This window comes from Micromonospora sp. NPDC126480 (assembly GCF_040302465.1).
GTDB lineage: Bacteria > Actinomycetota > Actinomycetes > Mycobacteriales > Micromonosporaceae > Micromonospora.
In genome coordinates, this window is the sequence record NZ_JBEORU010000025.1 from 57,249 (window position 1) to 102,639 (window position 45,391).

The window sequence follows — 45,391 nt, forward strand, 5'->3', positions numbered from 1 at the left end:
CCCGACCTGGACAAGACGGTCGCCGCGTTGAAGGAGGCCGGAGCCAAGGTCAACCTGGTCTTCGGTGCGCCCTCCGCCGCGCAGGACCAGAACGCCTTCGCCGTCACCAGGGCCTTCGCCGACAAGTACGGCGTGCGGACGCTGTCCGAGCTGGCCGAGAAGTGCTCCGGCCAGGCGACGGTCCTGGCCGGCCCGCCGGAGTGCCCGCAGCGGCCGAAGTGCCAGGCCGGGCTGATCGAGGTCTACGACTTCCGGGCCGGGTCGTTCAGCTCCCTCGACGCCGCCGGGCCGCAGACGAAGAACGCCCTGAAGACGGGTGCCGCCAGCGTCGGGCTCGTCCTCTCCTCCGACGGAGCACTCGCCGCGGGCTGACACCCGCCCCACCTGCGGATCTACTGGTGAGTAACCAGGCTGGAGGACGCCTTCGACCGTTCCCACGCGACGCAACTCTCGGTAGGCTGCACAGCCATGCCCGCCCCGGTTGCCACCGACGACACGCGTAATCCGTCGCTGTTGACGGCGCTCTTCTGGGTCGGCGTGGCCCTCGCTCCCGTGGCGGCGCTGATCCTGCTCGTAGCCGACGGTAACGGCCCGCTACGCTTCGCAGCCGTGCTGGCCATCCTGGCCGTCGTGCTGATCGGGCTGTCGATCGCGCTGCGCGCCGACGGTGGTTCCGGTGGCGAGGAGCTGCGGGAGGAGATCGAGCAGCTTCGCCGCGAGTTGCGTGGGGAGCTGGTGGCCGCAGCACAGCGGGGCAACCAGGCGATGGAGCAGGCCCAGCGCGCACAGGAGGCGGTCGTCGCGCTGCGCCGGCGTCTCGACGCCGGCACCGCCGCCCTGTCGGGCTCGGCCGAGGTCGGTGGCCGGGCCCGGGTGCCGGCCGAGGATCCGGTTGGGCGGGCGCACGTCCCGGACGGCGGGCGCTGGGATGAGCAGGACGATGACCGGGGCCGCCGGGCCGAGGACAACCGGGGCGACCGACCCTCGGGCTCGGCCGGCGTCTACGGCGGCGACCGCCAGACCGGCGGTTACGGTGGCGAGCGCACGGGCGGTGTGTACGGCGGCGACCGGCCGGCGTCCGGCGGCTACGGCGGCGACCGGCCGGCGTCCGGCGACTACGGCGGCGACCGGCCGGCGTCCGGCGGCTACGGCGGCGACCGCCAGACCGGCGGTTACGGTGGCGAGCGCACGGGCGGCGTGTACGGCGGCGATCGCCCGGCCGCGGGTGTGTACGGGAGCGGTGAGCGCTCCGCCGGGGTGTACGGTGCCGAGCGGACCGGCGCAAGCCACGGCGGGTGGTCCCCGGAGCCGGAGGGCCAGGCCGCGCCCCGACCGCTCGGCGTGGTGCGGCACACCGAGACCGTGCACGTCACCACCCGGCACACCATCGTGGACGGTGCCGACCTCGGTGGGACCGGCACCCGGTACGGCGGTTACGGCGGTCGCCGGTCCTCGGGCGGCGAGGAGCGGTCGTGGGCCGGGGACGGCGACGACCACCGCTCCTGGTCGGGCCCCGGCCCGGCGGACGACCGGTCGTGGTCGGGCCGGGACGAGCGGGCACGCGACGATCATGGGTGGGCCGGGTCGGACGAGCCCGCCCGGTCCGGGCAACAGTGGGACGACCACGGTTGGACCGACCAGCGTGACGACCGGAGCTGGGGTGAGAAGCGGTCCTGGGACGACCCGGCGGACCAGCACGGCCGGGTGGCCGCGCCGGACGGCGGCGCCGAGGGCGAGTACTGGTCGCAGCTGCGCGCCGGTGACCGGTGGGCCGCGGTCCGTGCCGACGACCGGGGTCGTGAGCTGCGGATGGGTGAGCGGCGGGCCGAGGTGCTCGCCGACGAGAGCGGTGCCGAGTTCCGGGTGGCGGACCGGTGGGCCGCGGTCCGCCGGGACGAGCCGGGACGCGATCGCGAGGAGTCGTGGCGCGGCGGGTGGAACGAGCCGGAGGACCGGCCCGCCCTGCCCAGCGGCGGTGTGCCGGTGCCGGACGAGTGGCGGGTGCCCCGGCAACGGCAGCCGGAACCGCAGTGGGCGCCGGAGCCGGGCCGGTACGGGTCAGCGGACGATCGCTGGCGTTGAGCGGCCGGCGGGGCCGCGCACGTTCGCGAGCGCGGAGGCCGAACGCTCGCGAGCGCTACGGCCGCGGATTCGCGAGCGCGGGGGCCGCACGTTCGCGAGCGCTACGGCCGCGGATTCGCGAGCGCGGGGGCCGCACGTTCGCGAGCGCGGAGGCCGTGCTGAGCGGCCGGCCGCGACCGGGCCGGCTCACTTGTCGATGTCGCCGACCACGAAGAACATCGAGCCGAGGATCGCGATCAGGTCCGGCACCAGGCAGCCCGGCAGCAGCGTGGCCAGCGCCTGCACGTTCGCGTACGACGCGGTGCGCAGCTTGAGCCGCCACGGCGTCTTCTCGCCCCGGGAAACCAGGTAGTACCCGTTGATGCCGAGCGGGTTCTCGGTCCACGCGTAGGTGTGCCCCTCGGGGGCCTTGAGCACCTTGGGCAGCCGGGTGTTGACCGGCCCGGTGAGCCGGTCCACCCGGTCCAGGCACTGCTCGGCGAGGTCGAGCGAGGCGTACACCTGGTCGAGCAGCACCTCGAAGCGGGAGTGGCAGTCGCCGGCGGTTCGGGTCACGACCGGCACGTCGAGTTGGTCGTAGGCCAGGTACGGCTCGTCGCGGCGCAGGTCAAGGTCGAGCCCGGAGGCGCGGGCGACCGGCCCGGACGCGCCGAACGCGGCTGCGTCGGCCGCCGACAGCACCCCCACGCCGACGGTGCGGGCCAGGAAGATCTCGTTTCGCCGGATCAGGTTGTCCAGGTCCGGCATCCGCCGGCGTACCTCGCCGATGGCCGCGCGGGCGCGCCCGGTCCAGCCGGACGGCACCTCCTCCTTGAGCCCGCCGACCCGGTTGAACATGTAGTGGATCCGCCCGCCGGACACCTCCTCCATGACCGCCTGGAGGGTCTCCCGCTCCCGGAACGCGTAGAACATCGGCGTGATCGCGCCGATCTCCAGCGGGTACGAGCCGAGGAACATCAGGTGGTTGAGCACCCGGTTCAGCTCGGCGAGCGCCATCCGCAGCCAGGTGGCCCGCTCCGGGACCTCCATGCCCATCAGCCGCTCCACGGCGAGCACCACGCCCAGCTCGTTGGCGAACGCCGACAGCCAGTCGTGCCGGTTCGCCAGGACGATGATCTGCCGGTAGTCGCGGACCTCGAACAGCTTCTCCGCGCCCCGGTGCATGTACCCGATGATCGGCTCGGCGCTCACCACCCGCTCGCCGTCGAGCACCAGTCGGAGCCGCAGCACGCCGTGCGTGGAGGGGTGCTGCGGACCGATGTTGAGCACCATGTCGGTGCCGAGCTGCTCCCCGCCCGCGCCGGTGCCGACGGTCAGTTCGCGGAGGTCGGCGTCCGTGGTCATGCCCGTCATCGTGCCACGAGCGGGTCGAGGGCGACGCCGACCGGTTGGAGCAGCCACCAGTGCCCGCCGAGGCCGGCCGGGTCGGTCAGCTCGGCCGCCGCCGACGCGGCAGCCAGCGCCCGCACGTACCCCGCTGGGTCGGCGGCGGCCAGGCTCAGCGGTGGCCGGCCGCCGTCGATCCCGAGCGCCCGCAGCGCCTCCCGCTGCGACACCAGGGAGTACGCACACCGCCCGACCCGCTCACCGGCGGCGGCCACCGAGTCCATGGCGACGTGCGCGGTGACGTCGCACGAGCCGTCCGGCACCGGCGGCACCTGCCGCCCGCCCCGGTATCCGGTAAGTGATCCGGCCACCGGCCGCCCGTCCCGCAGGTGCCCGTAGTCGACGGCCAGCGCCAGCCCCCGGTCGACCCGGCCGACGGCCCGAGCCCAGGCCTCGTCCCGTGTCCGCCCGATCTCGGCCCGACCGCCGGCCCCGTTGATCAAGAGGTTCTGGTCGGATTCCGCGCCCGCACCGGCCCCAAACTTCTTGATCGACCGAATGTCGGCGGGGGCCGGCCACCAGGTGGTCAGCCAGTCCGCGTCCGCGGGGTCGGGCTGGGGACCGATGGTCTCGTGGCCGGAGGTGGGGTCGACCAGGAGGTAGCGCCAGCCGTCCGCGACGGGGACCGCCAGGTCCAGGGGTACGTTGTCGAGCCATTCGGTGGCCAGGAGCACGCCGGTGATGCCCGAGGGAATCTCGTCGGTCCAGATGATCTCCGGGGGAAGATCGGCGGGGCGCGGGGCGAGTTCGACGGCGGTGAACCGTACCCGCCGGGCCAGCGGAACCGCGTCCGTCGACCCGGGCGGCGGCCGACCGGGAACCCCGACAGCCGCGGCCAACGACCTCGACAGCTCGCCTCGACCGGCCCCCACGTCCACCACCTCGAAGCGGTCCGGGTGGTCGAGGGCCGCGTCGACCGCCGTGATCAGGTGGCTCAGCGCGGTGGCGAAGGCGGGTGAGGCGTGCACGCTGGTGCGGAAGTGGGCGGCCGGTCCGGCACCGGAGACGAAGAAGCCGGCCGGGCCGTACAGCGCGCGCTCCATCGCGTCCCGCCAGCGAATCGACATGCGCACTCCTCTCAAGGAAGGGCCCCCTGTTAACGCCTCCGGTAGAGCAGGGGCCCCTTGTTAACACCAGTCACGGCCGCTGGTGAACGTTTTCACACAGCCTTGTTTCGGCTGTGCCGCCGCGGCGCATACTTGCGATCGACCGGTACCCCTTCTAGAGGACTGGATCGTCATCATGAGCGCTCCGCTGCGCCCGCGTCCGGGGCCCGCCGTACGGCCGGCCCACGCGCCCGTCTCCCGTTCCCTGACCGTCGGCGTGATCGGCGCCGGCCGGGTCGGTGCCGTGCTGGGAGCCGCCCTCGCCGCCGCCGGTCACCGGGTGGTCGCCGCCGCCGGGGTCTCCGGGGCGTCCCGCGCCCGGCTGGCCCTGCTGCTGCCCTCCGTTCCCCGTCGCTCGGCCACCTCGGTGGCCCGGGCCGCCGCCGATCTGCTGCTGCTCGCGGTGCCGGACGACGCGCTGGCCGGCGTGGTCGCCGGCCTCGCCGGCAGCGGCGCGCTGCGCCCCGGCCAGGTGATCGCGCACACGTCCGGTGCCCACGGGCTGGCGGTCCTGGCGCCGGCCGCCGAGGTCGGCGCCCGCCCGTTGGCCCTGCACCCCGCGATGACCTTCACCGGTACGCCGGACGACCTCGCCCGCCTGCCCGGCATCTCGTACGGGGTGACCGCCCCGGCGGAGCTGCGCCCGCTCGCCGCTCGTCTCGTCACCGACCTCGGCGGCGTGCCGGAGTGGATCGGCGAGGCGGACCGGCCGCTGTACCACGCGGCGCTGGCGCACGGCGCAAATCACCTGGTCACGCTTGTCAACGAGGCGGCCGACCGGCTGCGCGACGCCGGCGTCGCCCAGCCGGAGAAGGTGCTCGCCCCGCTGCTGCGGGCCGCTCTGGAGAACGCGCTGCGCCTCGGCGACGACGCGCTTACCGGTCCGGTCTCCCGGGGCGACGCCGGCACGGTCGAGCGTCACCTGGCCCGGCTCACGGCCACCGCACCGGAATCCGTGGCCCCCTACCTGGCGTTGGCACGGAGGACCGCGGACCGGGCGATCGCGGCCGGACGGCTGCGCCCGGTGGACGCGGAGTCGCTGCTGGACGTGTTGCGGGGAAGGGACCGGGAGGTGGCTGCGTGAGCGCGAGGAGTGAGCCGGTCTTGCGAGCCCCGCAGTCGCGAAGGGAGGAGGCACCGTGACCGAGCTGGTGCACACCCGTGCCGAGTTGGCGGCGGCCCGCGGGGGGCTGAAGGGCACGGTGGGTGTCGTCATGACCATGGGCGCGCTGCACTCCGGGCACGAGTCCCTCCTGCGGGCGGCCCGGGAGCAGGCCGACGCCGTGATCGTCACGATCTTCGTGAACCCGCTCCAGTTCGGGCCGAACGAGGACTTCGACCGGTACCCGCGGACCCTCGACGCGGACCTGGAGATCTGCCGGCGGGCCGGCGCGGACCTGGTCTTCGCGCCGGCGGTGGAGGACATGTACCCGGGCGGCCAGCCTCGGGTCCGGGTCAACCCCGGTCAGCTCGGCGAGGAGTTGGAGGGCGAGAGCCGGCCGGGCTTCTTCCACGGGGTGTTGACCGTGGTGCTGAAGCTGCTTCAGCTCACCGGGCCGGACCTGGCCTTCTTCGGCGAGAAGGACTACCAGCAGCTGACCCTGGTCCGCAGGATGGTCCGGGACCTCGACGTGCCGGTGGAGATCATCGGCGTGCCGACGGTCCGGGAGCCGGACGGGTTGGCTCTGTCGAGCCGTAACAGGTACCTTTCGCCGGCCGAGCGGACGGCCGCGCTGAGCCTGTCCGCCGCTCTGCACTCGGGCGCGGCGGCCGCCGCCGCGGGCGCGGACGCCGGGGCGGTCCTGGCCGCCGCGCACGCCGCGTTCGGCTCCGGTACGCCGGGAGCGCAACTCGACTACCTGGTGCTCACCGACCCGGATCTGGAGCCGGGGCCGGTGGCCGGTCCGGCCCGGCTGCTCGTCGCCGCGTGGGTCGGCGCCACCCGGCTCATCGACAACGCACCCGTCCACCTCGCTCCGCGCTCCTGACCCCACCACCCCGAAAGGCGCTCCGATGCTGCGCACCATGCTCAAGTCGAAGATCCACCGAGCCACGGTGACCCAGGCCGACCTGCACTACGTCGGATCGGTGACGGTGGACCAGAACCTGCTGGACGCGGCCGACCTGCTGCCCGGTGAGCAGGTGGCGATCGTGGACATCACCAACGGTGCCCGGCTGGAGACGTACGTGATCCCCGGCGAGCGGGGCAGCGGTGTGATCGGCATCAACGGTGCGGCAGCGCACCTGGTGCACCCGGGTGATTTGGTCATCCTGATCTCGTACGGCCAGATGGACGACGCCGAGGCCCGCTCTTACCAGCCGAAGGTCGTGCATGTGGATCCGGCGAACCGCATCGTCGACCTGACGGCCGACCCGACCACCGCCGCCCCCGGCACCGCCGGCGCCCCGATCCCGAATCCCCTGGCCGCCCGCGCATCCTGACCCGTCCCACCGGGAGGTGGATGAGCGCGAGCCCTGCGGGCGCACATCCGGTCTGTTACGGGTGTGTCATTCAGCGTTACGCTGAGCGGGGCGGGCCGGCTGGGGGAGGCGGCGTGGGGCAGCGGGTCGGGCGTGGTTTCTCGGTCTTCGTCGTGGTGGGAGCGCTGCTGGCCGGGTGCGCCGGGCCGACCGACGGTGACCTGACCGACGACTGGCGGGCGATGCCCGCCGCCGGGCCGTTCACACCCGAGGCGGGCGTCTGTCACGTCGCCGACTTCACGGCGGAGGTGACGCTCGAGACGTACCGGCCGGTGGACTGCGACGTTCCGCATCGGGTCGAGACGGTGCACATGGGGGCGTTCCCGGCCGAGCAGGCGGACCGTCCGGCCGCCGGCTCGACCGACTTCCGGGGTGCGTTCGCCGACTGCGACACCCGGACCAGCGCGTATATGGGCGACGACTGGCGGGCCGGGCGGCTGCGTCTCGCGGTGGCGGTGCCCTCGGCGGCGGGCTGGGCGTCCGGCTCCCGCTGGTACCGCTGTGATCTGTCGGAGGTGACCACAGCCGAGGCTGCCGCGACCGTGGTCACCCGCAGCGGCAGCCTCCGCGACGCGCTGACCGGGCCGTCGCCGTTGCGCCTCGGGTGCCAGCAGAGCCGCCGGGACCGGGGCGGCGGGGTCGAGACGCTGCTGCCGGCGGAGTGCGGTGCCCGCCACGACGCCGAGTTCGTCGGGGTGTGGCATGCGCCGGACCGCCCGTACCCGGCGAGGGACGCGGACTGGGCGCCCTTCTACACCGGTTGCCGCAGCGCCATTGCCCGATTCGCCGGGGTGGCGGACGACGTGACGCTCCGCCTGCGCGCCGACGTGGTGGTCCGCCCGCCCGGTGCCGGGCGGTGGCGGGTGGGCGATCGGGGTGTCCGCTGCTACCTGTGGCTCAGTGACCGTACGGTGACCGGCTCGCTCAAGGGGGCCGGCCCGACCCGGCTGCCGGTCCGCACCCGGTGACCGAAACGGCCGGTCGGGCGGCAGCCGGCACGCGATAGCCCAAACCACTCGTCCGGCCCCGGCCGCCCCTTGCGAGGGACCTTCGGGTTGACTGGGGGCATGGACCTACCGACCGTCGACCTGCCGGCCCTGCCCCGCCTGCTGGCCGCGCCCGCGCCCGGCTGGGTGGAGACGACCGACGTGGTCGTCGTCGGCTCCGGTGTCGCCGGGCTGACCGCCGCGCTGCACCTGCGCGCGGCGGGGCTGCACGTCACGGTGGTGACCAAGGTCGACATCGACGAGGGTTCGACGCGCTGGGCGCAGGGCGGCATCGCCGCCGTGCTCGATCCCCACGACAGCCCGGCGGCCCACGCCTCGGACACCGAGATCGCCGGCGTCGGCCTCTGCGACCCGGCGGCCGTACGCGTCCTCGTCGAGGAGGGGCCGACCCGGCTGAAGGAGCTGATGCGGATCGGCGCGGAGTTCGACCGCAACCCGGACGGTTCGCTCATGCTCACCCGGGAGGGTGGCCACCGGGCGGACCGGATCGTGCACGCGGGCGGCGACGCCACCGGCGCGGAGGTGCAGCGGGCGCTGCACGCCGCGGTCCGCCGGGACCCGTGGATCCGGCTCGTCGAGCACGCCCTGGTGCTGGACCTGCTCCGGGCCCCCGGTGACGGTCCCGGCGGCCTCGGCCCGGCCTGCGGCGTGACCCTGCACGTGCTCGGGGAGGGCAGCGAGGACGGCGTCGGTGCGATCCTGAGCCGTGCGGTCGTGCTCGCGACCGGTGGGATGGGACAGATCTTCGCCGCCACCACCAATCCCGCGGTCTCCACCGGCGACGGGGTGGCGCTCGCGTTGCGGGCCGGCGCCGCCGTCACCGACGTGGAGTTCGTCCAGTTCCACCCGACCGCGCTGATCGTTCCGGAGGCCGCCCGGGTGCCCGGCGCCGGGCACGCGCAGCAGCCGCTGGTCTCCGAGGCGCTGCGGGGCGAGGGCGCGTACCTGGTGGACTCGGACGGCAAGCGGTTCATGGTCGGGCAGCACGAGCTGGCCGAACTGGCCCCCCGGGACGTGGTGGCGAAGGGCATCCACCGGGTGCTGCTCGCCACCGGCGCGGACCACGTCTTCCTCGACGCCCGTCACCTCGGCGGTGACTTCCTGGCCCGGCGGTTCCCCACCATCGTGGCGTCCTGCCTGGCCATCGGCGTCGATCCGGCGACCGACCTGATCCCGGTGGCCCCGGCGGCCCACTACGCCTCGGGTGGCGTACGCACCGACCTCCGCGGCCGTACCTCCATCCCCGGCCTGTACGCCTGCGGCGAGGTCGCCTGCACGGGCGTGCACGGCGCGAACCGGCTGGCCAGCAACTCGTTGCTGGAGGGGCTGGTGTTCTCCCGCCGGATCGCCGACGACCTGTCGACCGGCCTGCCGGAGCAGCCGAAGCCCGCAGCGACCGGTGCCTGGACGGGCGGCGACGGCTGGGTGCTGCCGGCCGGGGGCACGCCCGCTCTCCAGCGGGCGATGACGCGGGGTGCCGGTGTCCTGCGGTCGGCCGCGACGCTGGCCGAGACGGCGGCCACGCTGGGCGCCCTTGGCGACGGGCGCGGCGTGCCCCGCACTCCGGACTGGGAGGCGACGAACCTCCTCACCGTGGCGTCGACGCTTGTCGCCGCCGCGTACGCCCGGCAGGAGACCCGGGGCTGCCACTGGCGGGAGGACTATCCGGTCGCCGACGAGCGGTGGCGCGGCCACCTGGTCGGCGCCATCGGGACGCAGGGTCGGTTGACGCGTGAGTGGGAGGAAGCATGACCGAGGAGACCGAGCGGGCGCTGCGCGACGGTGGCCTGGACCCGGAGCGGGTACGCCAGGTTGTCACCGGGGCGCTCGTCGAGGACCTGGGACCGGACTTCCTCGACGTGACAAGCGTCGCCACCATCCCGGACACCCAGACCGACACTGCCGACCTGGTGGCCCGCGCCGACGGCGTGGTGGCCGGGCTGCCGGTGGCCGCCGCCGTGTTCGAGCTGGTCGGCGAGGTGACCGGTGCCGGCCGTACGGTCGAGGTGTCGCTCGTCGCCCGCGACGGGCAGCGGGTGGCGCGCGGCGACGTGCTGGCCACGGTGACCGGCCCGACCCGGCTGCTGCTCACCGCCGAACGCACCGCGCTGAACCTGCTCTCCCGGATGTCCGGCGTCGCCACCCACACCCGGGCCTGGGCCGACGCCCTGGCCGGTACGAAGGCGATGGTGCTCGACACCCGCAAGACGACTCCCGGCCTGCGCGCTCTGGAGAAGTACGCGGTCCGGGCGGGCGGCGGCACCAACAAGCGGATGGGCCTGCACGACGTCGCGATGGTCAAGGACAACCACAAGCTGGCGGCCGGCGGGGTGGCGGCGGCCTTCAAGCGGGTCCGCGAGGCGTTCCCGGACGTCCCGGTGCAGGTGGAGGTGGACACGGTGGCCGAGGCGATCCAGGCGGTCGAGGCGGGGGCCGCGTTCCTGCTGCTGGACAACATGAGCCCGGAGATGTTGCGCGAGGTGGTGTGCGCGGTCGGGGACCGGGCCGAGCTGGAGGCGACCGGTGGCCTGACCCTGGGCGTGGCGGCCGAGTACGCGGCCACCGGCGTGGACTTCCTGTCGGTCGGCGCGCTCACCCACTCCTCGCCCATCCTGGACATCGCGCTGGACCTGCGGGCGGAGTGAGTCAGGCGGCCCGGGACAGGCGAGTGGCCACCAGGTTGAAGATCACCCGGTTCTCGGTGTCGTTGCGGCCGTCGAGGCCGTACTTGGCGCGGAACAGCTCCACCACCCGGTGGTAGACCTCGGGGGCCAACTCGTCGGCCTCCCCGAGGTCGAACACCTGGCCGGCCACCTCGGGCCGGTCCAGCACCACGGTCAGCCCGGCGAGGCCGTGCCGGGCGACGTTGCGGACCAGGTCCCGCCCGGCGATGTACCAGTCCCCGTCGACCTGGACGTAGAGCGCCTTGCAGGTCTCCAGCTCGCGGCCGGCCTGCCGCAGGCAGAGCCGCAGCGTGAGACAGTCGGCCAGGTCGCGGACCGGCGCGGTCGCCCACAGCTCGGTGAACCGGTCGGCCACGAACTCGCCGAGCGGGGTGGAGACGTACGCCTCGATCTGCTGGGTGTCGAAGGTGCTGCCGCGGACGGGGAAGAACGAGATGAACGCCTTGCCGTCCCAGCGGTACATCTGGACCGACGGCGCGGCGTTGTAGATGCGGACCCGTAGCCGGGCCCGGCTCGACTCCGGCAGCTGCTCCCGGAGCCGGGCGAGGTGCCAGACGTTGTTGAGGATCGCCACCGAGGCGTCCCGCCGCCGCAGTTCGGCGCCGCGCAGCCGCACCGCGGGCGAGTCCGGGTCCAGCAGCAGGACCCGGACGACGGCACCGTTGGCCAGGGCGCAGCGCAGGGCCTCGGCGAAGCGGGCGGCGTAGGGGCCCTCAAGCATGCTGGTCCAGGTCTCCAGGATCGCCACCGTCTCCCGGGACTGGGCCACCCGCTCGATCAGGGCGTCCCGGTCGAGGCGCGGGTGTTCGATGATGCTGGCGGTCTGGAGTTCCCGGAAGAGCGGGTTCAGCACGACGTACGTCAGCAGCGTCATGATCAGCGCGGCGCCGACGTTCAGGTAGAGGTCACCGCGGAAGGTCTGCCCGGAGCGCCAGGCCTGGACGACCATCCAGAGGGCGCCGCCGGCCAGGACGGCGAGGACGAGCACGTGCCGGCGGCGCCGGCGCAGCGCGTTGCGCGCTCGGAGCCACCACATCCGCGACATGTCCGCTCCCCGTCCGGCGCGCCGTGGATCGACCGATGTTCATGTCGTGATTGGACCAGCATACGGTCCGCCGGCCGCTGCGCGCTCCGCCTGCCCGGCCGTTGTCTAGGCTGCGTTCGTGCTGCTCTGCATCGACATCGGAAACACCAACACCGTGCTGGCGACCTTCGACGGCGACAAGCTGGTGCATTCCTGGCGGATCAAGACCGATGCGCGGTCGACGGCGGACGAGCTGGGTTTGAAGTTCCGCGGCCTGCTCGCCGGGGACGCCGTCGAGATCACCGGGGTGGCCGCCTGCTCCACCGTGCCGGCGGCGTTGCGCTCGCTGCGGACGATGCTCGACCGTTACTACGCCGACCTGCCGCACGTGATCGTCGAGCCCGGCGTGCGGACCGGGGTGCAGCTCGCGATCGACAACCCCAAGGAGGTCGGCGCCGACCGGGTGGTCAACACGCTTGCCGCGTACACGCTCTACGGCGGCCCGTCGATCGTCGTGGACTTCGGCACCACCACCAACTTCGACGTCATCAGCGGGCGGGGCGAATTCCTCGGCGGCGCCTTCGCCCCGGGCATCGAGATCTCCTTCGACGCGCTGGCCGCCCGTGCCGCCCAGCTCCGCAAGGTCGAGGCGACCCGGCCCCGCTCGGTGATCGGCAAGAACACCGTGGAGTGCCTCCAGGCCGGCCTCTACTTCGGCTTCGCCGGGCAGGTGGACCGCATCGTCGAGCGGATGGCCGAGGAACTGGGCGAGGTGAAGGCGGTCATCGCCACCGGCGGACTGGCCTCGCTGGTGATCAACGAGTGCCGGACGATCACCCACCACGAGCCGATGATCACCCTGATCGGTCTGCGGATGGTCTACGACCGCAACACCTGAGCGCGGATCGCCAGCGTCCGGTACGGCAGCTCGACCGTCCCACGTCCGGCGAGGTCCGGGTGCGTGGCGAACAGGTCGCGCAGCTCGCGCTCGACCCGCGCCCGCTCCTGCCGCCCGGCGACCAGGTAGTGCGAGCGGGTCCGGACCATCGCGATCACCTCGTCCGGGTTCAGCACGGTGACGTGCGCGAACTCGCCCCACTCCGGCTCCGTGAAGGACGCTCCGAACCCGGTCACGAAACCGCGCAGGTGATCGACGGTGTCGCCGATCTCGGCGATCCGGCTGAGCTCGTCCACCCACCCGATCCGGTCGTCGCGGAGGTTCCAGATCGCGCCGAAGATCCCGCCGGGCCGCAGCACCCGCGCGATCTCCGGGTGCGCGCGCTCCCGGTCGAACCAGTGGTACGCCTGCCCGACCAGCACCGCGTCGGCGTACCCGGCGGGCAGCGGGACCGACTCCGCGCTGCCGGCCAGGGCAGGCGGGCCCGGCGTGCCGGCGGCGAACTGGTCGCGCATCCCCGGGTCGGGCTCGACGGCGGTCACCTCGTGGCCGAGCGCCAGCAGGCCCCGGGTGAGGATGCCGGTGCCGGCGCCCAGGTCGACGACCCGCGCCGGCGCGCGGAGACCGGCAAGTGCCCAGCGCAGGGCGGCCTCCGGATAGCGGGGCCGGTACCGGTCGTAGTCGGCGGCAGCGACACCGAACGAGAGGGCTTCAGTGGGCTCGGTCATGGCGGGCAGGTTATCCCGTAACGACCACCCAACCCCTTGAGTACGCTCGGGGCCTGACCCCCGCCCGAATTCTCCGTCTGAGGAAGCGTGCCGTGACCGAGCAGAACGCCGTGCCAGTCGACCCCGCCGACGACCTTCCCGAGCAGCTGAAGGTCCGCCGGGAGAAGCGGGACCGGATGCTCGCCGAGGGCGTCGAGCCGTACCCGATCGGCTATCCGCGTACCAGCAGCCTGGCGGAGATCCGGCAGAAGTACGCCGAGCTGCCCACCGACACGGCCACCGGCGACCGGGCCTCGGTCACCGGCCGGGTGATCTTCATCCGTAACACCGGCAAGCTCTGCTTCGCGACGCTGCGGGACGGCGACGGCACCGAACTCCAGGCGATGCTCTCCCTGGACCGGGTCGGTGCGCAGCGGCTGGACGACTGGAAGCGCCTCGTCGACCTCGGCGACCACGTCGGGGTGACCGGCGAGGTGATCACCAGCCGGCGCGGCGAGCTGTCGGTGCTGGCGGAGGAGTGGGCGGTGACCGCGAAGGCCCTCCGCCCGCTTCCGGTGGCGCACAAGCCGCTGAGCGAGGAGGCCCGGGTCCGGCAGCGTTACGTCGACCTGATCGTCCGTCCGCAGGCGCGCCAGATGGTGCGTACCCGCGCGGCCGCCGTCCGCAGCCTGCGCGAATCGCTGCACGAGCGGAGCTTCATCGAGGTGGAGACCCCGATGCTTCAGTTGCTGCACGGTGGAGCCGCCGCCCGCCCATTCGTGACCCACAGCAATGCGTTGAGCACGGATCTGTATCTGCGAATCGCGCCGGAACTGTTTCTCAAGCGCGCGCTGGTCGGTGGCGTCGACCGCGTCTTCGAGATCAACCGCAACTTCCGTAATGAGGGCATCGACTCGTCGCACTCACCCGAGTTCGCGATGCTGGAGGCGTACGAGGCCTACGGCAACTACGACACGATCGGCGAGTTGACGCGCTATCTCGTCCAGCGGGCGGCGGTCGCCGTCGCCGGCTCGACGGTGGTGACCCACGCCGACGGCCGCGAGTTCGACCTCGGCGGCGAGTGGCGTTCGGTGACGCTGTACGGATCCCTTTCCGAAGCGCTCGGCGAAGAGGTCACGGTCCGCACCGAGCGGGCGCGCCTGGTCGAGTACGCCGACAAGGTGGGCCTGGCCGTCGACCCGAAGTGGGGGCCGGGCAAGCTCGCCGAGGAACTGTTCGAGGAACTGGTCGTCCCGGGTCTGCAGGAGCCCACCTTCGTGCGGGACTACCCGGAGGAGACCAGCCCGCTGGTCCGGGCGCACCGCACCGAGCCGGGCCTGACCGAGAAGTGGGACCTCTACGTGCTGGGATTCGAGCTGGGCACGGGTTACTCGGAGCTGGTGGACCCGGTGGTCCAGCGGGAGCGCCTGCTGGCGCAGGCGCAGCTCGCGGCGCGCGGTGACGACGAGGCCATGCGGCTCGACGAGGACTTTCTCCGGGCCATGGAGTACGGAATGCCGCCGTCGGGTGGCATGGGAATGGGAATCGACCGGCTTCTCATGGCACTGACCGGCCTGGGAATTCGGGAAACTATCCTGTTCCCGCTGGTCCGGCCCGAGTGACCGGTCGGTCTTCCCGACTCTTTACCGCATCCTATTGACGCGCAGAGCGCCATACGGGTTATTGTGCTCTTGCGAGTTCGCAGGTGCACCCTGCTCGAAAGGAATGTGGGACGTGGCCAAGCAGATCATTCATAAGCTGGTCGATGACCTGGACGGCGGGGACGCTGACGAGACCGTCAAGTTCTCCCTCGACGGTGTTCAGTACGAGATCGACCTGTCGGCCGGCAACGCCGAGAAATTGCGGGACGTATTCGCTCCGTACATCGCCCATGGCACGAAGGTGGGCCGGGGTGGCGTCGTCGTGGGCGGCCGGGCCGCCCGGGGTCGGGGCGGTGCCACCGCCGACCGGGAGCAGAACAAGGCGATCCGGGCCTGGGCCAAGAAGGCCGGCAAGGACATTTCCGACCGGGGCCGCATCCCCCAGGAGATCGTCGACGAGTACCACTCCCGCGCCGGCCACTGAGGCGCGAGACCCGACGCCGGCCCGGAGCACCGCTCCGGGCCGGCGCCGTCGTTTCCGGGTTCGGCGCGCGGCCGGCGGCCCCGCCCGTGGGTCGCCACCGGCGGGAAGAAACCCCGGGGCACCCGCGTTGTCCACAGCCGGTGGAGATTCTGTCCACAGCCTGTGGACGAGTCCCGGCGACCCGGACCGGGGCCGTGCGGGCGCCCCGCCCGTCGTCGAGGACGGTGTACGGGGTCTCCGAATTTCGCTCTGCGCGTAGAGGTGGGGCTACCGGAACACCTTCTGAGCGCGGACGGTTGTGCAAAACGACGCGTACCCGGCATTTGGCGGAGACACACGACCTCAGCTGAGTCGGTCCGCGGCGATAGAGTAATGAGGCACGGACGCCCGTCCCGGTCGTCCGCGCACCGGCCCCGCCAAGATCTAGACCATCAAGGCGCACGGCACGTGAGGAGCACGAGGGCATGTTCGAGCGGTTCACCGACCGAGCGCGACGGGTTGTCGTCCTGGCCCAGGAAGAGGCCCGGATGCTCAACCACAACTACATCGGTACGGAGCACATCCTGCTGGGCCTGATCCACGAGGGTGAGGGTGTCGCGGCAAAGGCCCTGGAGAGCCTCGGCATCTCCCTCGAGGGCGTCCGTCAGCAGGTCGAGGAGATCATCGGCCAGGGCCAGCAGGCGCCGAGCGGGCACATCCCGTTCACGCCGCGGGCCAAGAAGGTGCTGGAGCTGTCGCTGCGTGAGGCGCTGCAGCTCGGCCACAACTACATCGGCACGGAGCACATCCTGCTCGGGCTGATCCGTGAGGGTGAGGGCGTCGCCGCCCAGGTGCTGGTGAAGCTCGGTGCGGACCTCAACCGGGTCCGCCAGCAGGTGATCCAGCTGCTCTCCGGCTACCAGGGCAAGGAGCCGGCCGCTGCGGGCGCCGCGCCGGGTGAGGCCGCGCCGTCGACCAGCCTGGTGCTGGACCAGTTCGGCCGTAACCTGACCCAGGCCGCCCGGGAGGGCAAGCTCGACCCGGTCATCGGGCGCGAGAAGGAAATCGAGCGGGTCATGCAGGTGCTCTCCCGCCGTACCAAGAACAACCCGGTCCTGATCGGTGAGCCCGGCGTCGGCAAGACCGCCGTCGTGGAGGGCCTCTCCCAGAAGATCATCAAGGGCGAGGTGCCCGAGACGCTGAAGGACAAGCAGCTCTACACCCTCGACCTCGGTGCGCTGGTGGCCGGCTCCCGCTACCGCGGTGACTTCGAGGAGCGCCTCAAGAAGGTGCTCAAGGAGATCCGCACGCGGGGCGACATCATCCTGTTCATCGACGAGATCCACACCCTGGTCGGTGCGGGTGCCGCCGAGGGCGCGATCGACGCGGCGAGCATCCTCAAGCCGATGCTGGCCCGTGGCGAGCTGCAGACCATCGGCGCCACGACGCTCGACGAGTACCGCAAGCACCTGGAGAAGGACGCCGCGCTGGAGCGCCGCTTCCAGCCGATCCAGGTGGGTGAGCCGTCGCTGGCCCACACCATCGAGATCCTCAAGGGTCTGCGGGACCGGTACGAGGCGCACCACCGGGTCAGCATCACCGACGCCGCGCTGGTCGCTGCCGCCACCCTGGCCGACCGGTACATCTCCGACCGCTTCCTGCCGGACAAGGCGATCGACCTGATCGACGAGGCCGGTGCCCGGATGCGGATCCGGCGGATGACCGCGCCGCCGGACCTGCGTGACTTCGACGAGCGCATCGCCCAGGTGCGCCGCGACAAGGAGTCCGCGATCGACGCGCAGGACTTCGAGCGGGCCGCTCAGCTGCGCGACAAGGAGAAGCAGCTGCTCGGCCAGAAGGCCCAGCGGGAGAAGGAGTGGAAGGCCGGCGACCTGGACGTCGTCAGCGAGGTCGACGACGAGCAGATCGCCGAGGTGCTCGGCAACTGGACCGGCATTCCGGTCTACAAGCTGACCGAGGAGGAGACCTCGCGCCTGCTGCGCATGGAGGACGAGCTGCACAAGCGCGTCATCGGCCAGGAGGACGCGGTCAAGGCGGTCTCGAAGGCGATCCGGCGTACCCGGGCCGGCCTGAAGGACCCGAAGCGCCCGTCCGGCTCGTTCATCTTCGCCGGCCCGTCCGGTGTCGGTAAGACCGAGCTGTCCAAGGCGCTCGCCGAGTTCCTGTTCGGCAGCGAGGACGCCCTGATCCAGCTGGACATGTCCGAGTTCCACGACCGGTACACGGTCTCCCGGCTGGTGGGTGCCCCTCCCGGCTACGTCGGCTACGACGAGGGCGGGCAGCTGACCGAGAAGGTGCGGCGTCGGCCGTTCTCGGTGGTCCTGTTCGACGAGATCGAGAAGGCCCACCCGGATGTGTTCAACACGCTCCTGCAGATCCTTGAGGACGGTCGGCTCACCGACGGCCAGGGTCGGATCGTGGACTTCAAGAACACGGTCATCATCCTGACCACCAACCTCGGCACGCGGGACGTCGCCAAGGCGGTGTCGCTGGGCTTCCAGGCCTCTGAGGATTCCGAGTCGAACTACGACCGGATGAAGCAGAAGGTCAACGACGAGCTCAAGCAGCACTTCCGGCCCGAGTTCCTCAACCGGATCGACGACACCATCGTCTTCCACCAGCTTCGCGAGAACGAGATCCTCTCGATCGTGGACATCATGATCTCGCGGATCGAGACGCAGCTGAGGAACAAGGACATGGGCCTGGAGCTGACCGACAACGCCAAGAAGTACCTGGCGAAGAAGGGCTTCGACCCGGTGCTGGGCGCGCGGCCGCTGCGCCGCACGATCCAGCGCGACATCGAGGACAACCTGTCCGAGCGGATCCTCTTCAACGAGCTGACCCCGGGTCAGATCGTCGTGGTGGACTGCGAGGGCGACCCGAACAACATCGACAAGTCCAAGCTCGTCTTCCGGGGAGCGGACAAGCCGGTCGAGGTGCCGGACGCCGTCCCGGCCGACCTCGGCGGCACCGCCGCCACCGGCGCGGACGACGCGGCGTAAGCCGGGCGGAACTGAACGGGCGACGGCCCGGTGGTGGAAGCCACCGGGCCGTCGCCCTGTTGGTGGGCCTGATTCGCTCCGGCAGGCTTGATCGACTCCGTGCCAGCGGCGTCGCGGCATCAATCGCCTCGGACACCGCGCTGCCACCGAGATGAAGTCGGCGGCGGTGGTGCGGGTACGGCCGGCCCGTCGCCGGTGTCCCGCCGAGCCCGAATCCGTCGGGCTGGCGGATCCGGGGGCCCGATCGACGCTATGTCCGGTTCGGTGACCGCCGCTGTGGGCGGGCCGCCCGGTTTCGGATGCGCTGTCGCGTGGCGGGGGCCACTGCCGGCGCGGAATGGGTGGGTGGGCCCGGTCGTTGTACATGCCGTGACCGCAGGTGCGGCCAACCGCTCCCGCCCCCGGGAGAGGCTCGGCCCCGCGGGACCCGGAATGACCCCCGGCCCGCGATGGTTACATCTCCCCGGACGCCCGAGCAGCAACCCTGCCGGGCCGGGTTCTTGATCCACCTTTCACTGACCGCGCCGGGCTCACGGCATCCCCCTGCCGCCGCGCGCGTCACCCCCGAGCGAAAGGGCTTCGATCATCATGCGTACCGAGCTTCTGCGTAACACCGTTCTGACCGCTGCTGGTCTGCTCGTCACCGGTGGCGCCGTGGCCGCTCCGGCCACCGCCGCCCTCGCCGCCGCCCCGGCGGACAAGCCGGCCGTGCAGGCCGACCGCAAGCCCGGCAAGGGTGAGCGGGAGCTGCGGGTGGACTACGAGGCGCAGCCGAACTTCTACTACTGCGGTCCGGCCGCGGCCCGTAACGCCCTGTCCGTGCAGGGCAAGGACATCGACGTCGACTCGATGGCGGAGCGGATGGGCACCACCGAGGCCGGCACCAACTCCATCAACGACATCACCCCGGTGCTGAACAAGGAGACCGGTCGCGATGTCTACCGCAGCGTCGAGATCTCCGGCGCCACCGCCGACGACAAGCAGACCGACAAGCTGCGCGCCGACATCATCCGCACCGTGGATGACGGCCGCGCCGTGGTCGCCAACATCGCCGGCACCGCCACCGACATCGACGGCGGCGTGCACTCCTTCGAAGGCGGGCACTACATCTCCGTGACCGGCTACCGCGACGGCGGCGACCAGGTGAAGATCGCCGACTCGGCGAACCCGAACACCGCCGAGTACTGGATCACCACCGAGGCCCTCGCCGACTGGATCGCCACCCGCGGCTACAGCACCAGCTGACCCACCACGACAAGGGCCGGCCCCTGACGGGGCCGGCCCTTTCGTCGCCCCCGCCCACGCCACCAGGCGACACCTTCGGGGAAACTGCTGCCTCGACCCAGACGGAGGCAGCAACTTCCCCGAACCTGCCGCCCGCCGCCCGTCCCGGGCGGACTCGTGCTCAGTTGACGAGGGCGCTCAGGGGACCGGGATCGGCGGGCCGTCGCCGACCAGCCGGAAGGACGCCTCGCCGACCGGCTCCACCAGCCCGTCCTTCACCAGCGCCGCCAACGCCCGCGAGCGCTGCACGTCGTCGGTCCACACCTGGTCGAGGCGCTGGCGGGGCACCGGCCCGGTGGCCTCCCGGAGGACACCGAGCAGCAGTCCGCGTACCTGGCGGTCGGTGCCCGCGTACCGCTGGGGGCGCCGGGTCGGGCCGGCCGGAGCCGCCCGCCCGGAGGCACGCCACACGCAGACCGACTCGACGGGGCAGATCGCGCACTGCGGTGACCGCGCGGTGCAGACCGTCGCCCCCAGCTCCATGAAGGCGGCACTGGCCAGCGCGGCGGCGGCCGGATCCACCGGCAACAGCTGCTCGGTCGCGACCAGGTCGGCGGGGCGTGTGGTCGGGCCCGCGTCCGGCTCGCCGGCGACCGCTCGGCAGACCACCCGCCGTACGTTGGTGTCGACCACCGGCTGGCGTTGCCCGTACGCGAAGGCGGCCACCGCCCGCGCGGTGTACGTCCCGACACCCGGCAACGCCAGGAGCTGCTCCAGCCGGTCCGGGACCTGCCCGCCGTGCCGCTCCACGATCGCCACCGCGCACTCCCGCAGCCGTACCGCCCGTCGCGGGTAGCCGAGCCGTCCCCACATCCGGATCGCCTCGGCCGGGGTGTCCGCAGCCAGGTCCGCCGGCTCGGGCCAGCGGGCGAGCCACGCCTCCCACGCCGGCACGACCCGGACGACCGGGGTCTGCTGGAGCATCACCTCGCTCACGAGGATGGCCCACGGGGTGACGTCCGGGCGACGCCACGGCAGGTCGCGGGCGTTGCGCTCGTACCACCGGCTGACCAGGGTGGCGAAGGTCGGTTCAGTCATCGCGCCGCCGATCATGTCACGGCCGGGGCGGGCCCCGGCGGAGGCATCTGACCGCGCCGACCACCGTCCACCTGTCCCGGTGGCTGGCCACCCGGGCAGGTCCCGCGACGCGGCGCCGGGCCGGTCGGGGAGAATGCCGGGATGAACGAGCTCGCCATCACCGTCATCGGCCGGGACCGGCCGGGCATCGTCGCCGACGTCGCCGAGGTGCTCGCCGGCCTCGGCGCGAACCTCACCGACAGCACGATGACGCGGCTGCGGGGCCACTTCGCGATGACCCTGATCTGCGTGGGCCCGGCCGCCGCCGACGTCGAGGCCGCGCTGGCGCCGCTGGCCGCCGATGGTCAGTTGCTGGCGACCGTACGCGCGGTGACGCCGGACGGCGCCGCCGTGCCGAGCGGCGAGCCGCACGTGATGGCGGTGCACGGCGCCGACCGGATGGGCATCGTCGCCGCCATGACCCGGGTGCTCGCCGAGGCGGGCGGCAACGTGACGGACCTGAGCACCCGGCTGGCGGGCTCGCTCTACGTCGTCGTCGCCGAGGTGGACCTGCCGGCGGGCGCGGCCGAGAAGGTGGCGGGGCGGTTGGCGTCGACCGCCGCCGAGCTGGGCGTCGACGTCACTCTCCGGCCGGCCGATCCGGACGTGCTGTGAACGGCGAGGAGTACGCCGGCCTCGGCGACTGGACCCTCGACGTCCTGGGCACGGGGGAGGTGCGGGCGGTGGTGTCCGCGCCGGCGGCGGTCCTCAGCCGAGCCGGCGACACGGTCGACCCGACCGCCGAGGAGACCGTACGCCTCGCGGCCGACCTGGTCGCCACCATGCGGGTGTCCCCCGGGTGCGTCGGGCTGGCCGCTCCGCAGATCGGTGTCGGCTCGCAGGTGTTCGCGGTGGACGTCACCGGTCATCCGAAGGCCGGCACGGTGCACGGCACCTTCGTGCTGTGCAACGCGACGGTGGTGGAGGCCAGCCGGTGGAAGGCCGGCCGGGAAGGTTGCATGTCCGTACCGGACCTGACCGGCGATGTGAAGCGTGCCGGTCGCGTGGTGGTGGAGGGTGCGCTGCCCGGGACCGGGAAGGTGGTCCGGTTGGTCACCGACGCGTTCGAGGCGCGTGCCCTGCAGCACGAGATCGACCACTGCGCGGGTCTGCTCTTTCTCGACCGGGTCGCTGGCGCGCACGCCGTCTACCAGCGCAAGGTCTACCTCTGACAGGTCCGGTGACGGGCACCGTGCGTCGCCGGTGGAACACCCTGGGCGGCCGTGACTGTCGTGAGTGGAGGACCGCTCCGAGGAGCTGCGGACGGCCCGGCGCGTCGCTGCCGTCTGCGGTGCGCGACGCCGCTACGGTGGGGGCATCATGCGTCTGACGGTCGGCCCCCTGCCCCCCGCCGTTTACTGGCGGCGTCGCGCCGTCGTCCTCGGCGCGGTGCTCCTTCTCCTGATTGTCGTGCTCTACTCGTGCAGCCGCTCCGACGACGACCCCGGCCGCCCGGGCGGCACCGCGGCCTCGTCCGGCGCGACGCCTGACCCGACGGGTTCGGTGCTCACGCCGCGGACGGGTACGCCGTCACCGGGTGACGGTTCGGACGACGGTTCGGGAGACGCCGGCGGGGACGGTCCCTCGGCCACGCCGTCGTCGGGGGCGACCACCACGAACGGCCCGGTTCCGGTCGCCCCGGTCGTCGACGCGGGCACCTGCACCGACGAGGAGATCAAGGTGACCGCCGTCGCGCGGCCCGCCACGGTGAGCCGCGGCGCTGCCGTCGACCTGCAACTGAAGATCAGGAACAGCTCGGACCGGACGTGCAGCCGGGACGTCGGCGCGGACCTGCAGGAGCTGTTCATCAAGTCGGGCGCCGCGACGGTCTGGTCCTCCGACACGTGCGGCACGGGCAAGGGCTCCGACGTGCAGTCGTTCACGCCGAACTTCGAGCGCTCCTACCAGCTCACCTGGAACGGCAAGGACGCCAGCCGCTGCGCCGACGGGGTGGCGGCCGGCCCCGTCCCGCCGGCCGGCACGTACCAGGTGCTCGCGCGCGTCGGGACCAAGCTCAGCGCGCCGGTCCGGCTGACCATCACCGGCTGACCGGCCGAGCCGGCACGCACATCGGCGCCGCGCACCGCGCCGGCGCACCTCCGCGCCGCGCACGGCCGAACCCGGCGGCGGGCCTCAGACGTAGCGTTCCAGGATCGACGCCTCGGCGAGCCGGGACAGGCCCTCCCGGACCCCCCGGGCCCGGGCGTCCCCGACCCCCTCGACGGCCTGCAGGTCCTCCACGGTCGCACCGAGCAGCCGCTGGAGGCTGCCGAAGTGACCCACGAGGCGGTCGACGATCGCCACCGGCAGCCGCGGCACCTTGGCCAGCAGCCGGAACCCGCGCGGGCTCACCGCGGCGTCCAACGCGTCGGAGGCGGCCGGGTAGCCGATCGCCTTGGCGACCGCGACCAGGTCGATCAGCTCGGTCGCGTTCAGCAGGTCCAGCTCGACCAGCGCCTCGTCGAGGGTGCGCGACTTGCGGCCGGCGGGCAGGTAGTCCCGGATGACGAGGGTGCGGTCGGCGTCCACGCCGGCCATCAGCTCGTCGAGTTGGAGCGCGAGCAGGCGACCGTCGGTGCCCAGCTCGACCACGTAGCCGGCGATCTCGTCGGCGATCCGGCGCACCATCTCCAGGCGCTGGACGACGGCGACCGCGTCCCGAACGGTGACCAGATCCTCGATCTCGAGGGCCGACAGGGTGCCGGAGACCTCGTCCAGGCGCAGCTTGTAGCGCTCGAGCGTGGCGAGGGCCTGGTTGGCCCGGGAGAGGATCGCCGCCGAGTCGTCCAGCACGTGCCGCTGGCCGTTGACGTAGAGGCTGATGATCCGCATCGACTGGCTCACCGAGATGACCGGGTAGCCGGTCTGCCGGGCGACCCGCTCGGCCGTGCGGTGGCGGGTGCCGGACTCCTCGGTGGGGATGGACGGGTCGGGCATCAGGTGCACCGCCGCCCGGACGATCCGGGTGCCGTCGCTGGACAGCACGACCGCGCCGTCCATCTTGCACAGCTCCCGGACCCGGGTCGCGGAGAACTCCACGTCGAGGGGGAAGCCGCCGGTGCAGAGGCTCTCGACCACCTTGTCGTAACCCAGGACGATCAGGGCGCCCGTGCGCCCGCGCAGGATCCGCTCCAGGCCGTCGCGCAGGGCGGTGCCCGGCGCCATCAGGGCCAGGTTGGCGCGCAAGGGGTCGCCGACGCCGCCTCCGGTCACGTTCACGCTGATCGGACGGGCGGGCGAACCCACGGCGCCGGTGCGGGCGTGGGGCGTCGCGCCGGCAGGCTTGGTGGTGTCGCGGTCGATCGGCACGGGCACAGTCTACGGACTGCCGTGCGGTGGGTGCTGTCGTGGTTACTGTGATGTGTCACGATGCCGCTCTCCGCCCCGCCCGCACCACCTGCCCGGGCTGACCCGGTATCGCCCCTCGGGTCCGTCCCGTTCACTCCGCGGACGCCCGCGCGACGGCCTGGAGGGCCGCCCGGACGTCGGTGACCTCGATCACCCGCATCTGGTCGGTGCGCACACCGGTGCTCTCCGGACCGCAGCCGGGCGGCACGAGCGCGAGCCGGAAGCCGAGGCGGGCGGCCTCGGCGAGCCGGCGTGGCACCGCACCCACCCGGCGCACTTCGCCGGTGAGGCCGACCTCCCCGATCGCCACGAGGTGCGGTGCGATCGCGAGATTCAGCCCGCCGGAGGCGACCGCGAGGGCGACGGCCAGGTCGGCGGCCGGTTCGACGACGCGTATTCCCCCGACGGTGGCCGCGAAGACCTCCCGGTCGTGCAGCGTCAACCGCTCGGTGCGTCGCTGCAGCACCGCCAGGACCATGGCCAGCCGGGCCGAGTCGAGCCCCGAGACGGTGCGTCTGGGCGACCCGGCCACCGTCGCCCCGATCAGCGCCTGCACCTCGGTGACCAGGGCCCGCCGCCCTTCCATGGCCACCGTGACGCAGGTGCCCGGCACCGGCTCGGAGTAGCGGGTCAGGAACAGCCCGGACGGGTCGGCCAGGCTGGTGATGCCCCCTTCGTGCATCTCGAAGCAGCCGACCTCGTCGGCCGCGCCGAACCGGTTCTTCACACCACGCACCATCCGCAGCGACGAGTGCTTGTCGCCCTCGAAGTGCAGCACCACGTCGACCAGGTGCTCCAGGACCCGTGGCCCGGCGACCTGGCCGTCCTTGGTGACGTGGCCCACCAGCACGGTCGCGATGCCGCGCTCCTTGGCGACCGCGACCAGCGCGGCCGTGACCGCCCGGACCTGGGTGACCCCGCCGGGCACCCCCTCGGTGCCGGTGGTGGAGATCGTCTGCACCGAGTCGAGCACCAGCAGGCCCGGCTTGACGGCGTCGAGGTGACCGAGCACCGCGGCGAGGTCGCTCTCGGCGGCCAGGTAGAGCTGGTCGTGCAGGGTGCCCATCCGCTCGGCACGCAGGCGGACCTGACTGACCGACTCCTCGCCGCTGACCACCAGCGAGGGGCTGCCGCCACCGGCGGCCCACTGCTGGGCCACGTCGAGCAGCAGGGTCGACTTGCCGACCCCGGGCTCCCCGGCGAGCAGCACCACCGCACCCGGGACCAGGCCGCCGCCGAGCACCCGGTCGAGCTCGCTGACCCCGGTCGGGCGGGCCCGGGCCGGGGCGGCACTGATGGTCGCGATCGGCCGGGCCGGCTCGGCCGGCATCCGCGAGCTGACCACCCGGCCGGAGACGGTCGGGCCGGTCAGCGTGCACTCGACGACCGAGCCCCACTCGCCGCATTCCGGGCAGCGCCCGACCCACTTCGGCGGCTGATGGCCGCAGGCGTCGCACTCGTACGCCGGGCGGGGCTCGCGGGCGGCGCGACCGCGACCGCCGGCGGTGCCGGAGCGTGGCGAGGTGGATCGTGAAGTGGTCACCCCGGGACGTTAACCCCCGGCTACGACGAAAGCACCGCCGGCGTGGTGGTGTTCACCAGCGCCGGCGGTGCCGTGGACCGCCGGTGGGTCAGTGCCCGGCGCCGCCCTCGCCGCCGTGCCCTTCCTGGCCCTCGTAGCCGCCCTCCCGCTCGATGATCGGCGACGGGGGCGCCGCCGGGGTCAGCGGCACGGCCACCGGGGCCGGCGCGGTGATCGTGTTGCCGTCGCCGAAGTCGAAGGTCACGAAGACGTTCTGGCCGGAGCGCAGCGACTCGTCCAGGCCGATGAGCTGCAGCACCTGCTGACCCTCGGTGTTGAGCTGCACGTAGCTGAGCGCGGGGATGTCGATCTGAGCCGGCTGTGTGGCCGAGGCGGTCGGCGACGGGCTCCCGGTGGGGGTGGCGTCCGGACCCGGCGAGGCGGTGCCCTCCGGCGACGGCGTGGCCGACGGGCTCTCCGTCGGCGACGGGGCCGCGGGGGCGGCGGTGGCGTCGGTGGCGGTGACGACGACCTCGCGGGCGTCCTCGGTGGTGACGGTGACGGTGACCGGGTTGGGTGAGTCGTTGTAGATCACCGCGTTCAGGACGGCGTTCGCGCCGGCCTCGTAGCCGTCGGTGCCGGGGAACGCGAGCAGGAGGCCCCGGACCGCGTACTCGCCGTTGGCGGTCTCGGCGTTCACGCCCTGGACCGACGGCACCTTGTTGGCGGTCTCCGAGACCTGGCCGGTGCCGCACCCGGACAGCAGCAGTCCGGTCGTCGCCGCCACGCCGGAAACCAGCAGGGCCGCCCGCCGGGAACCCCTGATCGAGCGCGTCACGTCGGTCCTCCTCGTCACGATCCCACCCGGCCGTACGCCGGGCACGGTGGCCATGCCCGCGCAGACCGCGGTTAAGGGTAGTTGGGCCTGATCCACACCCGCACGCCGACCCGGGGATACCACCTCCCAGGGGTGCCGGTCAGACCACCGGACCGCTGGTGACGAGCAGAACGACGTCGATGAGGGCGATCGCCATCACCGCTCGGAAGGCCGCCACCGACCGGGCCCCGGCCCGGGCGGACGCGCGCCCGCCGTACCAGGTCAGGGCCGGCACCACGACGGCGGCCGCGACCGCGGCGAGCCCGACCGGTGACGGCGCCCCGGGCGGACCGAGGACCAGCACGGCGGTCGCGGCGAGCAGCAGGCCGACGGCGGCGGCCCGGCTCCCGGCCGGCCCGAGGCGGTGGGGCAGCCCGCGTACGCCGGTGCGGGCGTCGTCGGCGAGGTCGGGCAGCACGTTCGCGAAGTGCGCGCCCGCGCCGAGCAGTGCCGCGGCGGCGACCAGCCAGACCGGCGGCGTCGGTGCGCCGGGCAGCGCGAGCACGACGAAGGCGGGCAGCGACCCGAAGGAGACCGCGTAGGGGAGCACCGACAACGGCGACGACTTGAGCGGCCAGTCGTAGAACAGCGCGGAGACCAGGCCGGCGGTGGCGACCAACGCGGCGGCCGGGTTCGTCGCCAGCGCGAGCGCCGGGGTGGCGAGCGCGGCGGCCGCGGCGGCCCGGGCCGTGGCGCGTCGGCTCACCGCACCGGCGGCGACCGGCTTGTCGGTACGCCCCACCGCGGCGTCCCGCTGCGCGTCGAGCGCGTCGTTGGCCCAGCCGACGGCGAGCTGGCTGGCGGCCACGGTGAGCACGACGGCGACGACGCCGGACGGCCGGTGCCCCACCCCCCAGGCGAGCAGGCAGGCCACCGCGGTGACCGCGGCGGCCGGCTCCGGGTGGCTGGCCCGGACCAGGGCGAGCACCCGCCCTAGCACTGAGGACGGCATGAGGGAAGTCTGGTCGTTACCGGGCAGTCGTGCCACGCTCGTGTCCATGCGAGACGCGGGCCGCACCCTGCCGCGCAACGATCCGCGCCAGTACGACGACCTGGCCGGCGAGTGGTGGCGGCCGGATGGCGCGTTCGCGATGCTGCACTGGTTGGCCGAGGCCCGTGCGGGGCTCGTGCCGGTGGCGTCGCGCCCCGACGCCCTCCTGGTCGACCTCGGCTGCGGTGCCGGCCTGCTCGCCCCGCACCTGGAGGGCAAGGGTTACCGGCACCTGGGGGTGGACCTCACGGTGTCGGCGTTGCGCCAGGCCGCCGCGCACGGCGTGACGGTGGTCAACGCCGACGTGACCGCGGTGCCGCTCGAGTCCGGCTGCGCCGACGTGGTGGCCGCGGGTGAGCTGCTTGAGCACGTACCCGACTGGCGACGCGCGGTCGCCGAGGCATGCCGGCTGCTCCGCCCCGGCGGCCTGCTCGTCCTCGACACCCTCAACGACACCGCCCTGAGCCGCCTCATCGCCGTCCACATCGGCGAGCGCCTGCCCACCGTGCCGCGCGGGATCCACGACCCACGGTTGTTCGTGGACGACCGCGCGCTGGTCGCCGAGTGCGCCCGGCACGGCGTGGACCTGCGGGTGCGGGGTGTCCGGCCGCAGCTGACCGGCGTGCTCGCCTGGCTGGCCCGGCGGGCCCGCGGCGTCACCGGCGCCCCCGGTGCGGCGCCGCGCATCGTGTCGACCTGGTCGACGGCCGTCCTGTATCAGGGCCGGGGGGTCCGGAGGGGATAGCGGAGCCGGGGCGGGGGTACAGGACGCAGAGAAGGGGGTTCCATGACGCTGCAGGCTGTGGAGGCGGCCCGCCGCCTGGCGCCGCGACTCGCCGCTCGGGCGGCCGAGCACGACCGGGACGGGACGTTCCCGGTGGACGACTTCCGGGACCTGCGGGAGGCGGGCCTGTTCGGTCTGATGGTCCCCCGCGACCTGGGCGGCCTGGGTGCGACCTTCGGCGAGTACGCGGCGGTCGCCACCGAGCTGGCCCGGGGCAACGGTGCCACCGCCCTGGTCTTCAACATGCACGCCTCGGTGACCGGCGCGCTGGGCGCGGTGACCGAGGAACTGGCCGAGGCGCTCGGCGTACCGGAGGAGGCGCTGGCGGCACGGGACCGGCTGCTGCGCGCGGCGGCCGAGGGCTCCTGGTACGCGGTGGCGATGAGCGAGCCCGGTGCCGGTGCCCGCCTCTCCCAACTGAGCACGGTCTACGAGCCGGTCGACGGGGGCTGGCGGATCAAGGGCAGCAAGACGTTCTGCTCCGGCGCCGGCCACGCCGACGGATACCTGGTGGCCGCGCGCAGCTCCGCCGACCCCTCGGTGGTGTCCCAGTTCCTCGTGCCGGCCGGCGCCGGGCTGACCGTCGAGGAGACCTGGGACTCGCTGGGCATGCGCGCGACCTCGTCGCACGACCTGCACCTGGACGTCACGGTGCCGGCCGACCGGCTGCTCGGCGGCGTCGAGGGGCTCGCCCTGGTGGTCGCGCAGCTGATGCCGCACTGGTTGGTGGCCAGCTACGCGGCCGTGTACGTCGGGGTCGCCCGGGCCGCGATCGACGCGGCGGCCGAGCACCTGAACGCCCGCAACCTCGGCGGCCTACCGGCGGTCCGGGCCCGGCTCGGGCGGGCCGACGCGGCGGTCGCGGCGGCCGGCCTGGCGGTGGCCGAGGCGGCCCGCCGGGTCGACGAGGCGCCCGGCGACGCCGAGACCAACCGCTGGGTCTGGCGGGCGAAGCTGCTCGCCGGCACCACGGCCGCCGACGTCGCGGCGTCCGTGCTGGAGGCGGCCGGGACGGCGGCCACCCGGCGCGGGCATCCGCTCGAGCGGCTCTACCGGGACGCCCGCTGCGGCTCGCTGCATCCCGCGACGTCCGACGTCTGCGCCGACTGGCTGGGCATCGCGGCGCTGGGCGGCGACCCGGACCGCGACGGGTCGGCTCCTCGTTGGTGAGACGTGCAGGGGAATCACGAGGAGAGGTGGGCACCGTGGCCGAGCCGGTGATCGCGGGGGTCGGTACGGCGCACCCGCCGTCGGCCAACCAGGACGAACTGTGGGAGGGCTTCTTCTCGAAGCACTTCTCCGGAACCACCCGGGCGCTGGCCGAGCGTGTCTTCGCCAACTCCGGGGTGACCCGCCGGCAGGCCGCGGTCAATCCGCTGCTGGAGGACGTCTCCGACTGGCCGACCGAGCGGCGGATGCGCCGCTACCAGGTGGAGGCGCTGCCGCTGGGCAAGGAGGCGGTCGGCCGGGCGCTGACCGCCGCCGGCCTGGCCGCCGGCGACATCGGGCTGTTCGTGGTGTGCTCCTGCACCGGCTACGCCACCCCGGGCCTGGACATTCTGCTCGCCCGGGACCTCGGCATGGCCCCGGACACGCAGCGCATGTTCGTGGGGCACATGGGCTGCTACGCCGCGCTGCCCGGGCTGGGCGCGGCGAGCGATTTCGTGACCGCGCGGGGCCGGCCCGCGCTGCTGCTCTGCGCCGAGCTGACCAGCCTGCACATCCAGCCGTCCACCGCCCGGGTGGACACCCAGCAGATCGTCTCCCACGCGCTCTTCTCGGACGCCGCCGTCGCCGCGGTGGTCCTGCCCGGCGGCCCGGGGTACGCGCTGCGCGAGGTCACCTCGGTCACCGACACGTCCACCGCCGACCACATGACCTGGGACGTCACCGACACGGGCTTCCGGATGGGGCTGTCGCCGAAGGTGCCGCAGGTGCTCTCCACCCACGTGCGGGGGCTGGTCGACGATCTGCTCGCCCGGTACGGCGCCAGCAGGTCGGAGGTGGACGGTTGGGCGGTCCACCCGGGCGGCCCGCGCATTCTCAACGTGGTAGAGCGGGAGTTGGGGCTGCCGCCGGACGCGTTGACGGCGTCCCGGGCCACGCTGGCCGAGCACGGGAACTGCTCCTCGCCGACGGTGCTGCTGATCCTGGACCGGCTGCTCCGGGCACCCGTACCGCCCGGGCGGATGGTGCTGCTGGCGTTCGGCCCGGGCCTGACCCTGTACGCGGCTCTGCTCGAACGGCAGGGCTGAGCGCTACCCTCGGCCCATGAGGACCGAGTCGGGGGCCCGCTCCTCGGTGGTCGGTGCGGGCTCCGGTGACCGGGCGCGCGGTCTGGTTCTCCTGCTGGCCGCGCTTGTCTCGCTGACGGCCGGCGGCGTCTGGTGGGCGGCCCAGGCCCCGGCGGACGCGGGCGCTCCGGCGGGCGGCGGCGTGCTGCTCGACGCGGGCACCGGCAACCGGGTCGTGGTGGATCCGGTCACCGGCCGGACGGTCGCGGCGGGGCAGGCCGGCCTGACGCCGGGTTCCCGGGTCGAGGCGGAGGACCGCGGGCCGTGGCGTGGCGTCGTGATCTGGAGCGACCGGGCCACGATCACGCCCCGGGACGGGCTGGTCCGCCGGTCGTCGAGAGCCGAGAACGGCGCTCGCCACGTGTTGCGGTTCAGCTGCACCGGGCCGGGGGAACTGCTGGTGGTGGTCGACGGAGCCCGCTACGCCGGACCCCTGACCAGCGGCTGCGGCGGCGCGGTGACGACCGCGACGGAGATGACCGGCGCGGGTGAGCCGATCCAGGTCTCGTTCTCGACGGTCAACGACCAGCCGTTGCGGGTCGAGGCTCAGCTGGTCGAGTTCCCCTGAGTCGGAGGTCACCCGCCCAGGCGGGCCAGTTCAGGTTCGTAGTCGCCGGTCGAGCGGACCTCGGGGACCACCTTCACGAGCGTTCCCGTGCGGTCCACCAGCAGCGCGGTCGCCGTCCCGGCCCGGGCCGGCAGGTGCAGGAAGGCGCGCAGGCCGCCCGCTGGGTCCTCGAGCGCGCGCACGGCTGCCGACGGCGGTACGCGTACGGCCGGGTCGGCGTCGACGGTGACCACGGTGACGCCGCGCGGTGCGGCGGACGCTGCGCCGGCCAGCTCGGCCGGGCAGGTGCACGCGTCGGCAAGCACGATGAGCGCCGGCACCAGGCTCCGCAGCGGCACCGGCTGCCCGTCGTCGACCAGGTCGAGCGCGGGCAGGGAGCGCCCGGTGAGCCCGGGTGGTGGCGCGTACGGGGCGGGTGTCGACGTCGGCACCGTCGAGCGGGGGGAGCGCGACCAGGTGACGGTGACCAGCCCCGCGAGCGTGGTGACCACGGCCACCAGGAGCACCAGAAGCGGCAGCGCGAGCGGCGGCGTCGGCCCGGCGGTCTCCGGCGCCTGGCGGCTCAGTTCCCGGCGGACCTGCTCGGCCTCGGCCGCCAGCGCGGAGGCGTCGTCCGGCACGACCACCCGGCCCCACTCCGGCGGCAGGTCGGGCAGTCCGGGGTCGTCTGCGTCGGGCTTGCCCATCGGACCCCCTGGAATTGTCTGCGCGAGCCTGCGGCGGGCTCCCGTCCAGCGTCCCGCACCGGGCCTCCTCCCGCTACACCTGGGCGCGTAACCGCGCCGCGGGATACCATGAGGCGAGCGCATCGCCCTTGATCTCGGGTTTCCGTCACCCGTACCGGGACGTCACATGAGCGTCACGGAGCGTGTTCGATTCTTCGGCTTGGCGGCCTGTCAAGCTGAAGAAATCCCTCTCACAGGGCCCCTGAGCTGCGCCAACGGTCAGGACAGCGGTGGGACATCGGTGTCTGAGCGTGTTACCCTAGACACAGCGAAAGGGGTTTCGAACCTATGGTTTTCAGTGTCGGCGAGACCGTTGTTTACCCCCACCACGGGGCCGCACTCATCGAGGCAATCGAGACTCGGGTCATCAAGGGCGAGCCGAAGCAGTATCTCGTCCTGAGGGTCGCGCAGGGTGACCTTACGGTCCGGGTGCCCGCTGAGAACGCCGAGATCGTGGGTGTGCGCGAGGTGGTCGGCGAAGAGGGCCTCGGGAAGGTCTTCGACGTTCTCCGGGCTCCGCACACCGAGGAGCCGACCAACTGGTCGCGGCGTTACAAGGCGAATCTGGAGAAGCTGGCCTCCGGTAATCCGCTGAAGGTGGCCGAGGTCGTCCGCGACCTGTGGCGCCGGGAGCGGGAGCGGGGGCTGTCCGCGGGCGAGAAGCGCATGCTCGCCAAGGCCCGCGACATTCTCGTCGGCGAGGTCGCGCTGGCCGAGAAGAGCACCAAGGACGAGGCGGAGACGCTGCTCGACAAGGTGCTGACCGAGGCCTGATCCGCACTCCATCGTCGTACCCGATTCGTAGCGAAGAAACCACCGAGGACCGCGACGTGACCGCGCAGCTCAATCCGCGCGGTGACGTCGCGGTCCTCGTGCCTGCGGCCGGTGCCGGGGTGCGCCTGGGCCCCGGCCGGCCGAAGGCGCTGCGCCTGCTGGGCGGCGAGCCGCTGCTTGTGCACGCGGTCCGCCGGCTCGCCGCCGCCGCGTCGGTGCGCACCGTCGTGGTGGCCGCCCCCGCCGGCGAGCTGACCGCCGTCCGCGAGTTGCTGGCCCCGGTGGCGCCGGTCACCGTCGTGCCCGGCGGCGCCGAACGGCAGGAGTCGGTCGCCGCCGCGCTCGCCGCGGTGCCCGCCGGTCCCGAGATCGTCCTGGTGCACGACGCGGCCCGGGCGCTGACGCCGCCCGAGCTGGTCGAGTCCGTCGCCGCGGCGGTCCGCGCCGGGCACGACGCGGTGATCCCCGTCCTGCCCGTGGTCGACACGATCAAGGAGGTCGGCGCGGGCGAGCAGGTCCTCGGCACGGTCGACCGGTCCGCCCTGCGGGCGGTGCAGACCCCGCAGGGGTTCCGGCGGGCCGTGCTGGCCGCCGCGCACACCGCCGCCACCGATCCGCTCACCGACGACGCGGGCCTGGTCGAGAAGCTCGGCGTCCCGGTGGTGTGCGTGCCCGGATCGGAGTACGCCCTGAAGATCACCCGCCCGTTCGACCTGGCGCTGGCCGAGCAGCTGCTGACCGCCGGCGCGTGACGCGTACGCTCGGGTCATGATCGTTCCGCGGGTGGCCATCGGCACGGACGTGCACGCCTTCGAGGCCGGTCGGCCCTGCTGGGTGGCCGGCCTGCACTGGCCCGGCCAGGACGGCCTGGCCGGGCACTCGGACGCGGACGTGGCCGCCCACGCCGCCTGCAACGCGCTGCTCTCCGCCGCCGGTCTCGGCGACCTCGGCGCCAACTTCGGGGTGGGGCAGCCGGAGTGGGCCGGTGCTCCCGGCGTGGCCCTGCTCGCCGAGAGCGCCCGCCGGGTCCGGGCGGCCGGCTTCGCCATCGGCAACGTGTCGGTGCAGGTGATCGGTAACCGCCCCAAGATCGGCCCGCGCCGGGAGGAGGCGCAGCGGGTGCTGTCCGAGGCCGTCGGCGCTCCGGTCAGCGTCTCCGCCGCCACCACCGACGGGCTCGGCTTTCCCGGGCGCGGCGAGGGCCTGACCGGCATCGCGGTGGCCCTGGTGTACGAGGCTCCGGCCGCCTAGGCTCGCCGCGATGTCCAGCGACCCGACCTCCGACCGCTCCGCCGCCGACGGCTACCTCCAACGGGCCCAGCTCCTCGCTGAGCTGGGCCGGTACGACGAGGCCGCCGCCGAGCTGGGCTACGCGGTCGCGCTCGAACCGGAGAACGCCGCGGTACTGACCGCGCTGTCCCGCGTGCACCTGGCAGCCGGCCGGCCCGCCGACGCGCGGACCGCCGCCGACGGCGCCGTCGCCGCCGCCCCCGACTGGGCTCCGGCCCTGGTCGCCCGGGCGATGGCGCTCGCCGATCTGGAGGAGTACGCGGAAGCCGCCCGCACCGCCGACCGGATCCTCGCGCTGGGGCCGGACGACGCGTACGCCCAGCGCAGCGCCGCCGCCATCCTGGCCGGCTCCCGCAACGGCCAGCCGGCGCTGAACGCGGCCTGGCGCGGCGTGGAGCTGGCTCCGGAGGAACCGGAGGCGCACCTGGTGCTCGGCCTGGTCGCGGCGAACATGCAGTTGTACGACCTGGCCGAGCGGGCGTACGCCGAGGCCTTGCGGCTCGATCCGCAGCTCGCCGAGGCGCGGCACGACATCGGCGTGCTGCGGCTGGAGCAGCGCCGCTGGAGCGAGGCGCTGGAGCACCTCGCCGAGGCGGCCGCGATGAGTCCCGGCCGGGTCGACTCGGGCCGGACGCTCTCCGCCGGCCTGCGCCAGCTCGTCGTGTTCGGCGCCGGCTGGTCGATGGTCGCGGCGGTGGTGCTGGCCTGCCTGGCCGTTGGCGGCGGCGGCCTGTCGCGGGTGGCGGCGGTGTTCGCGGCCGTCGGCGGCGCGCTTGTGGTGTGGCGGTATGCCGCGAAGCTGCCCGGCCTGGCCCGGACGATCCTGCCGAGCCTGCTGCGTTCGGACCGTGGCCTGGCCCTGGCCGTGTACGCGGCGGTCGCCGCTCCGGTGCTGATCCTGATCTACGCCCTGGTCGGGACGCCGTGGCCGCTGGTCCTGGCGATCGGCGTGGCGACCCTCGCCGAGTTGACGGTGATCGCCCGCCCGATCGCCCGGTGAACCGTCAGGCCCGGCGCGCCCAGGTCCAGGCGTAGCCGTCGTCCTCGCAGGCCGTGGCCGCGTCGCACAGGTCCAGCGGGCGGAACGTGTCGACCATGACGGCCAACTCGTCGAAGAAGTCCACCCCGATCGACCGCTCGGCGGCGCCGGGCTGCGGGCCGTGGGTGAACCCCGACGGGTGCAGCGAGATCGAACCCTGGTCGATTCCGGAGCCGCGGCGCGCCTCGTAGTTGCCGCCGGTGTAGAAGAGCATCTCGTCGGAGTCGACGTTGTGGTGGTTGTACGGCACCGGGATGGCGTCCGGGTGGTAGTCGACCTTGCGCGGGACGAACGAGCAGATCACGAAGTTCGGGCCCTGGAAGGTCTGGTGCACCGGCGGCGGCTGGTGGATCCGCCCGGTGATCGGCTCGAAGTCGTGGATGGAGAAGGCCCACGGGTACATGTGCCCGTCCCAGCCGACCACGTCGAACGGGTGGTTGGCGTACACGTGGCGGGTCCACCCCCGACGGTGCCGGACCAGGACCTCCACGTCGGTGCCGTCGACCAGCAGCGGCGCGTCCGGCCCGCGGACGTCCCGCTCGCAGTACGGCGAGTGCTCCAGGAACTGTCCCCGCACCGACAGGTACCGCTTGGGCGGGCCGATGTGGCCGGCGGCCTCGACGGCCAGCAGCCGGACCGGTTCCGCGCCGGTCGGGACGAGCCGGTGGACGGTCGAGGTCGGGATGATCACGTAGTCGCCGGCGACCGCGTCGAGCACGCCGAAGGTCGACTCGACCCGCAGTGTCCCGGACTCGACGTACAGGCAGTGGTCGCCGGTGGCGTCGCGGAACAGCGGGGACGGCCGGTCGGCCAGCACGTACGCGATGCGGACGTCGTCGTTGGCGAGCAGGTACTGCCGGCCGAGCACCGGGTCGGCGCCGGCGGCGTCCAGCTTGTGGGTGCGCAGGTGGCGGGGCTTGAGCGGGAGGTTCGGCGTCCGGGTGACGGGCGGCGGGGTGAACTCCTCGGCCGCCACGATCGCGGTCGGCGCGTGCCGGTGGTAGAGCAGGGACGAGTCGGAGGAGAAGCCCTCCTGGCCCATCAGCTCCTCGGCGTAGAGGCGCCCGTCGGGCTGCCGGAACTGGGTGTGGCGCTTGCGCGGCACCTCACCGACGCGGCGGTAGTACGGCATCTCGCCCTCCCGGAGTACCGAGGCGTCCGATTATCGGACGCTGTTGTCCGCTCCTTGTAGCGTCCCGTACATTGTTGTGTCGTGTCAACGCAGCTGCCCCGGCTCCTGGCCGGCCTCGTCGACGACGCCGCGGTCTTCCCGCCCGGCAGCGCGCCGCTGCCCGACGCCGTCGCGGCGCATAAGCGACACCGCGCCTCCTGGTACGCCGACCTGGTCGGCCCGCTGCTGGTGCCCGCGTCCGCGGTGACCGCCCGCGACCTGCACCCCCTCGTCGACCCGGCCGACGGTCTCGTGGTGGGGCTGATCGGCGACACCGGCCTGGACGGCCTGCCCGCCGCGCTGGCGGGACTGCCGACGGGCGTCACGATGCGCCAGGTCGAGGTGGCGGTCGCCAAGCGCGGCGAGGACCCGCAGCCCGGCCTTGCCGAGTCGCTGGCGCTGGCCCGGCGACTGGCCGGGACGACCGTTTACGCCGAGATCCCACTGACCTTCGGCCTGATGGGCGCGCTCGACACGCTCGCCGGCGCCCGCGCCGCCGGCGCGCCGGTCGCGGCCAAGTTCCGCACCGGCGGGCTCGCCGCCGAGCTGTTCCCCACGCCCGCCGAGCTGGCCGCGGTGATCTGCGCCTGCCGCGACCGGGAGCTGCCGTTCAAGCTGACCGCCGGGCTGCACAACGCGGTGCGGCACCTCGACCCGGAGACCGGTTTCACCCACCACGGCTTCGCCAACGTGCTGGCCGCCGCGCTCGCCGCCGCCGGCGGCGCCGGGGTGGAGCGGGTCACCGAGCTGCTGATCGCGACCGATCCCCGGCCCCTGCTCCAGCCCATCGAGGACGGGCTGGCCGCGGCGCGTCCCCTCTGGGTCGGTTACGGCTCGTGCAGCATCCTGGAACCACTAACCGATCTGATCCGGCTGGGGCTGGTGAACGGGGGCTTCGAGGCATGACGACCTGGGTGACGGGCGCCGAGGAATCGCCGTACGGCGTGCACAACCTGCCGTACGGGGTGTTCCGCCGCGCCGGGCAGGAACCACGGGTGGGCGTGCGCGTCGGCGACCACGTGCTGGACCTGGGCGGTGCCGAGGCGGCCGGCCTGGTGCTGGCCGCCGGTGCGCTGGGCCGGCCCCGGCTGAACGAGTTCATGGCGCTCGGCCGTCCCCAGTGGACCACCGTCCGGCAACGGATCACCGAGCTGCTCACCGACGACGCCCACCGGGCCGCGGTCGAGCCGCTGCTCGTGCCGCTGGCGGACGCCGAGCTGCTGCTGCCGTTCGAGGTGGCGGACTACGTGGACTTCTACTCGTCGGAGCACCACGCCGCCAACGTCGGGCAGATCTTCCGGCCCGGTCAGCCGCCGCTGCTGCCCAACTGGAAGCACCTGCCGATCGGCTACCACGGCCGGGCCGGCACGGTCGTCGTCTCCGGCACGCCCGTCGTGCGCCCGCAGGGGCAGCGGGCCACCCCGCAGGGCCCGGTGACCGGCCCCTCGGTCCGGCTCGACATCGAGGCGGAGGTCGGCTTCGTGGTGGGCGTACCGAGCCCGCTGGGCCACCGGGTCGCCGCCGCCGACTTCGCCGACCACGTGTTCGGCGTGGTCCTGGTCAACGACTGGTCGGCCCGGGACATCCAGGCCTGGGAGTACCAGCCCCTCGGCCCGTTCCTCGGCAAGTCCTTCGCGACCTCGGTCTCGGCGTGGGTGACTCCGCTGGAGGCGCTCGGCCCGGCGTTCGTACCGGCGCCGGCCCAGGACCCGTCGGTCGCCGACTACCTGCGCGACGAACCCCACCTCGGTCTCGACCTGCGCCTCACCGTCGAGTGGAACGGCGAGCGGGTCAGCGAGCCGCCGTTCGCCACCATGTACTGGACGCCGGCCCAGCAGCTGGCCCACCTGACCGTCAACGGAGCGTCCCTGCGCACCGGCGACCTGTACGCCTCCGGCACCGTGTCCGGGCCGGAGCGGCACCAGGTCGGCTCGTTCCTGGAACTGACCTGGGGCGGCACGGAACCGGTGAAGGTCGGTGGCGGGGAGCGCACCTTCCTGGAGGACGGCGACACCGTCACGGTGACCGCCACCGCGCCCGGCCCGGACGGCACGACCCTCGCCCTCGGCGAGGTCACCGGCACCATCCTCCCGCCCCGCTGACCCGGGGCCGGTCCCGGCTCCCGCGCCGACCCGGCACCCGCGCCTTCCCCGGCACCCGCGCCGACCCGGCACCCGCGTGCAGGCGCGGCCACGCGTCCGCACGCGGCCGGTCGTGACGTACGCCGGGTCCGTCGTCCCGTGAACGGGACGCCAAGTCGCACAGGTCGTCCGACCGGCGGCCGTTCCTCCTGCGTTGATCGACCGGATTCCGTCGCTGTGCCGCGCCGGGCCGGGCCCGAGCTCCCCCTTCGGTCCCGGCCCGGCTGTCGGCTGGCGTCCATCGACAGGAGGGTGAGCATGAACGATCTTTCGGGTGCGGTCTGGCGTACCAGCAGCCGCTCCAACGACCAGGGGCTCTGCGTGGAGGTGGCCGACAACCTGGTCGACGCGCTCGGCGTGGTGGCCGTACGCGACTCGAAGGACCGGTCCGGTCCCGCGCTGACGGTCAGCCCGCCGGGGTGGACCGCGTTCGTCCGGGCGATCCAGACGGGACAGTTCGACCGCTGACCCGTCCCGGTCGGCGCCGCGGGGGGCCTCACCGGTCGGGAAATTCCGCCCACGGGGCCCCGTTCCGCGCTCACGCGGCGTACCGTCGACGCCACGGGAGGTGGCATGTCGCGGGTGACGGTCACGCGGTCCATCGAGGCCCACGCGGTCGACGTGTGGCGCCTGCTGACCGACCTGACCGTCCGCACCCGCGCCACCCGCGGTGTCGAGGTGTTGACCCCCGGCCGGTTCGGCCCCGGCACCGCCTGGCGGGAGGTGCGGTCGCAGCCGGACGGGTCGGCGCTCATCGAGGAGTTCGTCGTGGTCGCCGTCGAGCCGCCGCGACGGCTGGTGCTCAGCTCGCCCGGTGCGGGGGTGGACTACCGGGTCACGTGGACGCTGCGACCGGTGGCGCGCCGGCGCCGCACGGTGGTCACGGTCACCCAGGAGGCGATCCCGTCCGCGCCGTACGGCCGGGTCGTCGCGCTGCTGCTCGGCGGGCTCGCCGCCCGGGTGGTCGAGGGCGCCCTCCGGCGGGACCTCGCCGACCTGGCCGCCGCCACCCGCGCGACCGACGCCGCCTGACCGGCACGAGCGGGGCGGTCGACGGCCACGGCGACCGTCGGACGCTCCGGCAACCTCACGGTGGCCCGCCGCGCCGCGCTGGGTAGGGTGCCGGGCGGAGGTGCGCATGGGGTTCCCGAAGGGCCGGCGGCGACTGATGCTGGCGGCGGCGGTCCTGCTGGTCGCCGTCGCGGTGGCGGCCACGGTCTACCGGGTGCTCGCCCCAGCCGAGGTCAGTACGCCCGCGACGGACGGCTACCCGACCGCCCCGGCCCCGGCCCCGGGCGTGGTCGCGCGCCTGCCGGTGGCCCCGCTTGTCGTCGACGGCCGACTCCGGGTGTACGCGGCGCAGCGGCAGGTCTACGCCGACCGCCCGGTGGACCACCGGCACCGGACGACACCGTACTGGTCGTACCGCCGCTGGCCGGCCGAGCTGGACGGCGTGGTCGCGACCGGGACCACCGTCGTGACGCGGTGGTCCGACGGCCTGCTGGTGGCCGTGGACGCGCGGACCGGTCGGGTCGCCTGGCGGTCCGAGGGGCCGACGCCGGAGCGGGAGCGTACGGCGCGGCGGACCGGCGCGGCGACGGTGTGGGACCCCGACGGGCTCCTCGTCAGCCCGGCGGGCGGCCGCTCGGTGGTGGTGACCGCCGGCGAGGACTCGCTGGTCGCCGTCGACCTGGCCGACGGGCGGCGGCTCTGGCGGGCCGACGTCGACGGGGGATGCCGCGACGCGGTCGGCAGCACGGCGACCGGCCGGGTGGTGAGCGTCGACTCGTGTGCCGGGACGGCCGAGGTCGAGTTCCGGGACGCCACGACCGGCACGGTGGGCACCCGGTGGCGCCCGCCCGGGACCGGGGCGGGGCTGCTCGTCACGCCACTCGGCTGCGGTACCGGCCGGGTCGGGTGCACGGCGCTGCGTACCGTCGGCGGGTCGGGCGACGACGCCGCCCAGGGCTGGCTGCTCGGTGCCGGCGAGCCGGTCGCGGCGCCGGTGCTGGACCGGCCGGGCACCGTGCTCGCCGGTGGCACCGCGGTCGGGATCATGGACGGCGTGCCGGTGGGCCGGGAGGCGCGGACGGGGACCGAACGGTGGCGCCGGGGTGACCTGGGTGGTGCCCGCGTGCTCGCCGTCGAGCCGGACCGGGTGCACCTCTTGACCCCGGCGAACGACCTGGTGACGGTGGACCCGGCCAGCGGGGCGCAGCGGTCGAGGTTCGCGCTCACCGCCGGCTCCGACGGGACGTCCTGGGCGCCGGGGGCCGCGTACGCGGTCGACGGGTACCTGGCGGTGGAACGACTCCGCGTACCGGTGGATCCGGAGGCGGACGACCAGCGCTACTTCTTCACCTCCGAGCCGGTGCTGCTAGCCGCGACGTGACGGCGATCAGGCTCGACAAAACGGACATTAGTTATTTATAGTCACACACGTGCGTGTTCTGGCTGCCCTGTCCTGCGCGATCCTGGTCCTCGGTGACGCCGCTCCGGTGGCCGCTGCCCCGGCGCCGCAAATGGCCCTGTCCCGGCTCACCGTGGGCGTGGACATCACCGTCCCGGCCTCGGTCAACCTGGGCGTGGGCTTCGCCGGCGGGACGCTCACCGGCGCGCTCGGCACCGTCGAGGTGCGCGACCAGCGTGGGCCGACGAACCCGAACACCTGGGTCGCCACCGTGTCCGCGACCATCTTCGTGACCGGTGCCGGCGGCCCGCAGCGCACCATCACCCGCGACCAGATCCGCTACTGGTCGGGGCCGGCCACCCGGAGCACCGGCGGCGGCACCCTGGTGCCCGGTCAGCCCACCCAGGCGCAGGCCGTGACGCTGGACGTGACCCGCGAGGCGTTCCGGAAGACCTCCGGGAACGGCAACAACAACATGCGCTGGTCGCCGACCGTCCGGGTCGCCATCCCGGCCGGGATCGTTGCCGGCGTCTACTCGGGCACGATCACGCATTCGGTAGCCTGACTGGGTGATTTGCCCGAATCATGCCCTTTCACACCGTTTGCGCCCCTTAACGTGAGCCTATGAGGAAGCCACTTCTGACCTTGACCGCCGCCGCGGCCGCCGCGGTGGCACTGGCCAGCCCCGCCGCCGCCGCGCCGTCCGGCGACACCATCGTCACCTTCACCGTCTCGACCGCCAACCTGGACATCTCCGTCCCGCCGGCGATCAACCTCGGCGCCGTCTTCGCCGGCAACAGCATCACCGGTGAGCTCGGCAACGTCACGGTGACCGACAGCCGCTCGGCGCTCGCCGCCACCTGGACGGCCACGGTCACCAGTACCGCGTTCACCACCGGCGGCGGCAGTGCCGAGGAGACCATCCTGCCCAACCTCGTCGAGTACTGGTCCGGCCCGGCGCTCGCCACCACCGGCACCGGCGTCTTCGTACCGGGCCAGCCCACCCAGGCCGGCGCGGTCACGCTGAACGTCCCCCGGACGGCCTTCTCGAAGACCTCCGGCAGCGGCAACAACTCCGCCACCTGGGCGCCGGACATCCGGATCACGGTGCCGGCGAGCGCGGTCGGCGGCACCTACTCGGGAGTGATCACCCATTCGGTGGCATGACCCGGCCCGCGCCCTCGCCCTGGCGGTGACCGTCCTGGTCACCGCCGGGGTGCCGGCGTTGGTCACGCCCGTCCCCGCCGCCGCGAAGCCCAGCGCCAGCCCGAGCGGTGGTCCGCGCGGCCCTGCCGCGTCGGTCGGGATCCGGCTCCTCGACGCGCCGGTCAACCGCCGGGACGACAGCCGCGCGCACATGTACATCGTCGACCACGTGCGGCCGGGCTCGACCATCAAGCGCCGCGTCATGGCGGAGAACTCCTCGGAGATCGAACGGGAGGTCTCGCTCTACGCCGCCGCCGCCGATGTCGGCCCGGACGGCTTCGTCCTCGCGCCCGGGCGCACCGCAAACGAGCTGAGCAGCTGGATCACCATCGAACCCGACCAGAAGCGGCTCGCTGCCGGCCGGGCGACCGAGGCGCTGGTGACGATCGCGGTCCCGCGCGACGCCGAGGCGGGGGAGCGGTACGCCGTGGTGTGGGCCGAGGTTTCCGGCACCGGCGAGAAGAACGTGCGCCAGATCGGTCGCGCCGGTGTGCGGGTGTACCTCTCCGTGGGGCCCGGCGGCGAGCCGCCCTCCGGCTTCGAGATCGGAACCCTCACCGGCAGCCGGCGGGCGGACGGCACGCCGGTCGTCACGGCCGAGGTGCGCAACACCGGCCGGCGGGCCCTCGACCTGGCCGGCGAGCTGCGGCTCACCGACGGGCCGGGCGGGCTGTCGACGGGCCCGGTGAAGGTCGAGGCGGGCACCCTGGCGCTCGGCGGCACCACGACCGTGCGGGTGGTCCTCGACCCGCGCCTGCCGGACGGGCCGTGGTCGGCCAAGCTCGACCTGGCCAGCGGCTGGACCCGGCGCTCAGCCAGCGGCACGGTCAGTTTCGGATCCGGCCCGGCGACGGTGAGCGCCGCCGACAGCTCCGCCGACGTGCTGACCGGTGGCCTGGTCACCTCCGGTCTGGTGCTGGCACTGTTCGCGGTCTACGCGTACCGGCGGCGGGCCCGGTTCCGGCCCACCGTGCCGGCCGCCTGAGAAGACGTCCGGGCCGGTCCGCTGGGGGATGGCGGACCGGCCCGGTACATCGTCGTGCGGGCTCAGCCCAGCGCGGCCTCCGCCGCGGCCAGGAACGCGTCGTTCTCGGCCGGAGTTCCGATCGTGACCCGCACCCCGTCGCCCGGGAACGGCCGTACGATCACCCCGCGCGACTCGCACGCCTTGCCGAAGTCCACCGACCGGTCGCCCAGCGGCAGCCACACGAAGTTCGCCTGGCTGTCCGGCACGTCCGGGACGAGCTTGCGCAGCGCCTCGGTGACCCGCTCGCGCTCGGCCACGACCAGCGCGCAGCGCCGCTCCACCTCGCCGGCCTGTGCCAGCGCCGCCAGCGCGCCGGCCTGCGCGGCCATGCTCGTGGAGAACGGCGTGACGACCTTGCGAACCGCCGCCGCCACCGCCGGCTGGGCGACCAGCCAGCCGATCCGCAGGCCGGCGAGGCCCCATGCCTTCGACAGGGTCCGCAGCACCGCCACGTTCGGCCGGTCCGCGTACGTCAGGCCGTCCGGCACCTCCGGGTCGGTGACGAACTCCCGGTACGCCTCGTCGATGACCACCAGCACGTCGTCCGGCACCGCGTCGAGGAAGCGGTCCAGCTCGGCGCGCCGCACCGCCGTACCGGTGGGGTTGTTCGGGTTGCAGACCAGGATCATCCGGGTCCGGTCGGTCACGGCCGCGGCCATCGCGGCCAGGTCGTGCCCGTGCCCGGCGTCGTTCGGGACCCGCACGCTTGTCGCCCCGCTGGTCGCCGCGATGATCGGGTACGCCTCGAACGAGCGCCACGCGTAGAGCAGCTCGTCGCCGGGCAGGCAGGTGGCCCGGACCAGGTGCTCGGCCAGCGCCACCGACCCGCAGCCGGTGGCGATCCGCTCCGGGTCCACCGCGTACCGCTCGGCCAGCGCCTGCCGCAGCGCCACCACGCCCATGTCCGGGTAGCGGTGCACCCCGGCGGCGGCCTCGGCGACCGCCTCCACGACACCGGGCAGCGGGCCGTACGGCACCTCGTTGCTGGCCAGCTTGATCGCCTCGGGCAGGCCCAGCTCCCGGGCCAGGTCGGCCGGGCTGCGACCGGGTACGTAGTTGGGTAGCGCGTCGAGATCGGCGCGGGTCAGCCGCAGCGCCGGCTGGTGACGTCCGGTGTCGGTCATGGGGTGTCTCCCGGGGGTGTGGTGCGGTCTTTCGGGGCGGGGGTGCGGGGCTCCCGCGGAACCTGGACCACCACGGTCTGCGCCCGCTTGTCGTGCAGGGCCTGCCGGAGCGGGTGGTCGAAGAGCGGGGAGATCGCGTCGAAGAGTTGGAGCAGCAGGCCCAGGCCGCAGCAGTACCAGAGCAGCGTGGGCAGGCCCAGCGTGTTCCACCGCCGCAGCGCCCGGCCCATCCCGAGCGGCTGGTCGGCGGCGAGCGGCACCGCCTTGATGCCCATCACCCGCTTGCCGAACGTCTGCCCGCCGGCCGCCATGGCCGGCACCTCGTACGCCAGCCAGAGCGCCGTGGCGATCAGCAGGATGACGATCAGCAGTGATTCCGCCTGGGCACCGGGCTGGGGCAGCGGATCAGATGTCATCTCGCCGTTCTGGACGCGCCGCCACCACTCCGCGTACGTGGGCCGGAACTCCTGGACCAGCCGCCAGACGAAGAAGGAGTTCACGGCGGCGTTGAGCGCGAAGACGACGGCGAAGTCGATGAGTCGGGCCGTCAGGCGGGCCCCGTATCCGGCCAGCGGCAGCCCGTGCGGGCGCGGCTCCGGCGGACGTCCCGGCCAGGTCGGGTACGGCCAGCCCGGCGGCGGGCCGTACCCGTGCGGCGGTGCGGCGTGCGGCGGCCAGCCGCCCGGCGGTGCGGCGGCCGGCGGTGCGGCGGTCGGGCCGCCCGGCGTGGCCGGGGCGGGGCCGGCCGGCGGCTGCCCGGCGGCCGGGGAGACGGGCGCGGGCGGTGGCTCGGCGGCGGGTGGCTCGGGCGGCGGGGGGCCCTCGGGCGGCGTGGCGTCGACCGGGATGGGCGCGCCGATCCAGCCCTCGCCGTCCCAGTACCGTCGCGTCTCCGGGTCGGCCGGGTCGACGTACCAACCGGGTGCGACGCTCACGGCGTCGCCTCCTTGCGCTCGCTGCCGTCCGTTTTCGCCGTACCTGGCCGCATGATTCGCTCGCTCACGGCGCCATCTCAGTTGACGCCTGGGCGACTCGCAAACCCGTCTCACTCCTCACGCTCACGGTGCAACCTTAACGACGACGGTTCCTGTGCCACGGGGTGTGGTGTTAAGGGAGGTTTGGAGCGTGCCTTGCCGATAGTTGCGGGCAGGCTGTGCAGCCGACTTCTCTGACGACCCATGTGGTTGCGTCCACGGAAGTGGTGTACGACTTGCCCGTGATGGGCGTGTTGCGTAGATAAGAGACGGCCATCGCGTCGATCCTTCAAGACGACCAAG

At 73.6% G+C, this 45,391-nt stretch carries 45 protein-coding genes (1 of these 45 running past the window's edge); 32 read left to right on the plus strand and 13 right to left on the minus strand.

All coding sequences use genetic code 11. The features are described from left to right. Together ABTW87_RS21950 and ABTW87_RS21955 are read left to right on the plus strand one after the other, a co-directional pair. On the plus strand, positions 1 to 372 hold the final stretch of the coding sequence (locus ABTW87_RS21950) for a glycine betaine ABC transporter substrate-binding protein (protein ID WP_350652803.1). The gene continues 633 nt to the left of window position 1, outside the view; only the last 372 of its 1,005 coding nucleotides appear in the window; its start codon lies beyond the left edge, outside the window; the stop codon is at positions 370 to 372. Positions 373 to 468: 96 nt separating this feature from the next. Continuing rightward, positions 469 to 2,082 (plus strand): 6TM ABC transporter family protein, encoded by a 1,614-nt coding sequence (locus tag ABTW87_RS21955; protein WP_350652804.1) that lies wholly within the window; start codon positions 469 to 471, stop codon positions 2,080 to 2,082. Positions 2,083 to 2,268: 186 nt separating this feature from the next. Here the strand turns inward: ABTW87_RS21955 and ABTW87_RS21960 are convergent, their stop codons facing one another. Then, the gene (locus tag ABTW87_RS21960) at positions 2,269 to 3,435 is read right to left on the minus strand and encodes an NADH-quinone oxidoreductase subunit D (protein WP_350652805.1); all 1,167 of its coding nucleotides are present in this window, start codon (positions 3,433 to 3,435) and stop codon (positions 2,269 to 2,271) included. Next, positions 3,432 to 4,535 carry an SAM-dependent methyltransferase gene (locus ABTW87_RS21965; RefSeq protein WP_350652806.1) on the minus strand — a complete coding sequence of 368 codons (1,104 nt, stop codon included), beginning with the start codon at positions 4,533 to 4,535 and terminating at the stop codon, positions 3,432 to 3,434. The genes ABTW87_RS21960 and ABTW87_RS21965 overlap by 4 nt, the downstream gene beginning before the upstream one ends. A 175-nt stretch (positions 4,536 to 4,710) precedes the next feature. On the opposite strand from ABTW87_RS21965, the gene ABTW87_RS21970 reads away from it, so the two are divergent. The 6 genes from ABTW87_RS21970 (at position 4,711) to nadC (ending at position 10,707) form a co-directional block, all read left to right on the plus strand. Then, complete coding sequence (locus ABTW87_RS21970) at positions 4,711 to 5,658, plus strand: Rossmann-like and DUF2520 domain-containing protein (protein ID WP_350652807.1); 948 nt, start codon at positions 4,711 to 4,713, stop codon at positions 5,656 to 5,658. Between the two features lie 55 nt (positions 5,659 to 5,713). Further along, a complete protein-coding gene (panC, locus tag ABTW87_RS21975; RefSeq protein ID WP_350652808.1) occupies positions 5,714 to 6,562 on the plus strand; it encodes a pantoate--beta-alanine ligase in 849 nt (282 codons plus the stop codon). A 25-nt stretch (positions 6,563 to 6,587) separates the two neighbouring features. Beyond that, entirely contained in the window at positions 6,588 to 7,016 is a 429-nt protein-coding gene (panD, locus tag ABTW87_RS21980) for an aspartate 1-decarboxylase (RefSeq protein WP_350652809.1), read from the plus strand. A 113-nt stretch (positions 7,017 to 7,129) separates the two neighbouring features. Further along, positions 7,130 to 8,023, plus strand: coding sequence for a septum formation family protein (locus ABTW87_RS21985; RefSeq protein ID WP_350652810.1), 894 nt, complete (start codon positions 7,130 to 7,132; stop codon positions 8,021 to 8,023). 99 nt (positions 8,024 to 8,122) lie between these two features. Further along, positions 8,123 to 9,814: an L-aspartate oxidase gene (locus ABTW87_RS21990; RefSeq protein ID WP_350652811.1), complete on the plus strand. Its 1,692-nt coding sequence runs from the start codon at positions 8,123 to 8,125 to the stop codon at positions 9,812 to 9,814. Then, positions 9,811 to 10,707 carry a carboxylating nicotinate-nucleotide diphosphorylase gene (gene nadC / locus ABTW87_RS21995; protein ID WP_350652812.1) on the plus strand — a complete coding sequence of 299 codons (897 nt, stop codon included), beginning with the start codon at positions 9,811 to 9,813 and terminating at the stop codon, positions 10,705 to 10,707. Before ABTW87_RS21990 ends, nadC begins: the two co-directional genes overlap by 4 nt. 1 nt (position 10,708) lies before the next feature. On the opposite strand, the gene ABTW87_RS22000 is transcribed toward nadC, so the two are convergent. Continuing rightward, on the minus strand, positions 10,709 to 11,791 hold the full coding sequence (locus ABTW87_RS22000) for a DUF5919 domain-containing protein (RefSeq protein WP_350652813.1): 1,083 nt from the start codon (positions 11,789 to 11,791) through the stop codon (positions 10,709 to 10,711). Positions 11,792 to 11,909: 118 nt separating this feature from the next. Between ABTW87_RS22000 and ABTW87_RS22005 the strand changes: the two genes are divergently transcribed. Further along, a complete protein-coding gene (locus tag ABTW87_RS22005) occupies positions 11,910 to 12,668 on the plus strand; it encodes a type III pantothenate kinase (protein WP_350652814.1) in 759 nt (252 codons plus the stop codon). Here the strand turns inward: ABTW87_RS22005 and ABTW87_RS22010 are convergent. Then, positions 12,650 to 13,396, minus strand: a complete 747-nt coding sequence (locus ABTW87_RS22010; RefSeq protein WP_350652815.1) for a class I SAM-dependent methyltransferase — start codon at positions 13,394 to 13,396, stop codon at positions 12,650 to 12,652. The two genes, ABTW87_RS22005 and ABTW87_RS22010, sit on opposite strands and share 19 nt — an antisense overlap. Before the next feature lie 92 nt (positions 13,397 to 13,488). Here ABTW87_RS22010 and lysS point away from each other — a divergent pair, with 92 nt between their 5' ends. The 4 genes from lysS to ABTW87_RS22030 all read left to right on the plus strand — a co-directional run bounded on the left by lysS (position 13,489) and on the right by ABTW87_RS22030 (position 19,707). Continuing rightward, the gene (gene lysS / locus ABTW87_RS22015) at positions 13,489 to 14,997 is read left to right on the plus strand and encodes a lysine--tRNA ligase (protein WP_350652816.1); all 1,509 of its coding nucleotides are present in this window, start codon (positions 13,489 to 13,491) and stop codon (positions 14,995 to 14,997) included. 112 nt (positions 14,998 to 15,109) lie between these two features. Then, a complete protein-coding gene (locus ABTW87_RS22020; protein ID WP_350652817.1) occupies positions 15,110 to 15,460 on the plus strand; it encodes a histone-like nucleoid-structuring protein Lsr2 in 351 nt (116 codons plus the stop codon). Between the two features lie 464 nt (positions 15,461 to 15,924). Next, positions 15,925 to 18,462: an ATP-dependent Clp protease ATP-binding subunit gene (locus ABTW87_RS22025; RefSeq protein WP_350652818.1), complete on the plus strand. Its 2,538-nt coding sequence runs from the start codon at positions 15,925 to 15,927 to the stop codon at positions 18,460 to 18,462. A gap of 588 nt (positions 18,463 to 19,050) precedes the next feature. Then, positions 19,051 to 19,707 (plus strand): C39 family peptidase, encoded by a 657-nt coding sequence (locus tag ABTW87_RS22030; RefSeq protein ID WP_350652819.1) that lies wholly within the window; start codon positions 19,051 to 19,053, stop codon positions 19,705 to 19,707. A gap of 177 nt (positions 19,708 to 19,884) precedes the next feature. On the opposite strand, the gene ABTW87_RS22035 is transcribed toward ABTW87_RS22030, so the two are convergent. Next, positions 19,885 to 20,784, minus strand: coding sequence for an iron-sulfur binding domain-containing protein (locus tag ABTW87_RS22035; RefSeq protein ID WP_350652820.1), 900 nt, complete (start codon positions 20,782 to 20,784; stop codon positions 19,885 to 19,887). Between the two features lie 141 nt (positions 20,785 to 20,925). Here ABTW87_RS22035 and ABTW87_RS22040 point away from each other — a divergent pair, with 141 nt between their 5' ends. The 3 genes from ABTW87_RS22040 (at position 20,926) to ABTW87_RS22050 (ending at position 22,872) form a co-directional block, all read left to right on the plus strand. Continuing rightward, positions 20,926 to 21,438 (plus strand): glycine cleavage system transcriptional repressor, encoded by a 513-nt coding sequence (locus ABTW87_RS22040; protein ID WP_350652821.1) that lies wholly within the window; start codon positions 20,926 to 20,928, stop codon positions 21,436 to 21,438. Continuing rightward, positions 21,435 to 21,995, plus strand: a complete 561-nt coding sequence (locus ABTW87_RS22045; protein WP_350652822.1) for a peptide deformylase — start codon at positions 21,435 to 21,437, stop codon at positions 21,993 to 21,995. The genes ABTW87_RS22040 and ABTW87_RS22045 overlap by 4 nt, the downstream gene beginning before the upstream one ends. A 148-nt stretch (positions 21,996 to 22,143) precedes the next feature. Then, a complete protein-coding gene (locus ABTW87_RS22050; RefSeq protein ID WP_350652823.1) occupies positions 22,144 to 22,872 on the plus strand; it encodes a hypothetical protein in 729 nt (242 codons plus the stop codon). Positions 22,873 to 22,956: 84 nt separating this feature from the next. On the opposite strand, the gene disA is transcribed toward ABTW87_RS22050, so the two are convergent. The 4 genes from disA to ABTW87_RS22070 all read right to left on the minus strand — a co-directional run bounded on the left by disA (position 22,957) and on the right by ABTW87_RS22070 (position 27,522). Continuing rightward, positions 22,957 to 24,132: a DNA integrity scanning diadenylate cyclase DisA gene (disA, locus tag ABTW87_RS22055; protein ID WP_350652824.1), complete on the minus strand. Its 1,176-nt coding sequence runs from the start codon at positions 24,130 to 24,132 to the stop codon at positions 22,957 to 22,959. A 130-nt stretch (positions 24,133 to 24,262) separates the two neighbouring features. Continuing rightward, complete coding sequence (gene radA / locus ABTW87_RS22060; RefSeq protein WP_350652825.1) at positions 24,263 to 25,714, minus strand: DNA repair protein RadA; 1,452 nt, start codon at positions 25,712 to 25,714, stop codon at positions 24,263 to 24,265. A gap of 88 nt (positions 25,715 to 25,802) precedes the next feature. Continuing rightward, positions 25,803 to 26,531: a hypothetical protein gene (locus tag ABTW87_RS22065; protein WP_350652826.1), complete on the minus strand. Its 729-nt coding sequence runs from the start codon at positions 26,529 to 26,531 to the stop codon at positions 25,803 to 25,805. Between the two features lie 139 nt (positions 26,532 to 26,670). After that, positions 26,671 to 27,522 (minus strand): UbiA family prenyltransferase, encoded by an 852-nt coding sequence (locus tag ABTW87_RS22070; RefSeq protein WP_350652827.1) that lies wholly within the window; start codon positions 27,520 to 27,522, stop codon positions 26,671 to 26,673. A gap of 46 nt (positions 27,523 to 27,568) precedes the next feature. Here ABTW87_RS22070 and ABTW87_RS22075 point away from each other — a divergent pair, with 46 nt between their 5' ends. Genes ABTW87_RS22075 through ABTW87_RS22090 form a run of 4 tightly spaced genes read left to right on the plus strand, consistent with a single transcriptional unit; the run spans position 27,569 to position 31,207 of the window. Further along, entirely contained in the window at positions 27,569 to 28,306 is a 738-nt protein-coding gene (locus tag ABTW87_RS22075) for a methyltransferase domain-containing protein (protein WP_350652828.1), read from the plus strand. 42 nt (positions 28,307 to 28,348) lie between these two features. Continuing rightward, the gene (locus ABTW87_RS22080) at positions 28,349 to 29,515 is read left to right on the plus strand and encodes an acyl-CoA dehydrogenase family protein (RefSeq protein WP_350652829.1); all 1,167 of its coding nucleotides are present in this window, start codon (positions 28,349 to 28,351) and stop codon (positions 29,513 to 29,515) included. Between the two features lie 26 nt (positions 29,516 to 29,541). After that, complete coding sequence (locus ABTW87_RS22085) at positions 29,542 to 30,600, plus strand: type III polyketide synthase (protein WP_350652830.1); 1,059 nt, start codon at positions 29,542 to 29,544, stop codon at positions 30,598 to 30,600. A gap of 16 nt (positions 30,601 to 30,616) precedes the next feature. Continuing rightward, positions 30,617 to 31,207 (plus strand): hypothetical protein, encoded by a 591-nt coding sequence (locus ABTW87_RS22090; protein WP_350652831.1) that lies wholly within the window; start codon positions 30,617 to 30,619, stop codon positions 31,205 to 31,207. Positions 31,208 to 31,215: 8 nt separating this feature from the next. On the opposite strand, the gene ABTW87_RS22095 is transcribed toward ABTW87_RS22090, so the two are convergent. Then, complete coding sequence (locus tag ABTW87_RS22095) at positions 31,216 to 31,893, minus strand: hypothetical protein (protein ID WP_350652832.1); 678 nt, start codon at positions 31,891 to 31,893, stop codon at positions 31,216 to 31,218. A 327-nt stretch (positions 31,894 to 32,220) separates the two neighbouring features. Between ABTW87_RS22095 and ABTW87_RS22100 the strand changes: the two genes are divergently transcribed. The 4 genes from ABTW87_RS22100 to ABTW87_RS22115 are packed head-to-tail and all read left to right on the plus strand — an operon-like array spanning position 32,221 to position 34,996. After that, positions 32,221 to 32,706: a CarD family transcriptional regulator gene (locus tag ABTW87_RS22100; RefSeq protein WP_007073334.1), complete on the plus strand. Its 486-nt coding sequence runs from the start codon at positions 32,221 to 32,223 to the stop codon at positions 32,704 to 32,706. Positions 32,707 to 32,762: 56 nt separating this feature from the next. Beyond that, complete coding sequence (ispD, locus tag ABTW87_RS22105; protein ID WP_350652833.1) at positions 32,763 to 33,458, plus strand: 2-C-methyl-D-erythritol 4-phosphate cytidylyltransferase; 696 nt, start codon at positions 32,763 to 32,765, stop codon at positions 33,456 to 33,458. Between the two features lie 16 nt (positions 33,459 to 33,474). Next, positions 33,475 to 33,957 (plus strand): 2-C-methyl-D-erythritol 2,4-cyclodiphosphate synthase, encoded by a 483-nt coding sequence (gene ispF / locus ABTW87_RS22110; RefSeq protein ID WP_350652834.1) that lies wholly within the window; start codon positions 33,475 to 33,477, stop codon positions 33,955 to 33,957. A gap of 10 nt (positions 33,958 to 33,967) precedes the next feature. Next, entirely contained in the window at positions 33,968 to 34,996 is a 1,029-nt protein-coding gene (locus ABTW87_RS22115) for a tetratricopeptide repeat protein (protein ID WP_350652835.1), read from the plus strand. A 4-nt stretch (positions 34,997 to 35,000) separates the two neighbouring features. On the opposite strand, the gene ABTW87_RS22120 is transcribed toward ABTW87_RS22115, so the two are convergent. Next, positions 35,001 to 36,167, minus strand: a complete 1,167-nt coding sequence (locus ABTW87_RS22120; RefSeq protein ID WP_350652836.1) for a homogentisate 1,2-dioxygenase — start codon at positions 36,165 to 36,167, stop codon at positions 35,001 to 35,003. An 81-nt stretch (positions 36,168 to 36,248) separates the two neighbouring features. On the opposite strand from ABTW87_RS22120, the gene ABTW87_RS22125 reads away from it, so the two are divergent. The 8 genes from ABTW87_RS22125 (at position 36,249) to ABTW87_RS22160 (ending at position 42,948) form a co-directional block, all read left to right on the plus strand. Beyond that, entirely contained in the window at positions 36,249 to 37,112 is an 864-nt protein-coding gene (locus tag ABTW87_RS22125) for a hypothetical protein (RefSeq protein ID WP_350652837.1), read from the plus strand. Then, the gene (fahA, locus tag ABTW87_RS22130; RefSeq protein WP_350652838.1) at positions 37,109 to 38,308 is read left to right on the plus strand and encodes a fumarylacetoacetase; all 1,200 of its coding nucleotides are present in this window, start codon (positions 37,109 to 37,111) and stop codon (positions 38,306 to 38,308) included. Before ABTW87_RS22125 ends, fahA begins: the two co-directional genes overlap by 4 nt. 297 nt (positions 38,309 to 38,605) lie before the next feature. Beyond that, a complete protein-coding gene (locus ABTW87_RS22135) occupies positions 38,606 to 38,815 on the plus strand; it encodes a DUF397 domain-containing protein (protein WP_350652839.1) in 210 nt (69 codons plus the stop codon). A 105-nt stretch (positions 38,816 to 38,920) separates the two neighbouring features. Then, a complete protein-coding gene (locus tag ABTW87_RS22140; protein ID WP_350652840.1) occupies positions 38,921 to 39,379 on the plus strand; it encodes an SRPBCC family protein in 459 nt (152 codons plus the stop codon). A 106-nt stretch (positions 39,380 to 39,485) separates the two neighbouring features. Continuing rightward, entirely contained in the window at positions 39,486 to 40,739 is a 1,254-nt protein-coding gene (locus ABTW87_RS22145; protein WP_350652841.1) for an outer membrane protein assembly factor BamB family protein, read from the plus strand. A 49-nt stretch (positions 40,740 to 40,788) separates the two neighbouring features. Next, positions 40,789 to 41,322, plus strand: a complete 534-nt coding sequence (locus ABTW87_RS22150; protein ID WP_350652842.1) for a hypothetical protein — start codon at positions 40,789 to 40,791, stop codon at positions 41,320 to 41,322. A gap of 59 nt (positions 41,323 to 41,381) precedes the next feature. Further along, entirely contained in the window at positions 41,382 to 41,924 is a 543-nt protein-coding gene (locus tag ABTW87_RS22155; protein WP_350652843.1) for a hypothetical protein, read from the plus strand. 25 nt (positions 41,925 to 41,949) lie between these two features. Continuing rightward, positions 41,950 to 42,948: a COG1361 family protein gene (locus ABTW87_RS22160; RefSeq protein ID WP_350652844.1), complete on the plus strand. Its 999-nt coding sequence runs from the start codon at positions 41,950 to 41,952 to the stop codon at positions 42,946 to 42,948. 62 nt (positions 42,949 to 43,010) lie between these two features. On the opposite strand, the gene hisC is transcribed toward ABTW87_RS22160, so the two are convergent. Together hisC and ABTW87_RS22170 are read right to left on the minus strand one after the other, a co-directional pair. Next, on the minus strand, positions 43,011 to 44,114 hold the full coding sequence (gene hisC, locus ABTW87_RS22165; RefSeq protein WP_350652845.1) for a histidinol-phosphate transaminase: 1,104 nt from the start codon (positions 44,112 to 44,114) through the stop codon (positions 43,011 to 43,013). Next, complete coding sequence (locus tag ABTW87_RS22170; RefSeq protein WP_350652846.1) at positions 44,111 to 45,049, minus strand: RDD family protein; 939 nt, start codon at positions 45,047 to 45,049, stop codon at positions 44,111 to 44,113. Before ABTW87_RS22170 ends, hisC begins: the two co-directional genes overlap by 4 nt. Between the last annotated feature and the right edge of the window lie 342 nt (positions 45,050 to 45,391).

Bases quoted from the DNA above. Each gene is read 5' to 3' on its own strand.
- ABTW87_RS22095 (WP_350652832.1), bottom strand. From the start codon at position 31,893: ATGGGCAAGCCCGACGCAGACGACCCCGGACTGCCCGACCTGCCGCCG.
- ABTW87_RS21960 (WP_350652805.1), bottom strand. From the start codon at position 3,435: ATGACGGGCATGACCACGGACGCCGACCTCCGCGAACTGACCGTCGGC.
- ABTW87_RS22120 (WP_350652836.1), bottom strand. From the start codon at position 36,167: ATGCCGTACTACCGCCGCGTCGGTGAGGTGCCGCGCAAGCGCCACACC.
- ABTW87_RS22080 (WP_350652829.1), top strand. From the start codon at position 28,349: ATGACGCTGCAGGCTGTGGAGGCGGCCCGCCGCCTGGCGCCGCGACTC.
- ABTW87_RS22155 (WP_350652843.1), top strand. From the start codon at position 41,382: ATGAGGAAGCCACTTCTGACCTTGACCGCCGCCGCGGCCGCCGCGGTG.
- ABTW87_RS22010 (WP_350652815.1), bottom strand. From the start codon at position 13,396: ATGACCGAGCCCACTGAAGCCCTCTCGTTCGGTGTCGCTGCCGCCGAC.
- ABTW87_RS22100 (WP_007073334.1), top strand. From the start codon at position 32,221: ATGGTTTTCAGTGTCGGCGAGACCGTTGTTTACCCCCACCACGGGGCC.
- ABTW87_RS22000 (WP_350652813.1), bottom strand. From the start codon at position 11,791: ATGTCGCGGATGTGGTGGCTCCGAGCGCGCAACGCGCTGCGCCGGCGC.
- nadC (WP_350652812.1), top strand. From the start codon at position 9,811: ATGACCGAGGAGACCGAGCGGGCGCTGCGCGACGGTGGCCTGGACCCG.
- ABTW87_RS22075 (WP_350652828.1), top strand. From the start codon at position 27,569: ATGCGAGACGCGGGCCGCACCCTGCCGCGCAACGATCCGCGCCAGTAC.
- ABTW87_RS22050 (WP_350652823.1), top strand. From the start codon at position 22,144: ATGCGTCTGACGGTCGGCCCCCTGCCCCCCGCCGTTTACTGGCGGCGT.
- ABTW87_RS22140 (WP_350652840.1), top strand. From the start codon at position 38,921: ATGTCGCGGGTGACGGTCACGCGGTCCATCGAGGCCCACGCGGTCGAC.
- ABTW87_RS21990 (WP_350652811.1), top strand. From the start codon at position 8,123: ATGGACCTACCGACCGTCGACCTGCCGGCCCTGCCCCGCCTGCTGGCC.
- ABTW87_RS21965 (WP_350652806.1), bottom strand. From the start codon at position 4,535: ATGTCGATTCGCTGGCGGGACGCGATGGAGCGCGCGCTGTACGGCCCG.
- ABTW87_RS21970 (WP_350652807.1), top strand. From the start codon at position 4,711: ATGAGCGCTCCGCTGCGCCCGCGTCCGGGGCCCGCCGTACGGCCGGCC.
- ABTW87_RS22070 (WP_350652827.1), bottom strand. From the start codon at position 27,522: ATGCCGTCCTCAGTGCTAGGGCGGGTGCTCGCCCTGGTCCGGGCCAGC.
- hisC (WP_350652845.1), bottom strand. From the start codon at position 44,114: ATGACCGACACCGGACGTCACCAGCCGGCGCTGCGGCTGACCCGCGCC.
- ispF (WP_350652834.1), top strand. From the start codon at position 33,475: ATGATCGTTCCGCGGGTGGCCATCGGCACGGACGTGCACGCCTTCGAG.
- ABTW87_RS22040 (WP_350652821.1), top strand. From the start codon at position 20,926: ATGAACGAGCTCGCCATCACCGTCATCGGCCGGGACCGGCCGGGCATC.
- ABTW87_RS21955 (WP_350652804.1), top strand. From the start codon at position 469: ATGCCCGCCCCGGTTGCCACCGACGACACGCGTAATCCGTCGCTGTTG.
- ABTW87_RS22025 (WP_350652818.1), top strand. From the start codon at position 15,925: ATGTTCGAGCGGTTCACCGACCGAGCGCGACGGGTTGTCGTCCTGGCC.
- ABTW87_RS22145 (WP_350652841.1), top strand. From the start codon at position 39,486: ATGGGGTTCCCGAAGGGCCGGCGGCGACTGATGCTGGCGGCGGCGGTC.
- fahA (WP_350652838.1), top strand. From the start codon at position 37,109: ATGACGACCTGGGTGACGGGCGCCGAGGAATCGCCGTACGGCGTGCAC.
- ABTW87_RS22135 (WP_350652839.1), top strand. From the start codon at position 38,606: ATGAACGATCTTTCGGGTGCGGTCTGGCGTACCAGCAGCCGCTCCAAC.
- ABTW87_RS22030 (WP_350652819.1), top strand. From the start codon at position 19,051: ATGCGTACCGAGCTTCTGCGTAACACCGTTCTGACCGCTGCTGGTCTG.
- ABTW87_RS22035 (WP_350652820.1), bottom strand. From the start codon at position 20,784: ATGACTGAACCGACCTTCGCCACCCTGGTCAGCCGGTGGTACGAGCGC.
- ABTW87_RS22115 (WP_350652835.1), top strand. From the start codon at position 33,968: ATGTCCAGCGACCCGACCTCCGACCGCTCCGCCGCCGACGGCTACCTC.
- panD (WP_350652809.1), top strand. From the start codon at position 6,588: ATGCTGCGCACCATGCTCAAGTCGAAGATCCACCGAGCCACGGTGACC.
- ABTW87_RS22090 (WP_350652831.1), top strand. From the start codon at position 30,617: ATGAGGACCGAGTCGGGGGCCCGCTCCTCGGTGGTCGGTGCGGGCTCC.